General features: G+C 74.8%; 45 protein-coding genes (2 of these 45 cut by a window edge). 23 read left to right on the plus strand and 22 right to left on the minus strand.

Annotated features, from left to right (window positions below; all coding sequences use genetic code 11):
- Positions 1-100: the start of an SAM-dependent methyltransferase gene (locus tag ACIP4P_RS05770; protein ID WP_400915351.1), read on the minus strand. The gene continues 716 nt to the left of window position 1, outside the view; 100 of the gene's 816 nt are visible here — the first part of the coding sequence; it begins with the start codon at positions 98-100; the stop codon falls past the left edge of the window.
- 237 nt (positions 101-337) lie between these two features.
- Between ACIP4P_RS05770 and ACIP4P_RS05775 the strand changes: the two genes are divergently transcribed.
- From ACIP4P_RS05775 to ACIP4P_RS05800, 6 genes are all read left to right on the plus strand, one after another.
- Complete coding sequence (locus ACIP4P_RS05775; RefSeq protein ID WP_350516779.1) at positions 338-697, plus strand: PRC-barrel domain-containing protein; 360 nt, start codon at positions 338-340, stop codon at positions 695-697.
- 149 nt (positions 698-846) lie between these two features.
- The gene (locus tag ACIP4P_RS05780) at positions 847-1113 is read left to right on the plus strand and encodes a metal-sensitive transcriptional regulator (protein ID WP_280680590.1); all 267 of its coding nucleotides are present in this window, start codon (positions 847-849) and stop codon (positions 1111-1113) included.
- 324 nt (positions 1114-1437) lie between these two features.
- Positions 1438-2874 (plus strand): endonuclease/exonuclease/phosphatase family protein, encoded by a 1437-nt coding sequence (locus tag ACIP4P_RS05785; RefSeq protein WP_400915131.1) that lies wholly within the window; start codon positions 1438-1440, stop codon positions 2872-2874.
- Positions 2875-2888: 14 nt separating this feature from the next.
- Positions 2889-4874: a phosphocholine-specific phospholipase C gene (locus tag ACIP4P_RS05790; RefSeq protein ID WP_350516781.1), complete on the plus strand. Its 1986-nt coding sequence runs from the start codon at positions 2889-2891 to the stop codon at positions 4872-4874.
- 87 nt (positions 4875-4961) lie between these two features.
- Positions 4962-5435, plus strand: coding sequence for a VOC family protein (locus ACIP4P_RS05795; protein ID WP_400915132.1), 474 nt, complete (start codon positions 4962-4964; stop codon positions 5433-5435).
- A 4-nt stretch (positions 5436-5439) separates the two neighbouring features.
- Complete coding sequence (locus ACIP4P_RS05800; RefSeq protein ID WP_400915133.1) at positions 5440-5889, plus strand: SRPBCC domain-containing protein; 450 nt, start codon at positions 5440-5442, stop codon at positions 5887-5889.
- A 48-nt stretch (positions 5890-5937) separates the two neighbouring features.
- On the opposite strand, the gene ACIP4P_RS05805 is transcribed toward ACIP4P_RS05800, so the two are convergent.
- The 3 genes from ACIP4P_RS05805 to ACIP4P_RS05815 all read right to left on the minus strand — a co-directional run bounded on the left by ACIP4P_RS05805 (position 5938) and on the right by ACIP4P_RS05815 (position 9745).
- Positions 5938-7188, minus strand: coding sequence for an aromatic acid exporter family protein (locus tag ACIP4P_RS05805; RefSeq protein WP_400915135.1), 1251 nt, complete (start codon positions 7186-7188; stop codon positions 5938-5940).
- A gap of 85 nt (positions 7189-7273) precedes the next feature.
- Entirely contained in the window at positions 7274-8008 is a 735-nt protein-coding gene (locus ACIP4P_RS05810; protein ID WP_350516785.1) for a polyprenol monophosphomannose synthase, read from the minus strand.
- 159 nt (positions 8009-8167) lie between these two features.
- A complete protein-coding gene (locus tag ACIP4P_RS05815) occupies positions 8168-9745 on the minus strand; it encodes a N,N-dimethylformamidase beta subunit family domain-containing protein (RefSeq protein WP_400915137.1) in 1578 nt (525 codons plus the stop codon).
- Positions 9746-10146: 401 nt separating this feature from the next.
- Here ACIP4P_RS05815 and ACIP4P_RS05820 point away from each other — a divergent pair, with 401 nt between their 5' ends.
- Positions 10147-12027: an amino acid transporter gene (locus ACIP4P_RS05820; RefSeq protein ID WP_400915139.1), complete on the plus strand. Its 1881-nt coding sequence runs from the start codon at positions 10147-10149 to the stop codon at positions 12025-12027.
- Positions 12028-12091: 64 nt separating this feature from the next.
- Here the strand turns inward: ACIP4P_RS05820 and ACIP4P_RS05825 are convergent, their stop codons facing one another.
- A complete protein-coding gene (locus ACIP4P_RS05825; protein WP_350516788.1) occupies positions 12092-12361 on the minus strand; it encodes a GlsB/YeaQ/YmgE family stress response membrane protein in 270 nt (89 codons plus the stop codon).
- A gap of 293 nt (positions 12362-12654) precedes the next feature.
- Here ACIP4P_RS05825 and ACIP4P_RS05830 point away from each other — a divergent pair, with 293 nt between their 5' ends.
- Complete coding sequence (locus tag ACIP4P_RS05830) at positions 12655-13020, plus strand: hypothetical protein (RefSeq protein WP_400915142.1); 366 nt, start codon at positions 12655-12657, stop codon at positions 13018-13020.
- A 49-nt stretch (positions 13021-13069) separates the two neighbouring features.
- Here the strand turns inward: ACIP4P_RS05830 and ACIP4P_RS05835 are convergent, their stop codons facing one another.
- The gene (locus ACIP4P_RS05835; RefSeq protein WP_400915143.1) at positions 13070-13870 is read right to left on the minus strand and encodes a HEAT repeat domain-containing protein; all 801 of its coding nucleotides are present in this window, start codon (positions 13868-13870) and stop codon (positions 13070-13072) included.
- Positions 13871-13928: 58 nt separating this feature from the next.
- Positions 13929-14639, minus strand: coding sequence for a TetR/AcrR family transcriptional regulator (locus tag ACIP4P_RS05840; protein WP_400915145.1), 711 nt, complete (start codon positions 14637-14639; stop codon positions 13929-13931).
- 137 nt (positions 14640-14776) lie between these two features.
- On the opposite strand from ACIP4P_RS05840, the gene ACIP4P_RS05845 reads away from it, so the two are divergent.
- Entirely contained in the window at positions 14777-15976 is a 1200-nt protein-coding gene (locus tag ACIP4P_RS05845; RefSeq protein WP_400915148.1) for an FAD-dependent monooxygenase, read from the plus strand.
- On the opposite strand, the gene ACIP4P_RS05850 is transcribed toward ACIP4P_RS05845, so the two are convergent.
- Positions 15960-17894: a hypothetical protein gene (locus ACIP4P_RS05850; RefSeq protein ID WP_400915149.1), complete on the minus strand. Its 1935-nt coding sequence runs from the start codon at positions 17892-17894 to the stop codon at positions 15960-15962. The genes ACIP4P_RS05845 and ACIP4P_RS05850 overlap by 17 nt on opposite strands.
- A gap of 350 nt (positions 17895-18244) precedes the next feature.
- On the opposite strand from ACIP4P_RS05850, the gene ACIP4P_RS05855 reads away from it, so the two are divergent.
- Positions 18245-18874 (plus strand): CBS domain-containing protein, encoded by a 630-nt coding sequence (locus ACIP4P_RS05855; RefSeq protein WP_400915151.1) that lies wholly within the window; start codon positions 18245-18247, stop codon positions 18872-18874.
- Positions 18875-18955: 81 nt separating this feature from the next.
- Here the strand turns inward: ACIP4P_RS05855 and ACIP4P_RS05860 are convergent, their stop codons facing one another.
- Positions 18956-19933 carry a hypothetical protein gene (locus ACIP4P_RS05860; RefSeq protein WP_400915153.1) on the minus strand — a complete coding sequence of 326 codons (978 nt, stop codon included), beginning with the start codon at positions 19931-19933 and terminating at the stop codon, positions 18956-18958.
- Between the two features lie 319 nt (positions 19934-20252).
- On the opposite strand from ACIP4P_RS05860, the gene ACIP4P_RS05865 reads away from it, so the two are divergent.
- Entirely contained in the window at positions 20253-20903 is a 651-nt protein-coding gene (locus ACIP4P_RS05865) for a beta-glucanase (protein ID WP_400915155.1), read from the plus strand.
- Between the two features lie 86 nt (positions 20904-20989).
- Here the strand turns inward: ACIP4P_RS05865 and ACIP4P_RS05870 are convergent, their stop codons facing one another.
- On the minus strand, positions 20990-21361 hold the full coding sequence (locus ACIP4P_RS05870) for a hypothetical protein (RefSeq protein WP_400915156.1): 372 nt from the start codon (positions 21359-21361) through the stop codon (positions 20990-20992).
- A gap of 158 nt (positions 21362-21519) precedes the next feature.
- On the opposite strand from ACIP4P_RS05870, the gene ACIP4P_RS05875 reads away from it, so the two are divergent.
- Complete coding sequence (locus tag ACIP4P_RS05875) at positions 21520-21882, plus strand: hypothetical protein (protein WP_400915157.1); 363 nt, start codon at positions 21520-21522, stop codon at positions 21880-21882.
- A 70-nt stretch (positions 21883-21952) separates the two neighbouring features.
- Here ACIP4P_RS05875 and ACIP4P_RS05880 read toward each other — a convergent pair whose 3' ends face one another.
- The gene (locus ACIP4P_RS05880; protein WP_350516798.1) at positions 21953-22363 is read right to left on the minus strand and encodes an organic hydroperoxide resistance protein; all 411 of its coding nucleotides are present in this window, start codon (positions 22361-22363) and stop codon (positions 21953-21955) included.
- Between the two features lie 187 nt (positions 22364-22550).
- On the opposite strand from ACIP4P_RS05880, the gene ACIP4P_RS05885 reads away from it, so the two are divergent.
- From ACIP4P_RS05885 to ACIP4P_RS05895, 3 genes are all read left to right on the plus strand, one after another.
- Complete coding sequence (locus tag ACIP4P_RS05885; protein ID WP_350516799.1) at positions 22551-23024, plus strand: MarR family transcriptional regulator; 474 nt, start codon at positions 22551-22553, stop codon at positions 23022-23024.
- Positions 23025-23328: 304 nt separating this feature from the next.
- Entirely contained in the window at positions 23329-23898 is a 570-nt protein-coding gene (locus ACIP4P_RS05890) for an RNA polymerase sigma factor (protein WP_400915160.1), read from the plus strand.
- Positions 23895-24590: a hypothetical protein gene (locus tag ACIP4P_RS05895; protein ID WP_400915161.1), complete on the plus strand. Its 696-nt coding sequence runs from the start codon at positions 23895-23897 to the stop codon at positions 24588-24590. The genes ACIP4P_RS05890 and ACIP4P_RS05895 overlap by 4 nt, the downstream gene beginning before the upstream one ends.
- 42 nt (positions 24591-24632) lie before the next feature.
- Here ACIP4P_RS05895 and ACIP4P_RS05900 read toward each other — a convergent pair whose 3' ends face one another.
- The 4 genes from ACIP4P_RS05900 to ACIP4P_RS05915 all read right to left on the minus strand — a co-directional run bounded on the left by ACIP4P_RS05900 (position 24633) and on the right by ACIP4P_RS05915 (position 28928).
- Positions 24633-25301: a GAP family protein gene (locus ACIP4P_RS05900; RefSeq protein WP_400915162.1), complete on the minus strand. Its 669-nt coding sequence runs from the start codon at positions 25299-25301 to the stop codon at positions 24633-24635.
- A 177-nt stretch (positions 25302-25478) separates the two neighbouring features.
- Positions 25479-26891 carry an argininosuccinate synthase gene (argG, locus tag ACIP4P_RS05905; protein ID WP_400915164.1) on the minus strand — a complete coding sequence of 471 codons (1413 nt, stop codon included), beginning with the start codon at positions 26889-26891 and terminating at the stop codon, positions 25479-25481.
- Between the two features lie 366 nt (positions 26892-27257).
- The gene (locus ACIP4P_RS05910; RefSeq protein WP_400915166.1) at positions 27258-28127 is read right to left on the minus strand and encodes an SAM-dependent methyltransferase; all 870 of its coding nucleotides are present in this window, start codon (positions 28125-28127) and stop codon (positions 27258-27260) included.
- Positions 28128-28226: 99 nt separating this feature from the next.
- Positions 28227-28928 (minus strand): rhomboid-like protein, encoded by a 702-nt coding sequence (locus tag ACIP4P_RS05915; RefSeq protein WP_400915168.1) that lies wholly within the window; start codon positions 28926-28928, stop codon positions 28227-28229.
- Positions 28929-29218: 290 nt separating this feature from the next.
- Here ACIP4P_RS05915 and ACIP4P_RS05920 point away from each other — a divergent pair, with 290 nt between their 5' ends.
- Positions 29219-29932, plus strand: a complete 714-nt coding sequence (locus ACIP4P_RS05920; RefSeq protein ID WP_400915170.1) for a rhomboid-like protein — start codon at positions 29219-29221, stop codon at positions 29930-29932.
- A gap of 45 nt (positions 29933-29977) precedes the next feature.
- Here the strand turns inward: ACIP4P_RS05920 and ACIP4P_RS05925 are convergent, their stop codons facing one another.
- On the minus strand, positions 29978-31807 hold the full coding sequence (locus ACIP4P_RS05925; protein ID WP_400915172.1) for a hypothetical protein: 1830 nt from the start codon (positions 31805-31807) through the stop codon (positions 29978-29980).
- Between the two features lie 238 nt (positions 31808-32045).
- On the minus strand, positions 32046-32591 hold the full coding sequence (locus ACIP4P_RS05930) for a hypothetical protein (protein ID WP_400915174.1): 546 nt from the start codon (positions 32589-32591) through the stop codon (positions 32046-32048).
- 84 nt (positions 32592-32675) lie between these two features.
- Here ACIP4P_RS05930 and ACIP4P_RS05935 point away from each other — a divergent pair, with 84 nt between their 5' ends.
- Positions 32676-33086, plus strand: coding sequence for a hypothetical protein (locus ACIP4P_RS05935; protein ID WP_400915176.1), 411 nt, complete (start codon positions 32676-32678; stop codon positions 33084-33086).
- Positions 33087-33093: 7 nt separating this feature from the next.
- Complete coding sequence (locus ACIP4P_RS05940; protein WP_400915177.1) at positions 33094-33864, plus strand: methyltransferase domain-containing protein; 771 nt, start codon at positions 33094-33096, stop codon at positions 33862-33864.
- Between the two features lie 37 nt (positions 33865-33901).
- Here the strand turns inward: ACIP4P_RS05940 and ACIP4P_RS05945 are convergent, their stop codons facing one another.
- Positions 33902-36565, minus strand: a complete 2664-nt coding sequence (locus ACIP4P_RS05945; protein ID WP_400915180.1) for a LuxR C-terminal-related transcriptional regulator — start codon at positions 36563-36565, stop codon at positions 33902-33904.
- A 280-nt stretch (positions 36566-36845) separates the two neighbouring features.
- On the opposite strand from ACIP4P_RS05945, the gene ACIP4P_RS05950 reads away from it, so the two are divergent.
- The 3 genes from ACIP4P_RS05950 (at position 36846) to ACIP4P_RS05960 (ending at position 40255) form a co-directional block, all read left to right on the plus strand.
- Entirely contained in the window at positions 36846-37898 is a 1053-nt protein-coding gene (locus ACIP4P_RS05950) for a hypothetical protein (protein WP_400915182.1), read from the plus strand.
- Positions 37899-38110: 212 nt separating this feature from the next.
- The gene (locus ACIP4P_RS05955) at positions 38111-39673 is read left to right on the plus strand and encodes a purple acid phosphatase family protein (RefSeq protein ID WP_400915184.1); all 1563 of its coding nucleotides are present in this window, start codon (positions 38111-38113) and stop codon (positions 39671-39673) included.
- 174 nt (positions 39674-39847) lie between these two features.
- Positions 39848-40255: a nuclear transport factor 2 family protein gene (locus tag ACIP4P_RS05960; RefSeq protein ID WP_400915186.1), complete on the plus strand. Its 408-nt coding sequence runs from the start codon at positions 39848-39850 to the stop codon at positions 40253-40255.
- Between the two features lie 123 nt (positions 40256-40378).
- Here the strand turns inward: ACIP4P_RS05960 and ACIP4P_RS05965 are convergent, their stop codons facing one another.
- The 3 genes from ACIP4P_RS05965 to ACIP4P_RS05975 all read right to left on the minus strand — a co-directional run bounded on the left by ACIP4P_RS05965 (position 40379) and on the right by ACIP4P_RS05975 (position 42468).
- Positions 40379-40912 carry an RICIN domain-containing protein gene (locus ACIP4P_RS05965; RefSeq protein ID WP_400915188.1) on the minus strand — a complete coding sequence of 178 codons (534 nt, stop codon included), beginning with the start codon at positions 40910-40912 and terminating at the stop codon, positions 40379-40381.
- A gap of 247 nt (positions 40913-41159) precedes the next feature.
- Positions 41160-41525, minus strand: a complete 366-nt coding sequence (locus ACIP4P_RS05970; RefSeq protein WP_400915190.1) for an SAV_915 family protein — start codon at positions 41523-41525, stop codon at positions 41160-41162.
- A 187-nt stretch (positions 41526-41712) separates the two neighbouring features.
- A complete protein-coding gene (locus ACIP4P_RS05975; protein ID WP_400915191.1) occupies positions 41713-42468 on the minus strand; it encodes a DUF4118 domain-containing protein in 756 nt (251 codons plus the stop codon).
- Between the two features lie 620 nt (positions 42469-43088).
- On the opposite strand from ACIP4P_RS05975, the gene ACIP4P_RS05980 reads away from it, so the two are divergent.
- Complete coding sequence (locus ACIP4P_RS05980; protein WP_350518857.1) at positions 43089-44126, plus strand: GDP-mannose 4,6-dehydratase; 1038 nt, start codon at positions 43089-43091, stop codon at positions 44124-44126.
- A 61-nt stretch (positions 44127-44187) separates the two neighbouring features.
- On the opposite strand, the gene ACIP4P_RS05985 is transcribed toward ACIP4P_RS05980, so the two are convergent.
- Complete coding sequence (locus ACIP4P_RS05985) at positions 44188-44499, minus strand: hypothetical protein (protein ID WP_400915193.1); 312 nt, start codon at positions 44497-44499, stop codon at positions 44188-44190.
- A 298-nt stretch (positions 44500-44797) separates the two neighbouring features.
- Here ACIP4P_RS05985 and ACIP4P_RS05990 point away from each other — a divergent pair, with 298 nt between their 5' ends.
- Positions 44798-56852 carry the start of a type I polyketide synthase gene (locus tag ACIP4P_RS05990; RefSeq protein WP_400915353.1) on the plus strand. The gene runs 16376 nt beyond the window's last position, so only the first 12055 of its 28431 coding nucleotides appear in the window; it begins with the start codon at positions 44798-44800; its stop codon lies beyond the right edge, outside the window.

A 56852-nucleotide genomic window follows, 5' to 3' on the forward strand; every position in this document is an offset into this window, starting at 1 on the left:
AATTGTCCTTGCCGCCCAGGTAGTAGTCGTACATCCGGGCCGGGTGGGGGATCTCCGGCCGGAGGTCGGCCGCGATCTCCGGGGTGCCGGACTCCCACATGCTCTCGTATCCCACGGTTGCCGCCCCTCTGGCCGTTCCGGCCGGGTGCGGTCCCCGGACGGGCTGTTCCCGAATCCTGGCGGACAGCCTAAAGCCCAGGTCAGCGCCCTGGTGGTGGATGGTCGGCTCACCCCCGTATGTCCCTTTCGTGGTGCCCCGGCGCCCGTCCCGGCGCAGGATGGGAACTCCGGGGGCCGAAAAGGCCGGCGGCAGTGTGCGACACGGGAGGTCCGGGCCATGGGAATCGCTGTGGCAGACATCCGCGAGTGGCGGGGCCAGGACGTGGTCGACGAGAAGGGCAAGCGGATCGGCTCGCTGGAGTCGGTCTACGTCGAGACGGCCACCGACGAGCCGTTCTTCGCCACCGTCACGATCGGCGTGATCGCCAAGCGCCGGCTGGTCTTCGTCCCGCTGGAGGGTGCGGTGGTCGGTCCGGCCTACCTGCGGGTGGCGTACCCGCGGAGCAAGGTCAAGGACGCCCCGGCGATCGGTACGGACGACATCCTGCCGGCCGCCGACGAGCCCGAGGTCTTCGCCTACTACGAGCTGCCGTACGCGACCGGCGCCGGGGGCGAGCGCCGGCTGGCCCGCCGCTGACCCCAGCCGCGCCCGCCCCCGAGCCGCCCGCCCGAGCCGACCCCGAGCCGCCCGCCGGGGGATCCCCGGGTCGATCTTGCTGCAGCCGGGAATGAATACCCCGCCGGGTACACTTGTCCATCGACAGTCGATGGGAAAGGGGCCCGGACATGCAGGTGGACGAGGAGTCGGTCGGCGCGGTCCTGAACCGACTGCGTCGGGCCCAGGGCCAGTTGGCCGGGGTGATCGCGATGATCGAGGCGGGCCGGGACTGCAAGGACGTGGTCACCCAGCTCGCCGCCGTCTCGCGCGCGCTGGACCGGGCCGGGTTCAAGATCGTCGCGAGCGGGATGCGCCAGTGCATGGCCGCCGCCGACGAGGACGCCGCGCCGATGAGCGAGGCCGAGTTGGAGAAGCTCTTCCTCGCGCTGGCCTGAGCATCGGCCGATGTCGGCCCATATCGGCCGACATGGGCCGGTATGGGCAGGTGTCGGCCGACAGCCCCGGAGGGCCGTGACGGATCGTCCGTCACGGCCCTTCCTGCTGCCCGCCGAGCCGTTCCGCCACGGAGTTCCCGAACCGCCCGATGCTCCGTCATGCGCCGTTCACGTTCCGGTCGCTGGCCTTCGGGTGAATGAGCCCGCCCACAGTTGTACAGCCAACTGTGCGGCGATCACCCTCCCAGCCTCCGTGACCAGCCGCGCGCGGCCCCGGTACCCGTCCCCCGGCGGACCGGGCCCTCGGCGGCGGACAGGACAACCGTGGCCGCAGGCAGCGCCCTGACCCCGACCTCATCCGGCAGCCCCGTCGAAGGCGACCGGCTCACCTTCCACTGGACCACCGACGCCCCCGACGCCAAGAACTGGGTCGGCATCTACGACGGCAGCCGCCAGCCCGGCACCGGCTCCTCGCTGCTCTGGAAGTACGTCCCCGGCACCTCCGGCGACGTCCAGCTGGACACCTCCGCGCTGACCGGCGGCCCCTACACCGCCTACCTGCTCGCCAAGGACGGCTACGGCATCCTCGCGCAGACCGGGCCGTTCAGCTTCCGGCCCAAGCCGGCCGTGGTCCCCCCGCACGCGGCCGTCGACTCCTTCACCGCCACCCCGGTCGCCCCCGGTGAGGCCGTGCGGATCAAGCTCGGCGGCCTGTGGTCCCGCCCGGCGGGCAACGCCGCCGGCTCGGCGGGCTACCGCAAGCTCGGCGGCGCGGCCTGGGCCTCGGTCGCCGCCGACGGCACCCTCACCGGCACCGCGCCCGCCACCGCCGGCCGCAACCCCGAGCTGGTCGTGGTCGGCGTCAAGGACAGCACGGGCGCCACCGACACCGTCACCGTGCTGGTCCCGGTGGTGGACCGGTCCGCCGCGCCCCGGCTCAAGGCCGCCAGCTGGAACCTGCACAACGCCGGCTCCGGCTACACCGATGCGCTGGAGAAGCAGCTGCGCGTCGTCCTCGCCCAGGGCCTGGACGTGCTCGCGCTGCAGGAGACGGCCGGTGAGCGGGCGAAGACCCTGGCCGACGCCCTCGGCTGGTACGCCCACCAGAGCCCCGGCAGCGTCGGCATCCTCAGCCGCTACCCGCTCACCGAGCTCACCCCGGCCACCGCCGAGCTGCCCGCCGTCGCCGCCACCCTCCAGCTGCCCGGCGGCCGCACCGTCCGGTTCTGGGCCGCCCACCTGGACGAGGCCGGCTACGGTCCGTACGCCGTCCAGGACGGCGGCACCGCCGCCCAGGTGCTGGCCGCCGAGAACGCCTCGGTCCGGCTCAAGCAGGCCAAGGCGCTGGCCGCCGCGGTGCGTGCGGACCTCGCCCGGCGGATCCCGGTGGTGGTCGCCGGGGCACTCTCCTCGCCCTCCCACCTGGACTGGACGGCCGCCACCGCCGCCGCCCACCAGGGCGTCGGCCCGCTCGCCTGGCCGGTCACCACCACGCTGCAGGCCGCCGGACTGACCGACACCTTCCGCGAGGAGAACCGCGACCCGGCCAAGGCCCCGGGCGCCACCTGGTCGCCCACCCGCAAGCGGCGCGGCGACCGCCCCGAGCCGCAGGACCGGATCGACGCCGTCCAGTACGCCGGGGCGCTGAAGCTGGTGGAGGCGCACACCCTGGTCGCCGACTGGCCCCAGCCGGAGCCGAACACCGCCGCCAACGAGTGGCCCTCCGACACCGCCGCCGCCGTCGCCACCTTCCAGCTCTGAGAGGCCAGTTCGTGATGCCCGAGCTCTCCCGCCGCACCTTCGTCGGCGCCTCCGCGGCCGTCGGCGCCACCGCCCTGACCGGCCTGTCCGCCACCCGGGCCGACGCCGCCCCCGCCGCCGACCCCGACCGCGGCCTCACCGGCACCCTCAAGGACGTCAAGCACGTCGTCGTCCTGATGCAGGAGAACCGCAGCTTCGACCACTACTTCGGCACCCTGAGCGGTGTGCGCGGCTTCGGCGACAAGCAGGCGCTCCAATTCCCGGACGGCGGCGACGTGTTCCGCCAGCCGGACAGCCGCCGCAGCGACGGCGGGGCGATGCTGCCGTACCGGATGGACACCTCCAAGTACAACGCGCAGAACGCCGGCGGGCTGGCCCACGACTGGGCGACCGGCCACCAGGCCATCAACAACGGCGCGATGAACAAGTGGATCGCCGCCAAGGGCGAGCGCACCATGGGGTACTTCACCCGGGACGACATCCCGTTCCAGTACGCCCTGGCCGACGCCTTCACCCTCTGCGACGCCTACTTCACCTCGCTGGCCGGCCCCACCGACCCCAACCGGCTCTACCTGTGGACCGGCACCTCCGGCCCCGGCCGGGACGGCACCACCGGCCCCTGGATCGACAACACCCCGGTCACCGACAACCCCGTCGCCGACTGGACCACCTACGCCGAGCGCCTCCAGGCGGCGGGCGTCAGCTGGCGCGTCTACCACAACCCCAGCAAGGACGACCGCACCGGCGACTACGACGACAACGCGCTCTCCTACTTCAAGCAGTTCCACAACTTCCCGCACGACGACCCGCGGTACATCAACGCGATGACCAAGTTCGACCCCACCGACTTCGACCGCCACTGCAAGGACGGCACCCTGCCGACCGTCTCCTGGCTGGTCGCGCCCTACCTGTTCTCCGAACACCCGGACGCCGGCCCGGCCTACGGCGCCCACTGGGTCAACCAGGCGCTGCAGTCGCTGATGTCCAACCCGGACGTCTGGCGGCACACCGTCTTCCTGGTGATGTACGACGAGAACGACGGCTACTTCGACCACATGGTCCCGCCCACCCCCGAGCCCGGCACCCCCGAGGAGTTCACCCACGGGCGCGCGATCGGCCTCGGCAACCGCGTCCCGCTCTGGGTGGCCTCCCCGTGGTCGCGCGGCGGCTGGGTCAACTCCCAGGTGTTCGACCACACTTCGGTGCTGCGCTTCATGGAGCTGGTCACCGGCGTGGCCGAGCCCAACATCTCCGCCTGGCGCCGGGCCGTCTGCGGCGACCTCACCAGCTGCTTCGACTTCGCCGCCCCGGACCCCTCGATCCCGAAGCTGCCCGACACCAACGCCCTGATGGCGAAGGCCGACGCGGGCACCAAGCTGCCCGGCGTCGCCCTCCCGGCGACCGGCGCCCAGGCGATGCCGGTCCAGGAGCGCGGCGACCGCCCGCACCGCCCGCTGCCGTACCAGCCGTGGGCCGACGTCGCGGTGGACCGGAAGACTGGCAAGGTCACCTGCACCATGAGCAACGACGGCTCGGTGGCCTTCCCGTACACCGTCTACCCGAACATCCTGCTGCCGTTCGCGGGCACCCCGTACACCGTCGCCCCCGGCGCCACCGCCGACCACGTCTGGGACGCCGCCGCCACCGACGGACGCTACGACTTCACCGTGCACGGCCCGGACGGCTTCGTGCGCCGCTTCGCCGGGACGGTGGTCCGGGACGGGCAGGACGGCCAGAACGACATCGGCGTGCCGATCGTCACCGCCGACCTGCACGGCAGCCTGAAGCTCACCCTCCAGGTGGCCAACGACGGGATGACCGACGTGGCCTTCACCGCCGCGCCCAACGACTTCGCGGGCAGCGCGCAGACGGTGTGGGTCAAGCCCGGCAAGCAGGTCGACCTCTCCTGGCCGCTGGACAAGCAGGGCCGCTACGACGTGGTCGTCACCGCCCACACCGGGCAGCGCTTCGTGCAGCGCTACGCGGGCTGGGTGCACTGAGCCGTGGCCACGGACGGGGGCGCCGATCCGGTGACCCCCGGCCGTGGCTCGGCCGCGCTGTCGGACCCCGCCGCTACCGTCGGGCCCATGCAGCAGATCACCCCCTTCCTCTGGTACGACACCGAGGCCGAGACGGCCGCCACCCTCTACACCTCGCTGTTCCCCGACTCCCGGATCACCAGGGTCACCCGCTACGGCGAGGGCGCCCCGGTGCCGGCCGGTACGGTGATGACGGTCGAGTTCGAACTCGCCGGTCGGGCCTACACCGCGCTCAACGGCGGCCCGATGTTCCCCTTCACCGAGGCGTTCTCGCTCCAGGTCACCTGCGAGGACCAGCAGGAGGTCGACCGGCTCTGGACGGCGCTCACCGCCGACGGCGGCCAGCCGGGCCCGTGCGGCTGGCTCAAGGACCGCTTCGGCCTCTCCTGGCAGATCACCCCGCGAATCCTGCTCGACCTGGTCGGCGGCGAGGACCGGGCCAAGGCCGAGCGCGCGACGGCGGCCATGATGCAGATGCAGAAGATCGAGATCCAGGCGCTGCTCGACGCGGCGGGGGGCTGAGGCCGTGACCGCCTTCACCCACCGCGGCACCGTCTACCTGCACGCCACCCCGGAGCGGGTCTGGCACGCGCTCACCAACGCCGACGAGTCCGGCCTCTACTGGGGCCACCGCAACGTCTCCACCTGGCTGCCCGGCGCCTCCTGGGAGCACCAGCGCACCGACGACTCCGGGATCGCCGACGTGATCGGCAGCGTCGAGGTGGCCGACCGCCCGCACCGGCTGGTCACCACCTGGGCCGGACCGCAGGAGCAGCGCGGCGGCTGGCCCTCCCGGGTCACCTTCGAGCTGCGGGGCTGGCAGGACCTCACCCGGCTCACCGTCACCCACGAGGACCTGCCGGACGAGGCCGCCCGGGTGGACGCCGAACAGGGCTGGTCGGCGGTGCTGTCCAACCTCAAGACCTACCTGGAGACCGGCCACCCGCTGCCGCAGCAGCCCTGGCTGATGCCCTGAGCGGTCCCGCGTGGAACCGTGGAGCCGCAGGATCGCGGAATCGCGGAATCAGCGCCCGGCCCCCGCCGCCGGGCGCTCCCGTTCGTCCTGTCGCCGTCGGCCCCGGACGGCGCGGCGCAGCCCGGGCAGCCGGGAGAGCCGCTCCCGGCTGACCAGCGCGGCCCGGTCCAGCTCCTCCATCAGCCGCCGGGTGCGGTGTTCCAGGTCCAGCTCGTCCAGGATCCGGTCGACCTCGGCCAGCATCGAGCCGTGCAGCTGCCAGGCCTCCGGGTGCTCCTGGACCTTCCGCAACAGCACCTGCGCCACGTTGTCCCGGCAGGTCCAGGCGGCCGCGAGCTCGGCGGTCAGCCGCTCCTCGGCCTCCTCGGCGCTGCGGCTCACCTGGGTGGTGACCAGCACCGCGAAGCTGACCATCGCCCCGCCGACGTGCGCCAGCAGCTCCTCCAGCCCGACCGCGACCTCGGCCGGGAACAGCCGCTCGCCGTCCCCGCGCCGCTTGGCCAGGTCGGTCAGCGAGCGGGCCAGCACCCGGATCACCACCACGCAGATCTCCAGGGTGTCCAGCCCGGTGCGCAGCACCAGCCGGGAGAGCAGCCCCTCGGTGATCCGCGGGTTGAACCGCAGGCTGTCCTCGGCCTGGCGCAGCGCGGCGTCCACGTCCGCGATCGCCTGGTCCAGCCGGCGGGCCTCGTGCAGCCGCTCGGCGGCCCGGGCCACGGGGGTGGGGCGGCCCAGCTGTTCGGAGAGGTCCAGCAGCAGCTGGCGGGCCCGCCGGGCGAGGTCCTCGATCGACTCCCCGGCGGTGTCCACCCAGACCGGCGGGGCGAAGAGCAGGTTGAACAGCAGGCCGACGGCGGCGCCGATCAGGGTCTCCAGCACCCGGTCCCAGGCCTGGGAGGCCAGCTTGGTGACGCCCAGGATCAGCATCGCGCTGATCGCGACCTCCTGGACGAACTCCTCCACCCGGACGAACCGGCCGATGACCAGCGAGGCCAGGATGATCAGCCCGAGGCTCCACCAGGAGAGCCCGACCACGGCGCTGAATCCGATCGCGATCAGCACCCCGACCACCACCGAGACCACCCGGCGGACGCTGGTCTTGAGCGTCGAGTAGACGGTGACCTGCACCACCAGCAGCGCGGTGAGCGGCGCCGTCAGCGGGGCGGGCTCGGTGCTCAGCCGGGTGGCCACCGCGTACGACAGGGTGGCGGCCACGGTGGCCCGCAGCGTCTGGACGGCGAACGGGTCCCGGGCGGCGCGGCGGACCAGGCTCGTCAGGGACTCCGGGAGAAGGGGCATGACGGCCTTCTTTCCCCGAAGCCACCACCGACACCGCCGGGCACGGCCGGGACTAGCCCGTCCGGCGCTCGGTCCGACGGACCCCTTAGGCCTCGCGGTTGAAGCGCAGCTTCCAGGGCGCGAGCGCGGACTCCACCTGCACCCCGATGCTCATCTTCGAGGCGCCCTCGATCCGCTCCTCGAAGCGGATCGGCACCTCCCGGATGGTCAGCCCGCGCTGGATCACCCGGTAGTTCATCTCGACCTGGAACGAGTAGCCGTTGCTCTGCACGGTCGGCAGGTCGATGGCCCGCAGGGTGGTGGCCCGCCAGGCCTTGAAGCCGGCGGTGGCGTCCCGGACGCCCAGGCCGAGGATCGTGTTGACGTAGAAGTTGGCCCAGGCGGACAGCGCCTTGCGGTGCCAGGGCCACTCCTCGGCGGTCGAGCCGCCGGGCACGTAGCGGGAGCCGAGCACCACGGCGGTGTCGCCGGCCAGCAGCGCGGCCAGCATCGCGGGTATCGCGGAGGCCGGGTGGGAGAGGTCGGCGTCCATCTGGATCACCACGTCCGCGTCCTCGTCCAGCGCCCGGGCCATGCCGGCCAGGTAGGCGCGGCCGAGGCCGTCCTTCTCGGTGCGGTGCAGCACGCCGACGGTGCCCGCGGAGTCGGCGGCGAGCTTGTCGGCGAGCTCGCCGGTGCCGTCGGGGGAGTTGTCGTCGACCACCAGCAGGTGCAGGTTCGGGACCGCCAGCTCCGCGAGGAGCCCGGCGAGGACCGGAAGGTTCTCCCGTTCGTTGTACGTGGGGACGACGACAACGACCTTCGGGGAGGCCTCGACCATGTTCTGTTTCCCTCGTGCCCTCGCCGGCCGGCACCAATGCCGCACCGGTCGGTTGTCCTGGACGACCTGCGCTGCTGTCAGACCGTGCGAGTGTAGCCGGATCAACGGCCCGCTCCCGCCCCGGACCGGCCCGGAAACCGGTTCGACCGCGATGGACCGTTACGCCGTGCCGTAGACCGCGGCCAGGTTGTCCCGGGCGGGGTGGGTGCGCCCGGCCGGACCGGCGGCGAAGACGCGCAGCACGTTCTCGGTGACCCTGCGGACCACGTCCCCGGCACGGGAGTCGATGCCGTGGTCGGCCTTGCCGCCGCCCGGGCCGTGGGCGTCCAGGGTCTCCACCCAGCGCATCGTCCCGGATGCGAACACCCCGGCGCCGCTCGGCACGGTGTGGTACGCGGTGTCGGAGTGCGAGGGCCGGCCCTCGCAGACCACCGGGGAGTGGGCGATCACCTCGATCGGGCGCGGGGTGGGGAAGGCGGTGTCCACCCGGTCGTACTCGACTCCGACCAGGTGGGGGAAGGAGGCCCCGGCCGCCAGGCCCATCCCCTCGAAGGCCCAGTGGTCCGGCGAGGTGACCACGTACGGGGCGTCCACCGGGTAGCCGTCGTAGATCACCCCGAGCATCGAGCTCTCCGGGTCGGCGCCCGGGCCGGCCCGGAAGTCGGTGGTCGCGGGGGAGCCCGTCTGGCGGCCCGGGTCCTGGGCCCAGGCGTCCTTGTAGCAGACCACCGTGCGGTCCGGGCCGAGCTCGGTGGGCTCGAAACGGACCCGGCGGAAGCAGCAGTTGGCACCCAGGATCGCCAGGTTCGTCCCGGCGTCGCGGGCCGCCGTCACATGGGCGCGCTGTTCGGGGGACCAGTACTCGTCGTGGCCGAGCGACAGCACGGCGCTCGCGCCGCGCAGCAGCCCCGGCTCCCGGGCGACGTCGATCCCGGTGGTGTAGGCGAGCGGCAGCCCGAGCCGCTCGGCCAGGGCGACCAGCGGTGCCTCGTAGACCAGGAACAGTCCGGCGCCGTGGTCGTAGTCGTAGGGCCGGTCGAAGACCACCCGCAGCGAGCGGGTGGCCAGGCCGCCGGTCGGGCCGTTGTAGAGGCTGTAGCCGCCCCACTCGTTGTAGGCCTGCCAGGTCGCCGGGGCGCTCATGACCACGGTCCGGTCGGCGGTGCTCGCGGAGCGGACGGTGAGCGGGACGTAGCTGCGGCCGGTGCCGTCCTCGGCGTCCAGGCGCAGCAGGTAGGCGCCCTCGGGCCAGCCGGGGGTGTCCACGGTGAGGGTGCGCGGCCAGCCGGTCAGTACGGTGCGGGTGGTGCGGTCCACCTGCGGGGCGGCCTGCTTGCCGCCGGGCACGTGCTCGCGGCGCCAGACCAGCCGGGCCCGGGCGCCGCCGTACCAGCCCATCCGGTAGGCGGAGACGGTGAAGGCCGCGGCGGCGGTGGAGACGTGCAGGCCGAAGGACTCGCCGGGCAGCACGCTGACCCGGTCGGCGAAGCCCTCCACGGCGCCGGGCGCCCCGGGGTCGGTGATCTCCCAGTCCGGGTTGCCGGGCCGGGACTGCTCGTCCGGGGCGTCGTCCTTCGGGTCCGCCCGCTGGGCGGGGGTGGGCGCGGTGCTGCCGGGGGTGCCCCGGGGGTCGGGCCCGGGCTGCGGGACGGTGCCCGGGTGCCGGGTGCCGCAGGAGGTGACGGCGGCCGCCACCAGGCCCAGGCCCAGGATCCTCCGCCGACTCGGTTCGGCCACCGCTGCCTCCCTGCTGTCCGTTGCTCGGCTGTCGCTTGCCCTGCTGTCGGCGTCAACACCGGCGGTCAATGCGCGCGGACATCTATACCCCGTTCGGGTAGGCCTGGCGCACCGCCGCGCCGGATCCGGCGCGCCCGCCCGGCCGCCGGCGGCCACCCGGGAGGGCCGTACGGGCGCACCCCGGCGTGTTGGCCAGCACGGTTGCCCGGCGGCCCGGGCCCGGTCACCTAGCCTGACCAGGCCCGCCGTCCGGCGGCCTTGGGGGTCCGGAACCGTGCGGCGGCCGGCCGAAGTCGTGGACAGGGGTGTACGTGGTCTCGTCGGGTTCGGCCGAAGCGGGAACGGCTGCTTCGACCCGGGGTACGAGGTTCCGGGCCTGGATGCTCGAAGGTCTGTCGGACATGGCCAAGCAGCACCCCGGCCCGCACGCGGAGGCGCCGGCCGAGAAGGGCGCGCACTGGTTCCGGGTCATGTGCCTGACCGGCCTCGACTACTTCTCCACCCTCGGCTACCAGCCGGGCATCGCGGCGCTCGCGGCCGGTCTGCTGTCGCCGATCGCCACCGTCGTGCTGGTCCTGGTCACCCTGTTCGGCGCGCTGCCGGTGTACCGCCGGGTGGCCGTGGAGAGCCCGCACGGCCAGGGCTCGATCGCGATGCTGGAGCGGCTGCTGTCGTTCTGGCAGGGCAAGCTCTTCGTGCTGACCCTGCTCGGCTTCGCCGCCACCGACTTCATGATCACCATCACCCTGTCGGCCGCCGACGCGACCGCGCACCTGATCGAGAACCCGCACCTGCACAGCACCCTGTCCGGCAAGCAGGTGATGCTCACCCTGATCCTGGTGGCGCTGCTCGGCGCGGTCTTCCTCAAGGGCTTCAGCGAGGCGATCGGCCTGGCCGTCGTCCTGGTCCTGGTCTACCTCGCGCTCAACGTCGTGGTGGTGACCAACGGCATCTGGCACGTCCTCAAGGAGCCGCACGTCTTCGGCGACTGGACCGACGGGCTCACCGCCGAGCACGGCAACGGCTTCGCGATGATCGGCGTGGCGCTGATCGTCTTCCCGAAGCTGGCGCTCGGCCTCTCCGGCTTCGAGACCGGCGTCGCCGTGATGCCGCACATCGAGGGCGACCCGGACGACACCGAGGAGAAGCCCACCGGCCGGATCCGCGGCGCCCGGCGCCTGCTCACCACCGCCGCCGTGATCATGAGCGTCTTCCTGATCGCCACCAGCCTGATCACCACCCTGCTCATCCCCAAGGCCGCCTTCCAGAACGGCGGCCAGGCCAACGGGCGGGCGCTCGCCTACCTCGCCCACGAGAACCTGGGCAGCGCCTTCGGCAGCATCTACGACCTGTCGACCATCGCCATCCTCTGGTTCGCCGGAGCCTCCGCGATGGCGGGACTGCTCAACCTGATGCCCCGCTACCTGCCCCGCTACGGGATGGCCCCGCACTGGGCCCGGGCGGTGCGGCCGACGGTGATCGTGCTGACCCTGATCGCCTTCCTGGTCACCTGGATCTTCGACGCCAACGTCGACGCCCAGGGCGGCGCCTACGCCACCGGCGTGCTGGTGCTGATCAGCTCCGCCGCGGTCGCCGTCACCATCGCCGCCCGCAAGGCCCGGGAACGGCGCTGGACCACCACCTTCGCGGTGATCTCCGCGGTGTTCCTCTACACCACGGCCGTGAACATCGCCGAGCGCCCGGACGGCGTCAAGATCGGCGCGTGCTTCATCGCGGGCATCATGCTGGTCTCCTTCCTCTCCCGGCTCAAGCGCGCCTTCGAACTGCGGGTCACCGACGTGGTCCTGGACGACGTCGCCGAGCGCTTCGTCCGGGACTACATGCACCGTCCGCTGCGGCTGATCGCCAACGAGCCGAACAGCCGGGACATCGCCGAGTACCGGGACAAGCTCCGCCAGATCCGCAAGGACAACGACATCCCGGCCGAGGACGACCTGGTCTTCGTCGAGGTGACGGTGCTCGACCCGTCCGAGTTCGAGTCGGAGCTCACCGTGCACGGTGAGGTGCTGCACGACCGCTACCGGGTGCTGTCGCTGCACAGTTCCAGCGTGCCCAACGCGCTGGCCGCCCTGCTGCTGCGGGTGCGCGACCTCACCGGGCAGCAGCCGCACATCTACTTCGAGTGGACCGAGGGCAACCCGTTCGCCCAGTTCCTGCGGTTCTTCCTGTTCGGGCAGGGCGAGATCGCGCCGGTCACCCGGGAGGTGCTCCGCGAGGCGGAGCCCGACCGCAGCCGGCGGCCCGCGGTGCACGTGGGCTGAGCCCGAACCGGCCCGCCGGCGTCGGCCGTTCGGTCCGACGTCGGCGATGCGGCCGGGCGCCCGCTCAGCGGGACGCGCGGTTCTTGCTCCAGGCGGGCGAGACGATCGCCACCAGGGCGACGGCGAAGCCGAGTTGGAGGATGTGACGGATCCAGTCGATACCGGAGGTGTGGCGGACGCCGATCCAACCGGAGACGGCATTGCCCAGCCAGGCCCCGGCAGCGCCCAGCAGCATGGTCAGCCACCAGGGGATCGACTGCGGTCCGCGCAGGATCAGCTTGGCGAGCACACCGAGCACGAAGCCGATGAGCAGAATCCACAGGAGCTGGAACATCGCGGTCCACCTTCCCGGCGCCGCCGGAGTGACCGGCGCGCCGACTCGCCGAAGACGCGGTTCGTCCCATGATCACCCGGTTCGGCCGAACGGGCACCTCGGGGCGCAACCCCGCAGGTGAGCGGCCCGGGGCGGGGCCGGCCGGAGGCGCGGCAGGGGGCGAGGGCCGGGGCGCGGACGGTCGAGAACCCGCCGCCGACGGGGCCGGAAACGCACTGTTCAGCGGGTCATTCGTACCAGTAGGAATGTCTCTCGACGCGGACCCGCCGCGCCGATCGAGAGGAGCCGCCCCCGTGACCCGACTTCGTGCCGCCGTCCTCACCCTCGGCTGTACCGCCGCCGCCCTCACCCTCACCGTGGGCACCGCCCAGGCCGCACCCGGCAGCACCAGCACCAGCTGCTCGTCCTCGCTGACCCCGGACGGCTTCGTGGACGTCCAGTGGTGGAACAGCGCGGGCTGCGGCTCCGGGTTCACCCCGAACACCAAGAAGATCATGCAGCTCACCGGCTACCCGGTCGGCACCGTGGTCAACGCCTGCGGCTCCACCTGGCCGCCGGCCGGCTGGACGATCGTCAGCAGCTTCTACAGCTCCGGCTGTCAGTACTCCGCCGTGCCGAGCCTCGGCAACAACTCCTGGCAGCTGAAGCGCGTCTCCTGAGGCCTGATCCGATGAGGCCTGATCCGATCGGGCCTGATCCGATCGGGCCTCAGAGCGTCCGGACGTCCGTGACGGCCTGGCGGACGTCCGGGTGCGGATCCCCGGCGAGGCCGTCCAGCAGGTCGGCGACGCCCGGGGTGGACCAGCCCTGGACGGCCCAGACCAGCTCCCGGCGGACGTCCGGGTCGGGGTGGGCGGCCAGCCGGGCGAGGCGGTCCAGCGGGCCGCGGCGGCGCAGGCCGAGCCAGTGCAGGGCGTCCCGCAGGGCGGCCGGGTCCCCGGGGTCGCCCGCCGCCTCGATCCGGGCGAGCAGGACGGACACGGGCGGCGGTGGGCCGTCCAGCGGGTGCGGATGGCGCTCGCGCAGCCGTCGGCTGCCGTACTCGCCGCGGATCCGGCAGCCGAAGCAGGTGCAGGGCCTGGTCCCGTGGGCGTTCGGCAGGTAGCGCCAGCCCGTGACCTGGGGCACCGCGCGGATCCGGTGCACCTCGCCGGCGGCCACCGCGCGCGGCAGGACCACCTCCCAGCCGCGCGGGTCCGGCAGCGCGGCGATCCGGGCGACCGCCTCGGCGGCGGTCAGCCACCGCTGGGCGTCCTTGGCGCGGTCCCGGTAGTGCCCGACCAGCACCTGCTGGGCGTCGTCCAGCCGGACGTGCACGGCGGCCAGCGACCCCTTCGGCCCGAACCGGGCCAGCTCGCGCAGCCACTGGTGGGTGAGGGTGTACGAGGGCAGCACGGGGAAGCAGTACACCCCGCGCACGCCGCCCTGGCCCCGGCTGTCGGCCCGGATCCCGGCGCGCCGGATCCGCGGCGTGTTCGCCGCCGACGTCAGGTGCACGAACATCGCCATGGGGCGGATGGTAGTGCTCCGTCCGGCTCCGGTTCGACGGCTTTTCGGCGGCCCCTGGCTAGGGGCGACCGGCGCGACGGCTGATCAGGACGGCCAGGCCGTCCAGGATCCGGTCCAGGCCGAAGTCCAGCGCCCGGTCGTGTCCGCCGGGCTCGGCCATCGCGGCGGCCACGGCGGGGTAGCGGTCGGCGTGCCGGTGCACCACGGTGCCGAGGGCGGCGAGGAACTCGGCCTCGGGGGAGCCGTCCGGCCCGGCCGCGCGGGCCTGTTCGGCGATGGTCCGCACATGCCCGGCGAGCAGCACGGCGGCGTCCATCCGCTCGGCGCCGCTCAGGCCGTGGCCGTCGAGCGCGGCCACCACCCGCTCCAGCCAGGCGAGTTCCCGGGGGCCGGGCACCCGGGGGCCGAGGGTGGCGTCCAGCAGCCACGGGTGTCGGATGAAGGAAGCGGCCAAGTGCTGGGCCCAGGCGGTGAGTTGCTCCCGCCAGTCGAGTCCTTCGGTGGTCGCGGGGGGTTCGGCGAGGGCCGACTCGACCATCAGCGCGACCAGTTCGGCCTTGCCGGGGACGTAGCGGTAGAGCGACATCTTGGTGTGGTCGAGCAGCCCGGCCACCTTCTGCATGGAGACCGCGGCCAGGCCCTCCGCGTCCGCCACCTCGACGCCCGCGGCGGCGATCCGCTCCAGGCTGAGGCTCGGCTTCGGGCCGCGGGTCGGGCGGGTGGGCCCGTCCCAGAGCAGCCGCACCGTGTCGTCCGCAGCCTGGCCCATCGTCCGCTCCCGTTCCGAGTCGCCCGCCGGTGGTCGCCCGCCGGGGGTTGCCGCATCCATCAACTGTGTCTACCGTACACAGCAATGAATAGTGTCCGGTGGACACAGTTTTCCGATCTCCGATGGAGGGGGTTTCCATGAGCGCTTCCACGCGTACCAGGGTGCTGATCTCGGGCGCGAGCATCGCCGGCCCGGCCCTGGCCCACTGGCTGGGCCGGTACGGCTTCGAGGTCACCGTCGTCGAGCTCGCCCCGGCGCTGCGCGGCGGCGGGCAGAACGTCGACTTCCGCGGGCCCACCCACCTCACCGTGCTGGAACGGATGGGCGTGCTGGAGGAGCTGCGCGCCCTCGACACCGGTGGCAGCCCGATCACCTTCGTCGACCAGGACGGGCGCCGACTGCTGCACCTGCCCGCCGACTTCGCCGGCGGCGAGCTGGAGATCCCGCGCGGGGAGCTGGCCCGACTGCTGTACCGGCACAGCGGGTCCCGCGCCGAGTACGTCTTCGGTGACTCGGTCGCGGCCCTGGAGCAGACGCCGAGCGGCGTGCGGGTCGCCTTCCGGCACGGTGCACCGCGCGAGTTCGACCTGGTGATCGGCGCCGACGGGCTGCACTCCACGGTGCGACGGTTCGCCTTCGGCCCCGAGCAGCGGTACGTCCGTCACCTCGGCTACTACGCGGCCACCTGGCAGCTGCCCAACGACGACGGGCTGCCGACCGACGGGACGGCCCTGAACGTCCCCGGCCGACTGATGTCCGTCGGCGCCGACCACCGCGATCCGACCAGGGCGGGCGCCTTCTGCCTCTTCGCCTCGCCCGAACTGCGCTACGACCGGCACGACCCCGGGCAGCAGAAGGCGCTGGTCCGGCAGGCCTTCGCCGGACTCGGCTGGCGGGTGCCGGACCTGCTGCGGAGTCTGGACGCCGCGCCCGAGCTGTACTTCGACTCGATCAGCCGCGCCGACGTGCCCGGCTGGTCCACCGGCCGGATCGCCCTGCTCGGCGACGCCGCCTGCGGCGCCACCATCGGCGGGATGGGCACCGGGACGGCGGTGGTCGCGGCGTACGTCCTCGCGGGCGAGCTGGCGCTGGCCGACGGCGACCACCGGGCGGCCTTCGCCCGGTACGAGGAGCTGCTGCGTGGCTACGCCCGGGGCTGTCAGAAGGGCGGCGACCGAACCGGGCCGTTCCTGGCGCCGCGCACCCGCGTCGGGTTGCGGCTGCGCGACGGGCTGCTCAACCGGCGGTGGGTGCTGGACCGGATGCTGGCGCTGGGCAAGCAGGTGTCCAGCGTCGAACTGCCGGACTACCGGGCGCTGCTCAGTGCGGTGGGGTGATCCGGTTCCCGTTCTCCAGCACCGCCTCGACCTGGACGGTGGACCGGGCGGGCCGCTCCACCGCGAGGGTGCGGTCCGGGGTCGGGCGGTCGGCGGACCAGTCCGGGCCCTTGGCGGTGAGCCGGGCGACCCGGCGGCTGCCCGCCGCGAGCAGGTAGTCGGGGCCCTGCGGGGAGTGCCACCAGGTCCAGGCCACGGTGTCCTGCTCGAACCGGCTGCACGCGCGGCCCGGGCCGCCGCCGGTGCGCTGCGGGCCCCGGGCGGTCGGCAGCAGGACGGCGGTGGCCGCGCTGCCCTCGCCCGTCCAGCGGTCGGCGCGCAGGCAGAACCAGGCGGCCGAGCCGGCGTTCTGCGGCAGCGGCTGCACCGCGAAGGCCCACAGGTTCAGCTGTTTGACGCCCGGGGTGCCGTCCGGCACCGCGCAGCCCGCCCGGGCCCACGCCTGGAGGGCGTCCGGGCCGGTCGCCTCGTGCGGTTCGCGGGCGGGCTGGTTGCGGTCCGGGGGCGGGGTGTAGGTGAGGTGGGCCGGGAGCAGGCCGCCCAGGTCGGCGAGGACGAAGGCGTGCTTCTCGGCGATCACCGGGGAGGAGTGCAGCTGCAGCACGGTGGCGCCCCGGCAGTCCGCGAGCCCGCCGCCCGGGGTGGCCGGGGTGATCCCGTCGGGGTGGTCCAGCGGACGGGCGGCCGCGTCGGGCTGGTCGATCCGGCGGGTCTCGGCGGTCTCCACCCAGGGCGCCAGCAGGTAGCGGACCGCGGTGCCCTGACGGCCCAGCACCACCGCGCCCGCCGTGGTCGGGCCCGAGGAGTCGGCCCGGGCGAGGTCCAGTCCGCCACCGCTCCCGTCGGTGTACCGGGCGATCCGGCGGCCGTCGTAGAGCACCGCCACGCCGGTGCCGTCCACCGTCCCGGCGAACAGCAGCTGTGGCGGGGTCGCGGGCGGGGCGGAGTCGGTGCCCGGTTCGGCGTGGGTCCGCGGGCCCGGCTGGGCCCAGGCGGCCAGGGCGCGGCCGAGCAGCGCACCGTCCTCGCGCCGGTCGCCGCGGGCGGGCCAGGCGGTGAAGTCGATCCGCGCCGTGTGCTCCCAGGCGTCCGGCGCGACCCGGACCAGGCGGGCCGGGTCGGCGGGGTCGGCCGGGGCGTCCGCGGACCGTTCGGCCGGCCGCGGGGCGGCGCCCACCGGACCGGAACCGCCGCCCAGCACCGCCGCCGTGGTGGTCAGTCCGAGCAGCCCGGCCGCCAGTGCGGCGGTCAGCGTGCGGCGGCGGCGCAGCAGGTCGGTGGGCTGCACCCGGACCGCGCACGGGTCGAAGGCGGACAGCTCGGGATCCGGCCCGGCCGGGACCCCGGCCGCCGCCGCGACCGCCTTGGCCGGCCGGGCCACCCCGGCCTCCCGCAGCACCTGCTCCGCCCCGGGCCCGTCCAGTCCCTCCACCTCGCGCAGCGCGAAGGCCGCCCGGGCCGGGGCGTCCAGGCCGGCGAGCGCGTGGTCCAGCGCCGCGTCCTGCTCGCCGCCGTGCGGGGTGAACAGCCGCAGGCCCCAGACCCGGGGTGCCAGCAGCCGTGCGGCCGGGTGCGCCCGCAGGGCGGCGCGCAGCACCCGCAGGCGCAGCGCGGCGTAGCCGGGGTCGGTGGTGGCGCTCCCGTCGGCCTGGCCGGTCTGGCCGATCCGGGCGGTCTGGCCGGTGTGGCCGGCCTGGTCGGCCTCGGGGCCGGAGGGCCGGTCGGCGCGGGTCCAGCGGAACGGCAGGGCGCGCTGGACCGCGGCGTGGGCGGCGAGCACCCGGCTGTGCCGGTCCCGGTCGGCGGGCAGGGCCAGGTAGGCCAGCCGGACCAGCCTGCGGTAGTGGCGCACCAGCGTGGCCTCCGCCTCCGCCACCGGGCGCGCCGTCGGTGCCGCGCCCGCCGTCCGTCCTGCCAACGGGCCCTCCCAGTGCCTGCGTGCTGTCGTGGTGGACGGTCCAACGAGTCGATCATGTGATGGTTGCGCCGTCCGGGGGAGCGGGCGCGTGGCGGGGGGCGCGGCGCCGTCGGTCCGCTCCAGCCCGCTCCGGCCCGACGGGCGGCCCCGGTCCGCGCGGGCGGCCCGGGCGTCGGAGGAGTGTTCGCAGGTCAGGGCCTTTGGTCCCACCCGTTCGGCCCCTTGGCCCCTGGCGGTTCGTCCGGCCGGAGGCCATCCTGCGGGTACCGGCCGGGACGATCCGCGCCCGATCAGACCAGCATCGTTGGACGAGGTGAACCGGCGTGCGGCATGCCACCGTCGAAACTGTGATGACCACTCCCGTGGTCCGGATCGCGCCCGAGACCGGCTTCCGGGAGATCGTCGCGCTGCTGACCGAGTACGACATCACCGGAGTGCCGGTGGTGGACCCGGAGGGGCGCCCGCTCGGGCTGGTGTCGGAGGCGGACCTGCTGCGCACGCTGGCCGCCCAGGAGGACCCGGGCAGTCTGCTCCCGGCGCCGGAGTCCGCGCAGGCCGGGCCGGGCGGCGAGGTCACGGCGGCGGAGCTGATGACCGCCCAGCCGGTGTGCACCACGCCCGACAGCAGCGTGGTCGCGGCGGCCCGGCTGATGAGCCGGCACGGGCTGAAGCGGCTGCCGGTGCTGGACGAGGAGGGGCGGGTGATCGGCATGGTGAGCCGGGGCGACCTGCTGCGGGTGTTCCTGCGCGAGGACCGGATCATCCGGCGGGAGATCGTCGAGGAGGTGCTCGGCCGGATCGACGGGGTCAGCCCGGCGGAGATCGGCGTGGAGGTCGACCAGGGCCGGGTGGTGCTCAGCGGCACCGTCCCCGAGGCGCACCTGGTGCCGATCGTGCTCAACCTGTGCCGCTCGGTGGACGGGGTGGTCTCGGTGACCGACCGGCTCCAGGCGGGGGACGCCACCTCCCCGGTCGGCTGAGCGCGGGCGTCACGGAACCGCGGACGCGAGCAGCCCGATCGGGAACCTGTGCACGGCTTCTCCGCTCGCGTCCGCTCCCGCTCAGCAGGTCCTGTCCGGGTGGTCATGGGTGATGGCGCAGATCATCGCCGCGGCCCGGCCGTTGTGCGGGTACCTGCGTCCGAGCTCCTCCTTGAACTCCTTCCACTGGCGCTCGATGTCCTTGACGGCGAGGTCGTGGGCGTGGTCGAAGTTGTGGTCGACGGTCGACCGCGGGCTGTCCTTGGTGTCCTTGTTCAGCACCCCGTCGTGGGTGACGCGGTTCGCGCAGTCGGAGACCCTGCCGCTGTGGTCGCGGTCCGGGTAGCAGCCGGTCGCCAGGTCGTGCGGGATGTGGCCGGTGGCGTCCTTGACCCAGTCCGCGCGGCTCATGCCGCTGTAGCGGCTGATGGAGAAGAACGCGGGCAGGTCGGTCCGGCCGAGCCCGGGCGGGTTCTTGACGCCGACGGCCCCCGGGCCGGTCCGGTCGACCCAGTTGCTGTGGGCGTAGAAGTCCTCGATCTGGTGCCAGCCGCGGCCCAGGTCCTCCAGCACCTCGCACTTGGCCCGTCCCGGGCGGTCGTTCCACGTGCAGGCCGGGGAGATGGCGGTCTGGGCGCCGACCACGTGCCCGTTCGCGTCGACCAGCCGGTCCGCGGCGGCGACGGCCCGCTTGACGTGGTCGATCGAGCTCCCGACGCAGTCGATGATCTCGGCGTCGGCCTGCGCGCGGGTGCGGGGGTAGTGGCCGTCGTACCGGGGGTCCAGGTAGTCGGCGTTGTCGCAGTGGAGTTCGCCGATGCCGAAATACTCGCCGTGGTCGTTGGCGACGATCGCGCCCGTGGTGCCGTCCGCCATCGCCGTCAGCGAGGCGGGGTGCCAGCCCCCGGCCCCCAGGGCGGCCCGGGTGATCTGCTCGTGGTTCCCCCCGCTGAAGGCCTGGGCCGGCGTCGCGGTGGCGAGGACGGAACAGAGCAGGGTGAGGCAGGCGGCGCCGGGAGCGAGCAGGCGCTGCCGGCGGGACGCGGAGGTGCGGCTCATGAGGTCTCCGGAGGGTGTGCGGTGGGCAGCCCCGGCGGGCGGGCGACGGGGCACGGCATCCCGTCCGTCCGCGTGCAGGCCAGGGCGAGGTGGTCTGACGGACCGTCAGTACACCTGCGGTTCGTACGCTAGTCGTCGCGCCCGCCGCCCGAAAGGCCGCCCCCTGTGCCGCCGTTCACGCCGTCCTGGGTGTCGCCGGTCCGCCGCGGTGGTGCGGGTCGCGGGAACCCCTTCGCATACTGCGGAGCGTATCGGGTAACTCACTCTGTGTGCCCGGTGGTTCGGACTGCCGGGGCCCCGGAGCATTGCGGAGGCGGCCGTGGCAGTCGTGTTCGACGCGGACTTCACTTCGACCAGGCAGTGGATCGCCGGGCGCAGCAGTGCGTACCCGCGGATGGGACCGACCAACCGGAGCGACCACAAGCTCGACTACCTGAGCCACGACTACTGCCCCGGCGGGGTGTTCAGTGCGGTGCGGCGGCGCACCGGCGGGCTCTGGACGTGCAACCTGCTGACCACCGAGGGCAGTCCGGAGGCCTTCCAGGTGCGGACCGGGGACGCGGTGTCGGCCCAGGTCACGCTGCCCGTCGACTCGGGCGCCTGGCCGGCGATCTGGACCTGGCGGGACGGCGGCAACGAGGTGGACCTCTTCGAGTACCACCCCGACAACCCGGACCTGCTGGAGATCTCCAACCACGTGCGGGGCGGCTTCCGCTACTGGCACGGCGGCGCCGCCGGGATCGGCCTGGGCGCGAGCTTCGCCCTGCGGGTGGTGCTCGGCGCGCACTCGGTGGACTGGTACGTCGAGGACGAGCTGGTCTACGCGGACCTGCACGGGGTCGGGCCCGGCTGGCACGCCTACCTGATCGTCAACCTGTCGGTGGCGGACGGGACGTACCACGACCGGCCGGCCTTCGACGGGCCGGACCGGCTGAGCTGGGTCTGCGACAGCCTGACGGTCGAGCGCTGACCCGACCGGTCCGGCTTCGGTCGGGTTCGGTCGGGTTCAGTCCGACCGCAGGGTGTGCAGGGCTTCGAAGGTGCGACGGGGCCGGGCTACGGCGCGTAGGTGGCGGTGATCGGGCCGCCCCGGTTGGAGCGCTGGAACCAGACCGTCCGGCGGTGCGGTCCGATGTGGGCGGGGTCGGTGACGTACAGGTCGTCGTGCGGGGCGCGTTCGTTGCCGGGGGCCAGGGCGGCGTCCACGGCCCGGTCGGCGAGGGTGCGCAGCAGGGCGGCGGCGGTGGCCTCGGCGGCGCTGGGGGCGATGGCGAGGGCGGCCAGTTCGGCCCAGAGGGCGGTGGACACGTAGGCGATCGGGGAGTGGCCGAGGGCCGGCACCGGGCGTCCGTCGGGGTGGCGGTGGAGCAGTCCGGCCGCGACGAGCTGCTCGGGGGAGCGGTGGTCGTCGGGCTGGTGGTGGCTCATGGGCCGAAACGCTACCCCGGCCGGCGGGGCCGGGTTCGCAGGAACGTTTTCTCAGTCTTTCTTCACGGCCCTCCTCGGCCCTCTGGCCGGTCGCGGGCGCACGATGGTGATAAGGCGCTGACCTCGGCGGGCCCGGCGGGCCGGAGGAGGAGGACCTGATGAGGTACTGGCATGGGCACGGCTACGGGCCCGGTCACGGACCGGGCGGCTGGGGCCTCGCGGTGATGGCGATCGTCTCGCTGCTCGTGGTGGTGGTGCTGGTGCTCCTGGCCATCGCCCTGTTCCGGTACATCTCCCGTTCGCGGCGGCCGATCCCGCATACCCCCGGTGCCGCGGGCGTCGCGGGCGCCGGGCCGGGCGGGACGCACGGGTGGGGGCACGGGCCGACCCCGGAGCAGGTGCTCGCGGACCGGTTCGCGCGGGGCGAGATCGACGCGGCGGAGTACCGGCACCGGCTGGAGACGCTGCGCTCGCCGGGCGGTGGGCCGGGAGGCGATTCGAGTGAGCCGGGCGGTGGCTGACCGGGGCTGACCAAGGGAGACGGGTGGGGCCCGCCGCACGTGGGGTGCGGCGGGCCCCCGTCGTCCGGGCCTATTCGACGATCAGCTCGACCGGGATGTTGCCCCGGGTGGCGCGGGAGTACGGGCAGACCTCGTGCGCCTGCTTGACCAGCAGCTCGCCGGTCTCGCCCGCGAGCGAGTCGGGCAGCTCGACGCGCAGCACGACGGCCAGGCCGAAGCCGGCGCCGTCCTTGCCGATGGAGACCTCGGCGGTCACCGAGGCCTCGCCGGTGTCCACCTTGGCCTGCCGGCCGACCAGGCCGAGGGCGCTGGCGAAGCAGGCGGCGTAACCGGCCGCGAACAGCTGCTCGGGGTTGGTGCCCTGGCCGCTGCCACCGAGCGCGGGCGGCATCGCCAGGGGGAGGTCCAGCCGGCCGTCCGAGCTGACGGCGCGGCCCTCGCGGCCGTTGGCGGTGGCGGCGGCGGTGTAGATCGCGTCCATGGTGGGTCCCTTCGTGAGGCGCGGTCCGTGGTGCGGACGTGGAGCGCGCGGAGGCGGGCGAAGTCGCGGTGGGTCGGCGGCTGCCGCGCCCTTCCGGGTGGTCCGGCTGCCGACCGCTCCATAAGTAGAGCACGCCATTCAATTGCGCACAACTCAATCGTGTGACTTCGATCGGTACCATGGGGTCATGACCACGCCCCCCGGCATGGCGGACGAGCAACTGCTCCGCCTGGACCAGCAGATCTGCTTCTCGCTCAACGCCGCCGCGCGCTCCTTCGGCGGCGTCTACCGGGTCCTGCTCCGGGACCTCGGGCTCACCTATCCGCAGTACCTGGTGATGCTGGTGCTGTGGGAGGACGGCGACCTGCCCGTCAAGCGGATCGGCGAGCGGCTGCGCCTCGACTCCGGCACCCTCTCCCCGCTGCTCAAGCGGCTGGAGGCGGCCGGGCTGGTGCGCCGCGAGCGCAGCCCGGAGGACGAGCGCTCGGTCACCGTCAGCCTCACCGCCGAGGGGTCGGCGCTGCGCGCGCGGGCCGGCCAGGTGCCGCGCCGACTGCTCGCGGCCACCGGGCTGCCGGTCGAGGACCTCGCCGCGCTGCGGGTGCTGCTGGAGCGGGTGACCGGCGCGCTGGACTCGGCGCAGGTGGAACCGGCCCCGTAGGGCCGCCGGTTCCCGCGGAGTGGGCGCCGTAGGGCCACCGGTTCCCGCGGAGTGGGCGTCGGGCTTGTCAAGCCCGACGCCCGGTCAAGTGTGATCTGGGTCACTCCTTGACGGCCGGGTGGTCGCCCCTGCCCTCGAACGGGCAGGTCAGCGGGGTTGTTCGAAAGTGAACGGAAACGTTTCCAATTGTCCGCCCGATCCGGTCAACAACCCGGCCCTTCCGGACGGTTACACCACGAGCCCGCAAAGGGCCGTCGGCGTGCCACCCGGTGGGCCGGCCAGCTGACCCAGGAAGGGGGCGCGTGTGGACACTCCCGGGCCGGGCGAGGAGCGGAGCCTGCGGGCGGACCCGCTCGACGACCTGCCGAACGACTTCGAGGCGTTCTTCACCCGTGAGAACACCGGCTACCTCCGCTACGCCCAGCAGCGGCTGCGCCACCGCGAGGACGCCCAGGACGCGGTGCAGAACGCCGGTACCACGCTCTACCGGAACTGGCGCCGCGCCCTGGCCAGCGAGGACCCGCAGGCCTTCGCCTTCAAGATCGTCAAGGATGCGGTGGTCGACGTGCTGCGCGAACGCCGGCGCACCGAGCGCAAACGGCTGCGGGTGATCGCCCAGCGCCGCCCCGACACCAGCCAGGACGAGCTGGAGGAACTCGCCGAACTGGACGCCCTGGACTGGGCCATGGACGAGCTGGCCCGTGCCGCGCCGGTCCAGGCCGACGTGGTCCGGCTGCGCCAGGCGGGCCTGTCCTACCCCGACATCGGCCGGACCCTCGGCATCGCGCACACCACCGCCCGCACCTACTACAGCCTCGGGCGGCGCCACCTGGAGTACCTGCTGGAACATCCGGACGACGGGCGGGCGACATGAGGGTCACCGAACTGCTGCGCGCGCACGCCGCCGAGCTGGACCAGGACTTCCCCGGCCACGACCCGGCGGACTTCACCCGCCGACTGGCCGAGCGGCTGGTCGCCGCCCGGCGGGCCGCCCCGACCGGGCGCGAGCGTCCGGCCCGGCCGCCCGCCGTCGCCCGGCCGCCGCACGCCCCGGCGGCCGGTGACCACGCCCGGACCGGGGGCCGGTCCGAACTCCGGCGCGACCTGCGCCACCTGTGTGCCGGGGTGGCGGGCGCGGTGGAACCCGGCGAACTGGCCCTGGACCTCGAACTCGCCGAGAAGGCCGCCTTCCGGACCCTCGGCTGCCTGCTCTACGGCCTGGGCCGCACGGCCGACGGGGTCTTCTGGTGGCGGATCGCCGCCCAGTACGGGGACCCGCTGGCCGTCCACTGCCTGGCGGTGCACTACGCCGCCGAGGGCGAGCGGCACGACGCGGCGCGCTGGGCCGCCGAGGCCGAGGACCTCAGCGGTCCGGGCCGGCTTCCGGAGGTCGCCCCGGCGGCCCGGCCGGGGCGGGTCGCCGAACTGGCCCGGCTGCTCGCGGAGGGGTACGACGGGGAGATCCTGCTGACCCTCCAGGGAGCGGTGGCGGCCCGGCCCGGGGCCGATCCGGGGCGGTTGGGCGTGCGGGCGGTGCGGGGGCGGGGGGTGGTGCGGATCCGCTGAGGGGGCGGGCCGGTCCGGATGGCGCCGGTCGGGTGAGTCCGGTCAGCTGAGGCCGGTCAGGGCGCTGCCGAGGTAGTCGGCGCCGAGCACCAGCGGGACGGCGGTGGTGATCGCCGCGTGGTGCGCGGCCGCCCAGGCGCGCCACTCGCCCAGGGCGTGGACCGAACGGTCGGCGCCGCGCAGCCGGACGGCCAGCGGCAGGAGGGTGCCCAGTGAGCCGATCAGCACCAGCAGGGCGGCGGCCAGGGCCCTCGCCCCGGGGCCGGACGGTGCGGCGGCGATCGAGGCGGCCCCGCCGACGGCTGCGAGCAGGGTGCGGGGACGGGCCACCACCAGGGCCGCGGCGAGCCCCGCCGACCGGGCCGGGGTGAGACGGTCGATCCCCAGCAGCCAGGTCGGCGGCGCGGTGACGTGTCCGGGGCGGGGGCGGTCGCGCCACTGCCGGGCGGCCAGCAGGACCAGCGCGGCGCCGAGGCCGAGCTTCAGCCAGTCCGCCCAGGTCGGTCGCCCGCCCGTCGGGGCCAGTGCGCCGCCCGCCACCAGCACGAGCGCCGTGACCGCCGCCAGGCCGAACACCCAGCCGGCCGTGAAGGCCACCCCGTTGGCCCGGCCGCGCGGCGGGGCGAGGATCAGCAGCACGGCGATCAGCGGCAGCGGGCTGAGTGCGACCGCCACCGCCGAGGCCAGCATCGGGCCGATCGCCTCACCCATCCCCGGACCTGCCTTCCCGTCGCCGGGTGCCGTCCGCCATTCAGCTACCGCCGGGGGCGGAGCGCACGGCCGGCTCCGCCGTTCGGGTGACGTGTGGGTGGAGGGAGAGACGGCCGGGGGCCGCCGCACCACGACGGTGCGACGGCCCCCGGCCCGGACGAGTCGGTCGGCGCCCGGTCAGTCGGTGCCGGACTCCATCGCCGCGAGGTCGAGCGCGGTGGGCTCCGCCTCGTGGCCGCTGCCCGCGGCGATCGGCGCGGCGCCGCCCGGGGAGAGCTCGCCGATCAGACCGCTCCACTGCGCCAGCTGGCCGTGACCCGCGTACTGCTCCAGCTTGCTGCGGGAGTCGGCGATGTCCAGGTTGCGCATGGTCAGCTGGCCGATCCGGTCGTCCGGGACGAAGGCGGCGTCGACGCTGCGCTCCATCGACAGCTTCTCCGGGTGGTAGCTGAAGTTCGGGCCCTGGGTGTCGATCACCGAGTAGTCCTGGCCGCGCCGCAGCCGGAGCGTGACGTTGCCGGTGACGGCCTGGCCGACCCACTTCTGGAGGCTGTCGCGGAGCATCAGCGCCTGCGGGTCGAACCAGCGGCCCTCGTACATCAGCCGACCGAGGCGCCGGCCCTGGGTGTGGTAGGTGGCGGTGGTGTCCTCGTTGTGGATCGCGTTCAGGAGGCGCTCGTAGGCGATGTGCAGCAGCGCCATGCCCGGGGCCTCGTAGATGCCGCGGCTCTTGGCCTCGATGATCCGGTTCTCGATCTGGTCCGACATGCCGAGGCCGTGCCGGCCGCCGATCAGGTTGGCCTCGTGCACCAGCGCGACGGCGTCGCCGAACTCACGGCCGTTGATCCGGACCGGCCGGCCGAACTCGAAGTCGACGGTGACGTCCTCGGTCTGGATCTCCACGGCCGGGTCCCAGAAGGCGACGCCCATGATCGGGGCGACGATCTCCATCGAGGTGTCCAGGTACTCCAGCCGCTTGGCCTCGTGGGTGGCGCCCCAGATGTTGGCGTCGGTGGAGTAGGCCTTCTCGGCGGAGTCCCGGTAGGGCAGGTCGCGCTCGGCCAGCCACTCGGACATCTCCTTGCGGCCGCCGAGCTGGTCGACGAAGTCCTGGTCCAGCCACGGCTTGTAGATCCGCAGGTTGGGGTTGGCCAGCAGGCCGTAGCGGTAGAACCGCTCGATGTCGTTGCCCTTGTAGGTGGAACCGTCGCCCCAGATGGAGACGCCGTCCTCCTGCATGGCCCGGACCAGCAGGGTGCCGGTCACGGCGCGGCCGAGCGGGGTGGTGTTGAAGTAGGTCTGCCCGGCGGAGCGGATGTGGAAGGCGCCGCAGGCCAGGGCGGCCAGGCCCTCCTCGACCAGCGGTGCCCGGCAGTCGATCAGGCGGGCCTGCTCGGCGCCGTAGGCACGGCCACGGGCCGGGACGTCGGCGAGGTTCGGCTCGTCGTACTGGCCGATGTCGGCCGTGTAGGCGTACGGGACGGCACCGTGCTCGCGCATCCACGCGACCGCCACGGAGGTGTCCAACCCGCCGGAGAATGCGATGCCGATCCGTTCACCGACCGGCAGCTTGCTCAAGACCTTCGACATGATTGCACCCTTGACCCACCCGCTCGTGCGGGCTCCTGATTTAGCGACGTGTGAGGGGGTTCGGTCTGTTTCATCCGATGCCCGCACTCTGGCATACATTTGCAGAGTACCGCAAGAGCATACGAACGCGTTGGCCGGGGTGGTGGCTGCCGGCGGCGGCCCCGGGGGAGCCTGTCGGGCGTCAACTCCATTGGCCGGGGCCGGATTTGCGGCGGCGCCCGGGCGGGGTTTCGGTGGGGGACGCGACGGGCCGGGCTCCCGGGGGAGTCCGGCCCTGAAGGCGGCGACTGGTCGTGCGGGGGTCAGGAGTTGCGGGGGTGAGGAGTTGTGGCGGTCGGGAGTTGCGGCGGTCGGGACCTACGGGGGTCAGGCCTTGCGGCCGACGCCCGCGTACATCCAGCGGGTGGAGCCCGCGGTCGACCCGTCCGGGCGCCAGAGCGGGACGAAGTCCACGCCCGGTTCCACCGGCTCCCAGCCCGCGAGGAACGCCTCCACCTCGGCGCGGCCGCGGAGCCGGATGTGCGTGTCGGTGTCGTCCCAGGTCTTGGCGACCTCGGCGGCACGCTGCGGGTTGCCCTCGGCGGTGCTGTGCGAGAGCAGCAGGTAGCTGCCCGGGGCGAGCCGCTCGTGGACGGCCCGGACGGCCGCGGCGGCCTGGTCGTCGTCGAGGAAGTGCAGCACGGCGACCAGCAGTACGGCGACCGGCCGGGACAGGTCGATCAGCTCGCGCAGGGCGGGCCGGTCGAGCAGCTCGTCGAGGTCGCGCAGATCGCCGGTCAGCACGGTCGTGGAGTGGTTGTCCGCGAGCAGCGCCCGGCCGTGGGCGAGCACGATCGGGTCGTTGTCGATGTAGACCACCCGGGAGTCCGGGGCCAGCTCCTGGGCGACCTCGTGCACATTGCCCCGGGCGGGCAGGCCGGAGCCGATGTCGATGAACTGGCGGACCCCGGCGTCCACGCAGTGCCGGACGGCGCGGCGGAGGAAGGCGCGGTTCTCCCGAGCGGCCTGCGGGATGTCGGGCGCGGCGGCGATCGCGTGCTCGGCGGCGGCCCGGTCCGGCGGGAAGTTGTCCTTGCCGCCCAGCCAGTAGTCGTAGATCCGGGCCGGGTGGGGCCGGTGGGTCTGCAGCATCACCGGGTCCACGGAGCCGACCGGGGTGGTCGCCCCCGTCGCCTCCGTCGTACCGGTCGCGTCCGCCGCGTCCGCCGGGTCCGTGGTGTGGTCGAGCTCGGGCATCGGGTCCCCTCCGTTGGCCTGATCAACGGTCATCGACTGCTGACCGGAAGCCGGTTGATCACTTTCGCATCGTACCCGGCCCACCCGATTGGACGATCATCACCCTGCCCGCGGTTCACTACGCCGCCGGGCGCGTTCGCGCAGCCACGGTGTGTGGGCGGCGAGGGTGCCGAGTCCGAGGGCCACCAGGTGTCCGGCGTCGGCCAGTTGCTGGTCCGCCGCCCAGGCCCCGGCCAGCGCGAGCGCGAGGGCGGGCAGGCCGTACCGGCGCAGCCGGGGCGGGCCCAGGGCGAGCAGGCAGCCGACGGTGGCGACCAGCCCGTAGCTGATCCCGACGTCCCGCTCCCGGGACAGCGCGCCGGGGATCCGGGCGGTCAGCATCACCCACATGGCACCCTCGGTGATCAGGGTGGCGCCCAGGTGCCCGAAGACGAAGACCGCGCCGGCCCGGGCCGGGCCCCAGCGCCACTCGGCCAGGCCCAGGGCGAGGGCGACGGCGGCGATGCCGGCCCAGGCCGGGACCCCGTCGACCACCAGGCCGCTGGTGAACAGCGTCCACCACTTGCCCACCTCCATGTGGTGGACGTTGCTGCTGTTGTGGCGGACGAAGCGGGCCCGCCCGGCGTGGCCCTGGCTGGCGAGCCAGGAGGCCGTGAGGGTCAGCAGGAGGACGTAGACGCCGGTGAGCCGCAGGCGCAGGGCGGTTCTGCGGGTGCTCGACCGGAGGGCGGCCGTTCTGGACACCGGCTGCCGGGTGGTGGCGGTGTCGGTCGGTTTCGTCGCCCCGAGGCGGTCCGTCATCGTGGGTGGCGCCTTCGCTCTGCGGTTCCAGGTGCGGTTCCAGGTGCCCGGCGGCTCGATGGGCGGCCGGACAGCCAGCCTACGACAGTCCGGGGCCTCGGCCCTGTCGACCGAGGCCGGGGTGGGACGGGCGGAGCGGGGGCGGGGTGGGACCGGGGTGCGGTGGGGCCGGGTGCGGTGGGGCCGGGCGGGGCGGTCACCCGAACGGGTCGTGGCGGCGGCGGGGGGCCATCGCGCCGGGCGAGGGTGAGGGCGAGAGGGAGGGCGAGGGGACCGTCGAGGAGGCGCCGATGACCGGCAGCACCACCGGGGTGCCGGTGCCGCAGGAGCACCGGCGGCCGTGGTGGGCGCGCGCGGCCCGCGCGGTGTGGCGTTACGTCCGACGTGCCCCCGGCAGCTACCTCTGGCTGGCGATCCTGCTGGTCACCACCCAGGTGATCCGGCACGTCGACCCCGCGACGGCCGAGCGGATCCTGCAGCGCCGCTCGACCAACCTGCACCACCTCCAGGTCTCGCCGATCCGGGTGCTGGCGACCAGCGCGCTGTGGATCGACGGCGGCTGGCCGACCTACTTCGTGCTGTACAACCTCTTCCACGTGCCCGCCGAGCGCTGGCTGGGCACGCTGCGCTGGCTCTCGGTGGCGGTGCTGGCGCACGTCGGCGCGACCTACCTCAGCGAGGGCGTGCTCGGCTGGGCCATCCACCGCGGACTGGCCGCGCCGAAGGCGGTCTTCACGCTCGACTACGGCGTGAGCTACGCCCTGGCCGGGGTGGTCGCGGTGCTCACCTACCTGATCGTCCGGCCGTGGCGGTACCTGTACGCGGCGGGGGTGCTGGCCGTGTACGTCCTGGGGGTCCACCAGAGCCGGGACTACACCAGCGTCGGCCATCTGAGTGCGGCGCTGATCGGGTTCGCCTGCTACCCGATCACCCGGGACCGGCCGGGGTCCTTCGACCCGGTCGCCGCGGCGCGGGCGCTGCGGCGGCGGCCGGCCGGACGGTGACCGGCGTTTCGGGCCCCGGCCGGTCGGCGGGGTCGGTTCCGTGCGTCAGATCCACGGGGCCTTGCGGCCGCAGGTCGTCGGCCAGTCCGGGCCGGGGACGTTGGCGCACCACAGCTGGAGGTCGTCGGGGCCGGTGTCCCGTACGGTCAGGTTCTGGTTGATGCCGGCACAGGTGGCGACGGGCGAGTACCGGGGGCAGTGGCCGGTGGCGTCCTTGAGCAGGTGCGCACGCCGGGCGTCCAGGCCCATGTCCAGGACGCCCGGGTCGGTGGTCGGCATGTAGCGGTTGGCCGACCAGGAGCCGGCCATGGCGGCGAACAGGGCGATCGCGCAGACTCCGCCGGCGGTCATCCGGCGGATCGTCAGGAGGCTCGGTCCGCCGGATGTGCCGGGCGTGCCGGGCGTGCCGGGTGTGCCGCTGCCGGGGCGTGACAGCGTCCGGCTCCAGGCGGTCACGCGCTGGGCGGCCAGCATCAGGCCGAGTACCGCCAGCACGATCAGGCAGTACATGATGATCCAGGTCGTCCGCGGGTAGAGCTGCACCGCCTGGGTGCGCTCCAGCTGTGAGGCGAACCAGAAGCGGAGGAGCCAGGAACTGACCAGGACGGCGGTGACGGTCCGCACCAGGATGCCGCCCGAGCCGAGGCCGATCGCGAGTGCGGCCGCCGCGAGGACGAGCAGGGTGAAGGCGCTCTGCCCGGCCAACTCGCCGCTCAGGGGCCAGTTGTGGTACGTCTGCGTGCCGGGGCGATCGGACATCCAGCCCATCACGTAGGCGGGATCGACGTAGACCGTGATCATCGCGTAGCGGTCCTTGGTGGTCGCACCGAGCCGGACCAGCTGGTAGAGCAGCGGCGCGCCGACCAGCGCGGCGCTCGCCGCGGCCACCGCCAGGAAGAGCAGGGCCCGCTTCAGGCGCGCCGCGCCCTTCCGCCAGGGCAGCACGGATCCCGCCAGGACGAGCACACCCGGTGCGGCCCAGACGAACCAACCGGAGTACCAGAGGAACAGCAGGCCGATCGAGGCCCCGAGGGCGGTCGCCCGTGCCACGGCCGAGCGGGCCGACAGCTCGTGGGACCGGCGCAGTTCGCGGAAGCCGACGGCCAGGACCGGCAGCATGACCAGCATGGCGCCGTGGCTGTAGGGGCGGATCGGGTCGATGAAGAGCACCGCGGAGGGCACCGCGACGAGCAGGGCCCAGAAGGGGCGGAGCAGCAGCCGCCATGCCAGGTAGGTCATCGGGCCGGCCACGGCGGTGCACAGCACCTGGAGGTCCTTCATGGCGAACGCGACGCCGGCGACGCCGCCGTGGGCGCCGTGGAACAGCTTGCCCCACCCGACCAACAGGGCCGGGAAGAGCGGCGGGTAGACGCCCGGTAGGCCCTTGCCGCGGATCATGTCGTCGGCCATGCCCATCACGTTGCCCGGGTCGCCCTCCTGGCCTCCGAGGCCCCACGGGGTCCCGTTCAGCGCCACGACGACACCGCCGGCGACCAGACCGGTCCCGAGTCCCGCGAACACCGCGCAGCCCAGGCGGAGCACCAGCGGGTACCGCCCCGGAGCGGTCCGGTGCGCGACGTACAGCATGGCCGCGAGGACGGGAACGCCGATCACCGCAGCGCGCAGTTGGAGTGCGGCGAGGCCGCTCACCTGGCCGATCCGCACCAGGGGGTTCACGTCGATGCTGCGGGCCCAGAGCATGAAGCAGACGGCGGCGAGCAGGCTGACGACGGCCTCGGCCGGTGCCGTGGAGCGCTGCTGCGGGCCAGGGGTCTCCGCCGGGCCCGGCGGAGACGGGGTGCTCCGCTCGGGGGGCGGCTCGATGCTTCGAGGATCCGCTGGAGCGGCGGTCGGGCAAGTGGTCGCATCAGCCATTCGGTTGTGCTCTTTCGCCGTGCGTCCGCCGCACCCGATCGGAGGCGCCGGACCCGGTCCCCCCACCTGGATGTCGCAGTGGACAACGACGGGCGCGCCCCCGGGTCACGTGGCATCAGGGTGAGGCACCGGGTGGGGCCCGGCGGGGGAGTAGGCGGAGGTCAGGGCGCTCGGGCGATCAAACGGGCGAGGTCGGACCGGGGTGTCCGGGGCCTGGCGTCCTGCTCTGTCGGCCGGCTCACGGCGTCGGGGTCTCCACGGGCGGCGGTTGGGAGGAGTAGCGGGCGACGTAGGCGTTGAAGTGGGCGAGGTGGTAGACGGTGTCCTGGTGGACCAGTTCCATCGGCGGCGGGTCGGACACCAGCGCGTCGATCCGGTCCGGGCCGTCGGTGCGCACCTCCAGCCGGTGGCTGGTGTGGAACGCGGCGAACGCCCGGGCCTGCTCCGCCGTCCACAGCCCGCCGTCCTGCTCGAAGCCCGGCTCCGGGTGGGAGAGGGCGCGCAGCAGCGCGGGGCTGTGGACGGCGCGGACGCGGAAGTTCTCCAGGAAGCGGATCCTGGTGACGAGCGTGACGTAGCGCCGGCCGCCGCCCCGATGCCGCCCGACCACCACGGCGTTGCCGCGCGGGTGCCAGCGCGGCGGGGCGATCCACAGTTTGGCGCCGGGGCCGAAGTGCTTGAGCCCCTGGCGGATCTCCAGCCCGCCCTCGCCGTGCGCGGTCTCCCGGCAGACGTTGGCGACCACGCCGTATCCGAGCGGTTCGCCGGGCTGTTCGTTCGTCATGGCGGCTATCCTCGCGCAGACGTACCGACCCGGAGAACCGGTTTTCGAGGCCAGGGTTCCGGAACCGGAGGGGAGGGGTGGTCCGTGGAAGGGACGGTGGGTGCGGCGGGTGGGGTGGTCCGGCTGCCGGAGGGGTCGTGGTGGGACTGGGACGTGTACTCCTGGACCCCGGGTCGGCTGGTTCTGGCGGCGGGTCACGACCTCTGCTACCACCACGGCCTGGAGCTGGTCTTCGACGACCCGCTGTACGTCCGCTGCCCGGCGGCCTTCGCCGACCCGGTGTTCCGCGAGCCGACGCCCGAGGAACGCCGGCTGGTCGAGCGGCAGTGCGGAGAGGAGCCGGGGGCACTGGTGGCCTTCGAGGCGGACGGCTACGGCGTCGAGCCGACGAGCGGGCTGATCGCGGCCGGTGGCCTGGAGCTGCGGGTCGGATCGGTGGCGAGGTACCGGCCCGGGCGGGAATCCGATGGCAGTGCGGCGCCGCCCCGGCGATGATGCCCGCATGCGCACCTTCGAGGAACTGATCGCCGAGGCCGAGAGCGTGTCCGTGGACGGCTGGGACTTCTCCTGGCTGGAGGGCCGGGCCGTCGAGGAGCGCCCCTCCTGGGGCTACCAGCGGCTGCTGGCCGGGCGGCTGGGTACGGCGGGTGCGGCCCTGGACATCCAGACCGGCGGTGGCGAGGTGCTGGCGGGCGCCCTGCGACTGGGCGGTGGCGGGGGCCGCCCGCCGGTGCTGGCGGCCACCGAGTCCTGGCCTCCCAACCTGGCCCGGGCCACCCGGCTGCTGCAGCCGCTGGGCGCCGTGGTGGTCGCCGACCTGGACGAGCCGCCGCTGCCGTTCGCGGACGAGGCCTTCGACCTGGTCAGCAGTCGGCATCCGGTGCGGGCCTGGTGGACGGAGATCGCCCGGGTGCTGCGGCCCGGCGGCGCGTACGTCGCCCAGCACGTGGGCCCGGCCTCGGTCTTCGAGCTGGTCGAGTACTTCCTCGGACCGCAGCCCGGGGCGCGCGAGGCGCGGCGCCCCGAGGTGGAGGGCGCGCAGGCGCGGGCGGCCGGGCTGGAGGTGGTGGACCTTCGCTCCGAGCGGCTGCGGATGGAGTTCCGCGACATCGGTGCGGTGGTGTACTTCCTGCGCAAGGTGATCTGGATGGTCCCGGGCTTCACCGTCGCCGGTCACCTCGACCGGCTGCGCGAGCTGGACGCCCTGATCCGGGCGGAGGGGCCGTTCGTCGCCCATTCGGCCCGTTTCCTGATCGAGGCGCGGAAGCCGTAGCAGGCGCGGGGTGCCGTCGGGCTCGGCCGGGGGCGCGTCACAGGTGTGGGGGGAGGTCGCGGCGGGACGGGACGGAGAGTTTGCGCAAGGTCCTGGCCACGTGGTTCTCGACGGTTCTGGTGGACAGGTGGAGTTCTGCGGCGATCTGGCGGTTGGTCAGGCCGGTGGCCGCGAGTTCGGCGACCTCCCGTTCGCGGGGCGAGAGTCCGGGGTGGGCGGGCCGGCCGGAGCGTGGGGGTGTGGCGGCGCGCAGTTGGGAGCGGATGCGGGCGGCGTCGTGGGTGGCGCCGAGGTCGGTGAGCAGGCGGAGGGCGCCGGTCAGTCCGTCGAGGACGTCCCGGTCCGCGGCCCCGCCGTTTCCCGCTGCCGCGGCGCAGCGGGCCGCGGCCTCCGCCGCCAGGGCGGACAGGTACGGCCGGGGCAGGGCGGCGTAGGCGGCCGCGCCGGCGCGGTAGGCCGCCGCGGCGCCCGGGAGGTCCCCGTCGTGTTCGGCGAGCGTGGCGTGGCACCACTGCCGGGCGGCTGCCGCGAGGGGCAGGTGCGGGGTGGCGGGGGCGGTGCGGAGGTCCTCGGCCATCGCCCGGGCGGTGGCGGGGTCGCCCGCGGCCAGGACCGCGGTGACGGCCCAGGGCGCGAGTTCCGCCGCCCAGGCCCAGATGCCCTTGCTCCGTAGCCGGGCCCAGGCCTGGGTCGCGTGCGTCCGGGCGTCCTGGTGGTCGCCGCGGGCCAGGGCCAGGCGTACGAGCACGGTCGAGGAGAGCACCGCGACCGGTGCCAGCTGCTGGTCCGGGTGCGGGGCCGGGCCGCCGGCCAGCCAGGCCCGGGACTGCGACCATTCGCCCCGGGCGAGGCACAGCGAGGCGAGGACGGTCCGGGCCTCGTGGCCGAGCACCGGGGTCCGGGCGGTGTCCGCGACCAGTTCGGCGGCGCGGTCGGCGAGGCCGGTCCAGCGGCCGGTGGCCCAGTCGAGGAGGAGCCGGACGCTGCGGATGCCGTGGGCGACGTGGGGCCCGGCCCGGTGGCGTTCGGCCAGGGCCGCGCTGCGGTCGAGGAAGGCCCGGCTGTCCTCGTAGCGGCCGAGCCACAGGGTCGCGTCGGCGGCGTTGCACAGGGCGCGGGCCCGGTGGCCGGCCGAGGCGGCGCCCGCCGGGTCCTCGCCGTCGTGCGGTGACCGGGGCGGGAGTGCCCGCTCGGCCCCGGGGTCGTCGAGGGTCAGGAGCAGCGCGATGAGGTTGGCGTCGACGGCGGCCCGCAGGACGGGATCGGTGGTGGCGGCGACCGCGGCGAGGGCCCGCCGCGCGAAGTGCCGGTGTTCGGCGAGCGGGATGCCGGGCCAGTGCGGCATCGACATCGCGGCCATGACCCGTGCGGCGAGGCCGAGTTCGCCCGGGAGGGTGCCGGCGGTGCGGGCCAGCCGCAGCCAGCCGTCGTGGTCCGGTGCCGTCGGGGTGCACAGCGACAGCCCCTGGAGCACCCGGGCCTGGGCGCGCAGCGGCCCCGGCAGCCCCGGCGTGCGGGTGAGGGTGTCGAGCAGGGTGCTGGCGTCCCGGGGCGTGAGCCCGGCGACGTGGCGCAGGGCGGTGGTGGCGAGCCTGGCGCGGCCGGGGCCGGGGATCCGGCGGTCGACGAGCAACTCCTGGAGGAGCCGGGCGGCTTCGCGGTGCTCACCGGCGGCGGCATGGGCGCCGGTGGCGCGTTCGGCGGCCCGGACCAGGCCGCGCCGGACGCCGGCCGCGCGCAGGTGCCCGGCGACCTCCGGCCAGGGGACGTCGGTGCGCCGCCGCAGCACCTGGGCCGCCCGGTGGTGCAGGTCGAAGCGTTCGGCGGGGGGCAGACCGGCGGCCACGGCCCGGGCGGCGAGCGGTACGGGGAAGCCGTACCGACGGGGGTCGAGGTCCGTCAGCGCGGCGCTGGCGAGGGCCGCGAGGAGCCCGGTGCGGACCTCCCAGGCGGGCAGCCCGGTGAGGGCGGCCAGTTCGGCCTCGGAGGCCGGTCCGGCCAGCACCGCCGCGGCCCGCACCAGGCGCCGGGCGTCCGGTGGCAGGGCGGTGAGCCGGCCCAGCACGGTCTCCGACAGGCGCGGCGGGGCCTCCAGCGCCTCGATGTCGTCCGCCGTCGGCCCGTCCGGGGCCGTTTCCGCGAGGACGGGCAGGACGTCCACGAGCACCTGGGCGACTCCGCCGGTCACCGCGTACAGCCGCCCGATCACGGCCTCCGGGCACCGCTCGCCCAGGGCCCGTCCGATCAACTGCCGTGCCACCGGGGCGGGGAGCGGGCCGGTCCGTTCCCGGAGGACGGCGGTGCCGGGCGGGCAGTCGAGCGGCTCGCCCAGCGGGGGGCGGCCGGCCGGGAGGTCCTCGGGTCGCCAGGTCAGCACCAGGGCACGCCCGGTCGGGAGGGTGCGGGACAGCCGCCGGAGGCCGCGCCGGACGGGCTCGTCGGCGCGGTGGACGTCCTCCACGACCAGCAGGGTCGGGGCCGTGGACCGGGCCGCGGCGTCGAAGGCGCGCTGCGCCTCGTCCTCGGACAGCTCGGCGCAGGTGAGGGTCAGACAGGCGGATCCGGCCGGGCGTCGTCGGCGCAGGGCCTCCACGAGGTGCGACTTTCCGGTGCCCGCGGGCCCCTCGACCAGCAGGACCGTCGGGGGCCGGGCGGGGCCGGTGAGGGAGCCGTGGAGTACGGCCCGCCAGGCTTCGCCCATGCTTGCCTCCGCTCGTCCGGGGGGCGGGTCTCCACGGTGCCGGACGGAGCGTCGGTCAACCAGGCTCCGGTGCAGTGGAGTTGATTGAGTATGGGTAGTTCCGGCGGCCGGATTGTACGCCGCTGAGGTCTGGACCACGCTGATGGCCACCCGGCTCCGCCCGCCGGTCGCCGGAACCTCCACACTCCCGGTCACCGGAACCTCCACACCCCCGGTTCCTCCCGGCGGGCGGCGTCCGGCATTCCGTCAGGTCCCCCCACGCCTCTGGAGTGTCATGAACATGGCATCACTGTTCCGCTCGTCCCAGCTGAGGACCGCGGCCGCGGCCGTCGTCACGTGCGCCCTCGCGACCGCCGGCGCCGTGCTGGCCCCCGCTGCCCAGGCCTCCCCGGCCACGTCCCCGATCGCGTCCCTGGCCGCGTCCGTGGCCCGTGCCGAGCACCCGTCCACCCCGAAGGCCGACGCGCCCATGGGTGCCCCCGTCGCCGGCCGGGTCCTCGGCGAAGCCGGCATCAGGCCGCAGGACCGACCCGGCGTCCAGCGGTTCCGCGAGCTGCGCGCGGGTCTCGCGGCGCCGGACCGACCCTCGGTGGGCGCCGCCGGGCGCACGACCCCGGAGGGCGCGAACCTTGCCGAGCTGGCCCACCGCTGGTGGGGCACCGAGCTGGGCCCCAACGGCAACACCGGCTTCGACGGCGTGACCGCCACCCACACCCTCGACGCCTCGCTGCGCCTCAGCGGGGCCGACGACTTCCTCTACGCCCCCACCACCAAGGCGCGCGCCAGCTCCTGCATCGAGCTGGTCACCGTCCACACCCAGGCCAGCGCCCAGGTGTGGGCCTGGGACTGGTGCAACGCCGACCCCGCCCAACAGGTCGGCGCGACCGTCGACATCGACTCCGCCTTCCTCCAGAAGTACGGCAGCACCGTGAACGGCCGCTCCGCCTACACCGTCCGGATCCAGCTCACCGACGCCGGGGCCAACGCCTGGACCGCCTCGCTCTACAACGTCACCACCGGCACCTGGGACCCGTTCTTCACCAGCCAGGGCACCGACCAGACCACCCTCGCCTACGGCTGGGACATGTTCGAGTACTACTCCGACCAGACGGCCTCCGGATCCGTGGGCGTCTGCCAGGACCTCAGCGGACGGGTCGTCGAGACGACCGGGCTGAAGGTCCACGACCCCGCCACCGGTGCCTGGACCGACGCCGGGCCCGCGAATTCCACCGTCTTCCCCGACGCCACCATGAACCCCTCGGACTACTTCTGCCCCGGCATAGCCGGCCGGATGGCCGCGCCGTACAGCGCCTGGCAGGTGTCCGTCCGCTGACCCGGACGCGAACGCTGACGCGAACGCTGACGCGAACGCTGACGCGAACGCTGACGCGAACGCTGACGCGCGGGATCGCACCGGGGGCGGAAGGAGCCGGGTGCCAGCGTGGCGGCCGCCCCGGGTGGGGGTGGCCGCCACGCTGTGCGCGGGCCGTGCCGATGCCGTCCGGCCCCTTGTCAAAGGTTAGGGAGGTTTCCTAATTTGATGTCATGTCCGAGACATCACGGCACTCCCGGCGTTCCCTCCTGCGCGTCGGTGCGGCGGGCGGCGCGGCCTTCGCCGGCGGCCTCCTGCTGCCCGGAGCCGCCCGGGCCTCCGCCCCGCTCCCCACCGCCCTCGACAATCCGACCATCCCCGCACCCCGGAGCGAGCGGACCGCCGGGTCCGCGCTCCGGCCCTTCGGCCGGCACCTCGCCTTCGGTGCCGACCCGTCCCGTCAGGTCGTCGTCTCCTGGCAGGTGCCGGACGCGGTGACCGCCCCCTTCGTCCGGCTCGGCCTCCAGCCCGGCGACCTCGGCGCGCAGCTCCCCGCCGAAGTCCGCACCCTGGTCAGCCGACTCTCCTGGCAGCGCCCGGTCGAGGGCCAGTCCCTGGCCAAGCCCACCACCGTCACCCAGTACTACCTGCACGCGCAGGTGGACCAGCTGATCCCGGACACCACCTACTACTACGTCGTCGGCCACCAGGGGTACGACCCGGCCGGCCGGGCCGGCGGGTCCGGCGATGTGGCGAGCTTCCGCACCGCACCCGCCCCCGGGCGCGGCGCCGGGTTCACCTTCACGGCCTTCGGCGACCAGGGCATCGGGTCCGACGCCACCGCCACCGGCAACCTGATCGCCGGCCTCGACCCCGCCTTCCACCTCCACATGGGCGACCTGTCGTACGCCAACAGCGGCGGCAGCGGCACCACCGACGACGCGTACGACGCCCGCCTGTGGGACTCCTTCTTCGTCCAGAACGACCACGTCGCGGCGCGGACCCCGTGGATGGTGGCGGTCGGCAACCACGAGATGGAGCCGTGGTACGGGGACGACGGCTACGGCGGCGTCCGCGCCCGGTTCACGATGCCCGACAACGCCTGGAGCCGCTCGACGGGCATCTACTCCTGGCGCTACCAGAACGTCGGCCTGATCAGCCTCGACGGCAACGACGTCTGCTTCAACACCCCCGCCAACCTCGACCACACCAAGGGCAGACAGCGGAAGTGGCTGGACAGCCGGCTCGCCGCGCTGCGCGCGGACCCCGGCATCGACTTCATCGTCGTCTACCTGCACCAGTGCACGTACTCCACCTGCCACGACAACGGGGCCGAGCTCGGCGCGCAGCAGGACTGGGCCCCGCTGTTCGACGAGTACCAGGTGGACCTGGTGCTCAGCGGCCACAACCACGTCTACGAGCGGACCGACCCCATCCGGGCCGGAAGGGCCACCCGCACGGTCGCCTCCGGTGACACCGTCGACCCGGTGAAGGACGGCACCACGTACGTGGTCGCGGGCGGCGGTGGCGGCGGGCTCTACACGTTCCCGGCCTCCGACACCTACCTGGGGCACGAGACCCCGAACGACGACCCGGTGCCGATGGTGGTCTCCGAGCGGAGCGGCCACGAGCAGACCGTCGAGGTCACCTGGTCCAGGGTCCGTTACACCGGCTACTGCCTGGTGGCGGTCGACGTGACCCCCGCTGTCGCCGGCGGCGCACCGGCCCGGATGGAGGTGCGGTCCGTCACCGAGGACGGCACGGCCGTGGACCGGGTCACCGTGCAACGCGGCTGATGCCGTCCGGAGTCCGGGGCGGCGGTAGGCGGTGGCCGCCCCCCTGCGGCCTCGGCGATCTACGCTGTCACCGTTGCCCATGACGTTTCAGCGGCCCGGCGTCCCGGCGAGCCGGGGCCTTCCCGGTACCAGGACCGCTCCGGCCGCCGGCCGCCGGTGGAAGGGGGCAGTGCGATGGATGCCGCTGACAGCAGGACCAGGGCCGCGATCGAGGAGCACTGGCGGGCGTCGGAACGCGGGGACGGCGACGCCGAGCACGCCGTCTACGCGGCGGACGCGATCCTCGACTACCCCCAGTCGGGCGAACGGTTCCGGGGCCGTGCGGCGATCTCGGCGCAACGCGGCGGCCACCCCGCCGACCGGCACTTCACCGTCCACCGGATCACCGGCGGCGGGGACCTGTGGGTGAGCGAGTGCGTCATCACGTACGACGGGGTGCCCACCTACTCGGTGAGCATCATGGAATTCGCCGACGGGCAGGTGGTGCACGAGACGCAGTACTTCGCGGACGCCTTCGGTGCGCCCGAACGGCGGGCGGCGCTCGCGGAGCCGATGCCGGGCAGGACCATCACCGGGGCCTGACCCGCCGGGAGCCCTCCGGGGTGGTGGGGAGCACGGGCCCCGTCGCCACCCCGGAGGTCTGCGCGGTGACCGGCCCCGGCCGACGCCGGCGACGCCCGCGCTCGGCCCGGTCCGGTGGCCGGTCTAGTAGCCGGTGATGACGAACTGCTGGAACCCGGCGTACTGGCCGCTCTGGTCCTGGCAACCGAAGTCGCGCAGCCCGTAGTTGCTGTCGTCGATGCACTTGCCCGTCGCCACGCTCTGGAACACCGTGGTGTTGGGGGCCGAGCCCGGGATGGGCCAGAACTGCTGGAATCCGGCGTACTGGCCGCTCTGGTCCTGGCAACCGAAGTCGCGCAGCCCGTAGTTGCTGTCGTCGACGCACTTGCCCGTCGCCTTGTTCTGGATCACGACGGAACCGTTGGGCTGGACGAGGAGCAGGAACTGCTGGAAGGCCGCGTACTGGCCGTACGGGTCCTGACAGCCGAAGTCGCGCAGCCCGTAGTTGCTGTCGTCGACGCACTTGCCCGTCGCCACGCTCTTCAGCGTGTTGTAGCCGGTGTACGCACCCGGGCTGAGGTGCCGCGAAGCCGTCGTGTCGGCGGAGGCGGTGCCGCCGGCGAACACTGAACCGAGAAGTGCCGCGGCGCCGACCGCGGCGCCCATCCACTTGCGCATGTGACGATGTCCCCTCATCGAGATTGGCTGGCTCGGACCGACCGCGGCCGACGGGTCCTGCTCCGCCGCCTGCGGCCCGCGCAGCAGCCTGCCGGGTGCCGGCTCGGCGAGGAACGACGTTGACTGGACGTTGTCCTGACACTTCGTCGGCCGGTGCGGCGGCGTTTCCGACGAGGCCGCCGGGTATGCGGCGGCGGGGGTGCCGAACGGGCGTGACGACGGGGGCGGATGAGACCGGTGCGAGCGGTCAGGGGGTGGGCGCGGCGCCGAGCGGGACCCGCTCGTCAAGGGTGGCAGTGGGCCTGGTGTGCGGGGGCAGGGGCTTCGCCGCGGGGGCGGCCAGCTGCGGGTCGACGGTGAGGGCGGTGACGCCGAGCGGCTCGGTGAGGGCGCGCAGGGCGGGCTCGGCCAGGGTGATCCAGGGCTGGTCCGGGCCGAGGACGGCGGTGAGCCGCTCCTCGGAGGTGAAGGCGACCGCGGTCCGGTCGCCCAGCGCGGTACGGAAGACACGGGCCGTGTGGCCCAACGGGCCCGACCGGACGGGTACCAGGAGAGGTCCGGTCGGGTTGCGTTCGGACGGTTCCGGGTCCTCGGCGTACAGGCGCTGGCTCATGGTGTTCCTCCACGGGGATGCGGGCTGGCGGCGCACCCCGGGATCGCCGGGGTGCGCCACCGAGGCTATGCCCGCGAGCGGAGGGCGGGAGCGCCGTCCTGACGTCTCCCTGACTCCGGCCGGTCGGATCCTTATGGTCTGTTGACGATCGTGCCGGTCCTGGCGGTGCGGCCCGGAGGGGGTGCGGTCAGGTGACCGTCTCGTGCGGGCCCCAGAGGCCCTCCAGGGCCGTCCCGGCCTGGTCGGCCAGGGTCACCGCGACCAGGCGCGCCTGCCGGGAGGGCGCCGCGCCGGGGGTGGGCTGCATCAGGTAGCGGCCGATGTACTTCCCGTTCCCGAACAGTCGCAGTTCCACGTCCTCGTCGGGCAGGCCCAGCCGGTCGGCGTCCCACGGCTTGCGGGCGACGGTGACCGAGCCGTCGTGCTCCAGGCGCGGCGGGTGGCCCAGCAGTGAGCCGTACTCGAACCGGCAGCCGCGCAGTTGCAGCAGGTCGATCAGTTCGGCCTGGACGTGGTCGACCACGGTGAGGGCGGTGCCGGCGGTGCGGGCCAGCACGGTGGTGTCGTGGATCCGGGCCAGGTAGCCCGCGTCGGTGATCGCGACGACCTCGAAGTGTCTCGCCCTGGCCGCCAGTTGGGAGACGACCAGGCCGACGCAGAGCAGCAGCACCGCGGTGGTGAGGTCGCCGGACTTGCTGATCGAGAACCGCTCGTAGGGGCGGGTGAAGAAGAAGTCGAAGCCGGCGGCCGCCACCACCGCGGCCACCGCGCCGGCGCTCCGGCGGCCGAGGGCGGCCACCGCCACCACGACCACCACCAGCAGCAGGGCGACGTCGGTGCCGGCGATGCCGGCCCGCCACGGCAGCAGCACCGCGCAGAGGGCGAGCGGGGCGGCCACGGCCGCGAACAGCGGCAGCCGGGTCCGAGCGGTGAAACGGCGCATCGTACACCTCCTGATGTCCGGTGTAGCACTCCCGGGCTGGTGGGAAGGGGCCGTCGTCGGTCCCTTGGCGAATCCCTTGCGCGGCCGTTCGGGGGCCCGGCCGTTCCGGGGGACCCCGGCGTTCCGGTTCGGCGGCGAGTGGTGCGAAGGACGCGTCAAGACGGCGGCCGGACCCGTCAAGAAGGCGTATGGACGGGCCGGTGCGGGCCCGGTCGCACCTAGCGTGAGCTGCGAGGAAGCGGTTCGTCGCCCGGGCGTGGGGCCTGGCGGCGGACCGCTTCGCCGAGTCCCGACCCGGGCGGGTTCCCCCGGGGACGGTTCGGCGGCCTGTGAAACAGGGGGAGGGGGCGCGCGGCGATGCCAACGGGTACGTCGGGCGGTACCGCCGTCGTGGGGAAGCCGGTCGCGTCGGAGACGGCGCACCGGACGACGGCCGTACCGCTTCCCGTACCGCGCGCCCCCCGTCACCGGCTCCGGTGACCTGTCCGGCTCCCGTTCCTTCCGCCGCTTCCCGTCGCGCCCCCGGGCCGGCGCGGGAAGTCTCGCAAATTCCTTAGCCCCGCCGGTGGTTCGCTGGCTGTGCCGAGAGCGGACCGCGAGCAGTGGCTGAAGGGGAACGGATGTCCAAGCGAGCACTGATCACCGGGGTGACCGGCCAGGACGGGTCTTACCTGGCCGAGCACCTCATCTCCCTGGGGTACCAGGTGTGGGGCCTGAGTCGGGGGCAGGCCAACCCCCGGAAGGACCGGGTCAGTCGGCTGATCCCGGAACTGCGGTTCGTCGACGGCGACTTGATGGACCAGACCAGTCTGGTGTCCGCGGTCGACACGATCCAGCCGGACGAGGTGTACAACCTCGGGGCGATCTCCTTCGTGCCGATGTCCTGGCGTCAGCCGGAACTCGTCACCGAGGTCAACGGCACCGGCGTGCTGCGGGTGCTGGAGGCGATCCGGATGGTCAGCGGGATCAACAAGCCGGCCGCGACCGGCGGCGGGGACGGGCAGATCCGCTTCTACCAGGCCTCCAGCTCCGAGATGTTCGGCATGGTCGCGGAGACCCCGCAGCACGAGCACACCCGGTTCCACCCGCGCAGCCCGTACGGGGTGGTGAAGACCTACGGGCACTACATCACCCGCAACTACCGCGAGTCCTACGGGATGTACGGCGTCTCCGGGATCCTGTTCAACCACGAGTCGCCGCGCCGCGGTGCGGAGTTCGTGACCAGGAAGATCTCGCTCGCGGTCGCGCAGATCAAGCTCGGCCTCCAGGACCGGCTGCTGCTCGGCAACCTCGACGCCGTCCGCGACTGGGGCTTCGCCGGGGACTACGTCCGGGCGATGCACCTGATGCTCCAGCAGGACGAGCCGGGCGACTACATCATCGGGACCGGCCGGATGCACTCGGTGCGCGACGCGGCCCGGATCGCCTTCGCCTGCGTGGGCCTGGACTGGGAGGAGTACGTCGAGGTCGACCCCGCGCTGGTGCGGCCCGCCGAGGTGGAGACGCTCTGCGCGGACGCGCGGAACGCGCACCGCGTCCTGGGCTGGGAACCGACGGTCGACTTCCCCGAACTGATGCGGATGATGGTCGAGTCCGACCTCGAACAGGCCCGGCTGGCCCGCGACTACGGCGAGGTGCTGACCGGCGCCCGCTGGTGACGGCGGGCCCGGGCGACAGGGCGGTGGGGGACCGGGCGGTACAGCCCGGTCCCCCACCGCCCTACAGCCGTTCGGCGCCCGGGACGGCCGTCGGGCGGGAGAGCTCCAGGATCGCCAGCGCTATCCCGGCGCCCTGGTCGCCCAGCCGGGCCGCGTACCGGCGCAGCATCGCGTTCTCCTGGGCCAGGCTGGTGGTCGGCAACCCGGCCGCGCGGCGGCTCAGTTGGTGGCCGCGGGCCAGTCGGATCCGCTGGACCAGCTGAGCGATCAGCTGCTCGTCGAGCGCGCTCAACTCCTCCGCCGTGTCGTCCGCGGCGGCCTCGGTGGGCCACGGCGGTCTCGGCTGGTCCCCGTGCGGGACGGTTTCGGGCATGGCGGTCATCCTCGTCGACGTCGGTGGCCCGCGGCGCGCCCGACGGACCGCACCCAGGGCTCGCGCATCCGACGATCCAGCCGGAACGCCCGGCAATTCCCTAGAGTCCACGGCCCCGCCGCCCCGGGCGCCCTCGGCCGGACCGCGGGAGGAGACAGACCCTAGGGATTTCCCGTGCCCGCTCGATCGAGACTGATCGCCGAAGTGCGGGAATGCGAGCGCCGCGCGTGCGGAGCACGCGGGCCGTCCACAGCGGACCCCTGCCGTTCGCCGGTCCTCCAGATGGGTTGCGTCGATGATGGACAAGGAACAGAAGCTCCGGGACTACCTCAAGCGGGCCAGCGCGGACCTCCAGCGCTCCCGGCAGCGGGTGGACGAACTGGAGGCCGCCGCCCGGGAGCCGATCGCCATCGTCGGCATGAGCTGCCGCTTCCCCGGCGGGGTGGCGAGCCCCGAGGACCTCTGGGCGATGCTGGTCGCCGGCCGGGACGGCATCACCGGCCTGCCGGCCGACCGCGGCTGGGAGCTCGACCCGGCCGACGGCCCGACCGACGTCCGGGGAGGATTCCTGCGCGGCGCCGCCGACTTCGACCCCGGCTTCTTCGGGATCTCGCCCCGCGAGGCGCTGTCCATGGACCCGCAGCAGCGGGTCCTGCTGGAGACCGCCTGGGAGGCGTTCGAGCGGGCCGGCATCGACCCCACCGGGATCCGCGGCACCCGCACCGGCGTGTTCGTCGGCGCCATGCCGCAGGACTACCGCACCGGCCCCGACGACGACGTCCAGGGCTTCGTGCTGACCGGCAACGCCACCAGTGTGATCTCCGGCCGGCTCTCGTACGTCTTCGGCGCCGTCGGCCCCGCCGTCACCGTGGACACCGCCTGCTCCTCCTCGCTGGTCGCCCTGCACCTGGCCGCCCAGTCGCTGCGGGCGGGGGAGTGCGGGCTGGCGCTCGCCGCGGGCGTCACCGTGATGTCCACCCCCACCACCTTCGTCGAGTTCGCCCGCCAGGGCGGGCTGGCCGCCGACGGCCACTGCCGCTCCTTCGCCGACTCCGCGGACGGCACCGGCTGGTCCGAGGGCGTCGGCGTGCTGGTGCTGGAACGGCTCTCGGCGGCCCGGCGCAACGGGCACCGGGTGCTGGCCGTCCTGCGCGGCAGCGCCGTCAACCAGGACGGCGCCTCCAACGGGCTGACCGCACCCAACGGCCCCTCCCAGCAGCGGGTGATCGAGCAGGCGCTGCGCAACGCCCGCCTCTCGGCCGATCAGGTCGACGTGGTCGAGGCGCACGGCACCGGCACCGTGCTCGGCGACCCGGTGGAGGCCCAGGCCCTGCTCGCCACGTACGGGTCGAACCGGGAGACGCCGCTGCTGCTCGGCTCGGTGAAGTCGAACCTCAGCCACACCCAGGCGGCGGCCGGCATGGCCGGGGTGATCAAGACGGTGCTGGCGATGCGGCACGACCTGCTGCCCCGCACGCTGCACGTGGACGCGCCGTCCTCGCACGTGGACTGGGAGTCCGGTGCGGTCCGGCTGCTCACCGAGGCGACCGACTGGCCCAGGGGCGCGGAACCGCGCCGTGCGGGGGTGTCCTCCTTCGGGCTCAGCGGCACCAATGCGCACGTGATCATCGAGGAGGCGCCGGATGAGGCGGAGACTCCGGAGGTCTCGGAGGTCTCGGAGGTCTCGGAGGAGGCTTCCGGCCAGGCGACGGACCCGGCCGGGGCGCTGCCGTGGCTGGTCTCCGGGCGGACCCCGGAGGCGCTGCGGGCCCAGGCCGAGCGGCTGCGGGCGTTCCTGGCCCCCGGTGCGGCCGGAGCCGACGTCGACGCGGCCACCGACGCCGACCTCGCCCGGGCCCTCGCCACCACCCGGGCCGCCCTGGAGCACCGCGCGGTGGTCACCGCGGCCGACCGGGCCGGGGCGGTCGCCGCGCTCACCGCACTCGCCGCCGGTACCGGCGACGGCCGACTCGTCCAGGGCACCGTCCAGGGCCGCGGCAAGCTCGCCTTCCTGTTCGCCGGGCAGGGCGCCCAGCGCCTCGGCATGGGCCGCGAACTGGCCGCCCGCTTCCCGGTGTTCGCTGCCGCGCTGGACGAGGTGCTGGCCGGTCTGGCCGCCCTCGACGACCGGTCGGGCCCGTCGCTGCGCGAGGTGATCCTCGGCGCCGACGAGGACCTGCTCAACCGCACCGGCCAGGCCCAGCCCGCGCTGTTCGCGATCGAGGTCGCGCTGTTCCGGCTGCTGGAGTCCTGGGGCGTCACCCCGGACTTCCTGGCCGGCCACTCGGTCGGCGAGATCGCCGCGGCGCACGTCGCCGGGGTCTTCCCGCTCGCCGACGCCTGCGCGCTGGTCTCCGCCCGGGCCCGGCTGATGGAGGCGCTGCCGGAGGGCGGCGCGATGATCGCGCTCCAGGCGACGGAGGCCGAAGTCCGGCCGCTGCTGGGCGAGTCGGTGTCGCTCGCGGCCGTCAACGGCCCGAGCGCCGTGGTGGTCGCGGGCGAGGACGGGCCCACCGAGGCCGTTGCCGCCCACTTCGCCGCGCTCGGCCGCAAGGTCCGCCGGTTGAAGGTCTCGCACGCCTTCCACTCGCCGCTGATGGACCCGATGCTCGACGCGTTCCGCACCGTCGTCGCCGGGCTCTCCCCGCAGGCGCCGGTCATCCCGGTGGTCTCCACCGTCACCGGCACGCCCGCCACCGTCGAACAGCTCACCTCCGCCGACTACTGGGTCGACCAGGTCCGGCGGACCGTCCGCTTCGCCGACGCCGTCGACTGGCTCGGCGCCCACGGCACCGGACTGTTCCTCGAACTCGGTCCGGACGGCACCCTCGCCGCGCTCGCCCAGGGCTGCGTCGACGAGCCGGTGACCGCGCTCGCCGCGCTGCGCCCCGGCCGCCAGGAGACCGAGGCGCTGACCGAGGCCCTCGCCGGACTGCACGTCCGCGGCGTGCCGGTCCGCTGGGACGCCTACTTCGCCGGGACCGGCACCCACCACGCCGACCTGCCCACCTACGCCTTCCAGCACCGCCGCTACTGGCCGAAGAGCGCGCTCGCCCGCACCGGTGACGTCCGGGCCGCCGGACTCGGCTCGGCCAACCACCCGCTGCTGGCCGCCGCCGTCTCGCTCGCCAACACCGACGGCCTGCTGCTGACCGGCCGGCTGTCGCTGCGCACCCACCCGTGGCTGGCCGACCACGCCGTGGCCGGCACCGTCCTGCTGCCCGGCACCGCGTTCCTGGAGCTCGCGGTGCGCGCGGGCGACGAGACCGGCTGCGACCGGGTCGAGGAGCTCACCCTCACCGCGCCGCTGCCGCTGCCCGAGCAGGGCGGCGTGCAGGTCCAGGTGTGGGTCGGCCGGCCGGACGGCACCGGGCGGCGCAGCGTCGGGATCTACGCCCGCCCCGAGGGGGACGAGGACGCGCCCTGGACCCAGCACGCCGACGGCGTCCTGGCGGTGGGTGAACAGCCTTACCCGGCCGAGGAGTTCGAGTCCTGGCCGCCGGCCGGGGCGGAGCCGCTGGAGCTGGCCGGGCCGGACGGGCTGGAGGCGCGGCTGGCCGGGGCGGGCTTCGGCTACGGCCCGGCCTTCCGGGGGCTGACCGCCGCCTGGCGCCGGGGCGAGGAGGTGTTCGCCGAGGTCGCGCTGCCCGAGGCGGTGCGCGGCGAGGCCGGCGGGTTCGGCATCCACCCGGCGCTGCTGGACGCGGCGCTGCACGCGGCGGCCTTCCTGGTGCCGGGCGGGGTGCCGTTCTGCTGGCAGGACGTCAGCCTGCACGCGGGCGGGGCGTCGACGGTCCGGGTGCGGCTCTCGGCGCTGGGGGAGGACGCCGTCGCCGTCGCGGTGGCGGACGCCGCGGGCGGGCCGGTCGCCTCGGTCGGCGCGCTGGCGTTGCGGGCGCTGCCGGGGCAGGCGGGCGCGGTGGCGGCCGTCGGCGCCGGTCCGGCGGGGGAGGCGCTGTTCGAGCTGCGCTGGACCCGGCCGCGGGGCGGCGGGTCGGCGGCGGCCGTGACGGTGGCCGCAGCGGTGGCCGTCGGCGGGCCGGACCCGCTGGGCCTCGGGGTGCTGCCGTCGGCGGGTGACGGCGAGCCGGAGGTGGTGCTGGTGCCGCTCGCGGGCGACCCGGCCGATCCGGTCGGCTCGGCCCACGCGTTGGCCGCCGAGGCCCTGACCCGGCTCCAGGAGTGGCTGGCCGACGAGGCGACCGAGGGCGCCCGGCTGGTCTTCGTGACCCGCGGCGCCGTCACCACCGGGTCGGACGACGAGGTCACCGACCCGGCCGCGGCCGCCGTCTGGGGCCTGGTGCGCTCCGCGCAGGCCGAGCACCCGGGCCGGTTCGGCCTGGTCGACCTCGACCCGGCCGGTGGCCCGCTGCCCGAGCGGGCGCTCGCCGGGGACGAACCGCAGCTGGCCGTCCGGGGCGGCGAGGTGCTCGCGGCCCGACTGGGCCGGGCGAACGCGCCGACCGTCGCGGATGGCACGGGTGCGGGGAGCACTGCGGGTACGGAATGGGACCCGGCGGGGACGGTGCTGATCACCGGTGGCACCGGTGGGCTCGGCGCCGTGCTGGCCCGGCACCTGGTGGCCGAGCACGGCGTCCGGCACCTGCTGCTGGTCAGCCGGCGCGGGGCGAAGGCCGAGGGCGCCGTCGAACTGGCCGCCGCCCTGGCCGAGTCGGGCGCCGAGGTCGCCGTCGAGGCCTGTGACCTCACCGACCGGGCGGCCGTGGACCGGCTGCTGGCCGGCATCCCGGCCGCGCACCCGCTGACCGCCGTGGTGCACGCCGCCGGGGTGCTCGACGACGGGGTGATCACCTCGCTGACCCCCGAGCGGCTGGCCGCCGTGCTGCGGCCGAAGGCCGACGCCCTGTGGCACCTGGACCGGGCCACCCGCGGCCTCGACCTGGCCGCCTTCACCGTGTTCTCCTCCTTCTCCGGCACGGCCGGCGCGCCCGGCCAGGGCAACTACGCGGCCGCCAACGCCTTCGCCGACGCGCTGGTGCACCACCGCCGGGCCGCCGGGCTGCCCGCCCGGTCGCTCGGCTGGGGGCCGTGGGCGCCGACCGGCGGCATGACCGGCGGCCTCACCGGGGCCGACCTCGACCGGCTGGCCGCGGCCGGCACCCCGGCGCTGTCCGCCGCCGACGGCCTCGCCCTGTTCGACGCCGCCCTCACCCGCCCGCAGACCCTGCTGCTGCCCGTCCGGCTGGACCTGCCGGTGCTGCGGGCCGCCCGGGACGTGCCGCCGCTGCTGCGCGGCCTGATCCGCACCCCGGTCCGGCGCTCCGCCGCGGCCGTCTCCGAGACGGCCGGGACGCTCGCCCGCCGGCTCGCCGGACTGGACGCCCGGGCCCGGACCGAGGCCGTGGTGGAGCTGGTCCGGGCCGAGGTCGCCGCCGTGCTCCGGCACGCCGACCCGGCCGAGGTCGACCCGCAGCGCCCGTTCCAGGACCTCGGCTTCGACTCGCTGACCGCCGTCGAGCTGCGCAACCGGCTCGGTGCGGCGACCGGCCTGCGGATCCGGGCCACCGTCGTCTTCGACCACCCGAGCGTGACCGCGCTGGCCGGGCACGTCCTGGAGGGCCTGACCGGGGCGGCCGGGACCGGGGCCGCCGCCGACCGGGCGCCGCTGCGCGCCACCGTCGGCGCCGACCCCACCGACCCGATCGTCATCGTCGGCATGAGCTGCCGCTACCCCGGCGGCGTCGCCTCGCCCGAGGACCTCTGGCAGCTGCTGCACGAGGGCACCGACGCGGTCTCCGGCCTGCCCACCGACCGCGGTTGGGACCTCGACGCGCTCTACCACCCGGACCCGGACCACCTGGGCACCAGCTACAGCCGGTTCGGCGGCTTCCTGCACGACGCCGCCGACTTCGACCCGGCGTTCTTCGGGATGAGCCCGCGCGAGGCGCTGGCCACCGACGCCCAGCAGCGGCTGCTGCTGGAGGCCTGCTGGGAGGCGGTCGAGCGGTCCGGGATCGACCCGGTCGCGCTGCGCGGCAGCCGCACCGGCGTGTTCGCCGGCGTGATGTACAACGACTACTCGGCGCTGCTGGCCGGCGGCCGCTTCGAGGGCCACCAGGGCAGCGGCACCTCGCCGAGCATCGCCTCCGGCCGGGTCTCCTACACCCTGGGGCTGGAGGGCCCGGCGGTCACCGTGGACACCGCCTGCTCCTCCTCGCTGGTCGCCATGCACTGGGCGATGCAGGCGCTGCGCACCGGCGAGTGCACCCTCGCCCTGGCCGGCGGCGTCACCGTGATGTCCACCCCGACCTCGCTGATCGAGTTCTCCCGGCAGCGCGGCCTCTCCCCGGACGGGCGCTGCAAGGCCTTCTCCGACCGGGCCGACGGGGTCGGCTGGGCCGAGGGCGTCGGCGTGCTGGTGCTGGAGCGGCTCTCCGACGCCCGGCGCAACGGGCACCCGGTGCTGGCCGTCGTGCGCGGCTCGGCCGTCAACCAGGACGGCGCCTCCAACGGGCTCACCGCCCCCAACGGGCCGTCCCAGCAGCGGGTCATCCGCGCCGCCCTCGCCAACGCCGGGCTGTCGCCCGCCGAGGTGGACGTGGTCGAGGCGCACGGCACCGGCACCCCGCTCGGCGACCCGATCGAGGCCCAGGCGCTGCTGGCCACCTACGGCCAGGACCGTGAACTCCCGCTGCTGCTCGGCTCGGTGAAGTCCAACCTCGGCCACACCCAGGCCGCCGCCGGCGTCGCCGGGGTGATCAAGACGGTGCTGGCGATGCGGCACGGCCTCGTCCCGCGCACCCTGCACGCCGCCGAGCCGTCCTCCCACGTGGACTGGGAGGAGGGCGCCGTCGAGCTGCTCACCGAGGAGACCCCCTGGCCGGAGACCGGCCGCCCCCGCCGGGCCGGCGTCTCCTCCTTCGGCTTCAGCGGCACCAACGCCCACGTCATCCTCGAACAGGCCCCCGCCGCCCCGGCCCCCGTCACCACCGCCCCGGCCCCCGCCGACGGCGTCGCGGAGCCCGTACTGCTCTGGCCGCTGGCCGGACGCAGCCCCGCCGCCCTGCGCGACCAGGCCGCCCGGCTGCGGGCCTTCGTCGCCGCCCGCCCCGAACTGCGCCCGGCCGACGTCGGCCGCGCGCTCGCCACCACCCGCACCGCGTTCGGCCACCGCGCGGTGGCCGTCGGCGCCGACCGGGACGAACTGCTGGCCGCGCTGGCCGCGTCGGCCGTAGGGGAACCGGCCGCGGGCCTGGTCGAGGGCGAGAGCGGCGGCGGCCGGCTCGCCCTGCTGTTCGCCGGCCAGGGCGCCCAGCGCCTCGGTGCCGGACGTGAACTGGCCGCCCGCTTCCCGGTGTTCGCCCGGGCGCTGGAGGAGGTGCTGGCCGAGTTCGGCCCCCGGCTGGAGCGCCCGCTGCGCGAGGTCCTGTACGGCGCGGACGAGCGGCTGCTGAACCGGACGGGCTGGGCCCAGCCCGCCGTCTTCGCGGTCGAGGTCGCGCAGTTCCGGCTGATCGAGTCCCTGGGCGTACGGCCCGACCTGCTGCTCGGCCACTCGATCGGTGCCGTCGCCGCCGCGCACTGCGCCGGGGTGCTCACCCTGGCCGACGCCTGCGCGCTGGTCGCCGCCCGGGCCCGGCTGATGGACGCGCTGCCCGAGGGCGGCGCCATGGTCTCGGTCGAGGCCACCGAGGCGGAGCTGCTGCCCCGGCTGGTGCCCGGCGTCGCCGTCGCGGCCGTCAACGGCCCCCGGGCGGTGGTCCTTTCCGGCCTGGAGGACGAAGTCCTGCGGATCGCCGGGGAGTTCGCCGCCGAGGGCCGCCGGACCAAGCGGCTGAGCGTCTCGCACGCCTTCCACTCGCCGCTGATGGAACCGATGCTGGCGGACTTCCGCCGGGCCGTCGCCGGGCTGGCGTTCCACCCGCCGCGCATCCCGCTGGTCTCCGACACCACCGGCGGGCCCGCCACCGAGGCCGAGCTGTGCTCCCCGGAGTACTGGGTCGAGCACGTGCGGCGCGCCGTCCGCTTCGCCGACGCCGTCCGCACCGCCCGGGCGGCCGGCGCCGCCACCTTCCTGGAACTCGGCCCGGACGGCGTGCTCTCCGCGCTGACCGAGGAGGTCCTCACCGAGGACACCGAGGCCGGCCACACCGCCGTCCCGCTGCTGCGGGCCGGCCGCCCCGAGGAGCGCTCCACCGCCCTGGCCCTGGCCGCCCTGCACGTCCGCGGCCACGCCCCGGACTGGGCCGCCCTGTACGCGGGCACCGGCGCCGGGAACACCGAACTGCCCACCTACGCCTTCCAGCACGAGCGCTACTGGCCCGAGGCCGAGCCCGGCGCGACCACCCCGGCCGCCGACCCGGCCGACGCCGCCCTGTGGGGCGCCGTCGAGCGCGGCAGCGCCGCCGAACTCGCCGGGCTGCTCGGCCTGCGCGACGAACAGCACGCCGGCCTCTACGCCCTGCTCCCCGCGCTCGCCGACTGGCGCCGCACCCGGCACGAGAAGTCCCTGCTGGACGCCGCCCGCTACCAGGTGCGCTGGCAGCCCGTCCGGCCCGCCGCCGCGCCCGTGCTGGACGGCACCTGGCTGGTGGTCACCGCCGACGGCGTCGACGACACCGAACTCCTCGCCGCCCTGCGCGGCCACGGCGCCCGGCTGGAACGGCTGGTGCTCGACGGGAGCCGCCTCGACCGCGCCGAACTCGCCGACCGGATCGACGGGTTCGGCTCCCTCGCCGGCCTCCTGTCGCTGCTCCCGCTGGCCGACCGGCCCACCCCCGGAGCCGGCCTGCCGACCGGCCTCGCGCTGGGCGCCCTGCTCGCCCAGGCGCTCGGCGACCTGCGCTCGGCCGTCCCGCTGTGGACCGTCACCCGGGGCGCCGTCTCCACCGGACCGGCCGACCCGCTCACCAACCCCGTCCAGGCCGCCGCCTGGGGCCTCGGCCGGGTGGCCGCCCTGGAGCGGCCGCAGGCGCCCGGCGGGCTGGTCGACCTGCCGCCGGTGCTGGACGCGCCGACCGTGCAGGGCCTGGTCGGCATCCTCGCGGGCGGCGGGCAGCGCACCGGCGAGGACCAGATCGCGCTGCGCGGCACCGCCGCGTACGGCCGCCGCCTGGTCCGCTACGCCGTCGACGAGCTGCCCCGGGCCGAGGAGTTCAGCGCCGACGGCACCGTGCTGGTCACCGGCGGCACCGGCGCGCTCGGCGCCGAGGTCGCCCGCTGGCTGGCCCGGGCCGGTACCCGGCACCTGCTGCTCACCGGCCGACGCGGCGCGCAGGCGCCCGGCGTCGCCGAACTCGTCGCCGAACTCGCCGAGTCCGGGGCCACCGCCACCGTGCTGGCCTGCGACGCGGCCGACCGGGAGGCGCTCGCCGCCGCCCTGGCCGTCGTCCCGGCCGAGCACCCGCTGACCGGCGTGGTGCACGCCGCCGGGGTCGGCCAGGCCGCCCCGCTGGCCGACACCCCGGTCGAGGAACTGCACCGGCTCACCGCCGCCAAGCTGCACGGCGCCGCCCACCTGGACGCCCTGCTCGCTGACCGGGACCTGGACTTCTTCGTCCTGTTCTCCTCCGTCGCCGGGGTCTGGGGCAGCGCCGGGCAGAGCGGCTACGCCGCCGCCAACGCCTACCTGGACGCACTCGCCGAGAACCGCCGGGCCCGCGGCCTGACCGCCACCTCGATCGCCTGGGGCCCGTGGGCCGGCGCCGGGATGGCCGCCCACGAGGCGGTCTCCGACGGGCTGCGCCGCCAGGGGCTGCGCTTCCTCGCCGTGGAGACCGCGCTCACCGAGCTGCGCCGGGCGATCGTCCACGAGGACGCCGCGGTGACCGTCGCCGACGTCGACTGGGAGCGCTACGCCCCGGTCTTCACCGCCGCCCGGCCCAGCGCGCTGTTCGACGAGCTCCCCGAGGTCCGCGCCCTGGCCCGGACCGCCGCCGCCGACACCGGCGCCGCCACCGACCTGGCCCGCCGGCTGCGCGGGCTGGCCGGGCCCGAGCGGGACCGGCTGCTGGTGGACCTGGTGCGCCGGGAGGCGGCCGTGGTCCTCGGCCACGGCTCCGCCGACGCCGTCCCGGAGAAGCGGGCCTTCCGCGACGCCGGGTTCGACTCGCTGACCGCCGTCGAGCTGCGCAAGCGGCTGGCCGCCCTGACCGGGCTGTCACTGCCCAGCACCCTGGCCTTCGACCACCCCAACCCGCGCGCCCTGGCGGTCTTCCTGCGGGACGAACTGATCGGCACCGACGCCGAGCTGACGACTCGTCAGATGAGTGCGATCGATCCCGCCGAACCGATCGCGATCGTCGGCATGGGCTGCCGCCTCCCCGGCGGCGCGGCCGACCCCGAGCAGCTCTGGCGGCTGGTCGCCGAAGGCGCCGACGCCACCTCCGAATTCCCGGAGAACCGGGGCTGGGACACCGGCCTCTACGACCCCGACCCGGACGCCAACGGCCGCACCTACTCCACCCGGGGCGGCTTCCTCCACCAGGCCGGCGACTTCGACGCCGCCTTCTTCGGCATCTCCCCGCGCGAGGCCCTGGCCATGGACCCCCAGCAGCGGCTGCTGCTGGAGACCACCTGGGAGGCCTTCGAGTCCGCGGGCATCGACCCGTCCTCGGTGCACGGCAGCGCCACCGGCACGTTCATCGGCTCCACGTACCAGGAGTACGGGCTCGGCATGGACGACAGCTCCGCCGGGCACGCCGTCACCGGCACCAGCCCGAGCGTGCTCTCCGGCCGACTCGCCTACCTGCTCGGCCTGGAGGGCCCGGCCGTCACCGTCGACACCGCCTGCTCCTCCTCGCTGGTCGCCCTGCACCTGGCCTGCCAGTCGCTGCGCGGCGGCGAGAGCAGCCTCGCGCTGGCCGGCGGCGCCACCGTGATGACCAACCCCAACGCCTTCATCGCCTTCAGCCGCCAGCGCGCGCTGGCGGCCGACGGCCGCTGCAAGCCCTTCTCCGAGGCCGCCGACGGCATGACCCTCGCCGAGGGCGTCGGCGTCCTGGTGCTGGAACGGCTCTCCGACGCCGAGCGCAACGGCCACCCGGTGCTCGCGGTGATCCGCGGCTCGGCGATCAACCAGGACGGCGCCTCCAACGGCCTCACCGCCCCCAACGGGCCCGCCCAGCAGCGGGTCATCCGCGCCGCCCTCGGCAACGCCGGCCTCACCGCCGCCGACATCGACGCCGTCGAGGCGCACGGCACCGGCACCGCCCTCGGCGACCCGATCGAGGCCCAGGCGCTCCAGGCCGCCTACGGGCGCGACCGCGACCCCCAGCGCCCGCTGCTGCTCGGCTCGGTGAAGTCCAACCTCGGCCACACCCAGTCGGCGGCCGGCGTCGCCGGGGTGATCAAGATGGTCCAGGCGCTGCGGCACGGACTGCTGCCGCGCACCCTGCACGCCGACCAGCCCTCCTCGCACATCGACTGGACCCCGGGCACCGTCGCCCTGCTCCAGGACCCGGTCGCCTGGCCGGTCGGCGAGCGGACCCGCCGCTGCGCGGTCTCCTCCTTCGGCATCAGCGGCACCAACGCCCACGTCCTGCTGGAGGAGGCGCCGGCCGTGGTCGCCGCCGCCCCGGTCGGCGCGGACACCGCCGACGGGCCCGTCCCGTGGGTGCTCTCCGCCCGCACGCCCGCGGCGCTGCGCGCCCAGGCCGCCCGGCTGGCCGAGCACCTGGACGCCGGGCCGGACCCGCGCCCGCGCGACGTCGCCCACGCCCTGCTGACCACCCGGACGCTGTTCGAGCACCGCGCCGTGGTGCTCGGCGCCGACCCGGCGGAGCTGCGCGCGGGCCTGACCGCGCTCGCCGCCGGGACCTCCGCGCCCAACACCGTGCACGGCCTCGCCGAGGGCGTCGGCCGGACGGTCTTCGTCTTCCCCGGTCAGGGCTCCCAGTGGGCCGGCATGGCCGCCGAACTCCTCGACGAGTCACCGGTGTTCGCCGAACGGCTGGCCGAGTGCGCGGCCGCGCTGTCGGCGCACGTCGACTGGTCGCTGCTCGACGTGCTGCGACAGGCCGACGGCGCGCCCGCGCTGGACCGGGTGGACGTGGTGCAGCCCGCCACCTTCGCCGTGATGGTGGCGCTGGCCGACCTCTGGCGCGCCCACGGCGTCCACCCGGACGCGGTGGTCGGGCACTCCCAGGGCGAGATCGCCGCCGCCGTGGTGTCCGGGGCGCTGTCCCTGGAGGACGGCGCCCGGGTGGTCGCCCTGCGCAGCCGGCTGATCGGCCGGGTGCTGGCCGGCTCCGGCGGGATGGTCTCGGTGCCGCTGTCGGCCGTCGAGGCCGAGGAGCGGCTGCGCGCCCACGGCGGCACGGTGGGCATCGCCGCCGTGAACGGCCCGAGGACCGTCGTCGTCGCCGGACCGGCCGAGCAACTCGACACCCTGA

The sequence above is a fragment of the Kitasatospora sp. NPDC089509 genome (genome assembly GCF_044749365.1).
Taxonomy (GTDB): Bacteria; Actinomycetota; Actinomycetes; order Streptomycetales; family Streptomycetaceae; genus Kitasatospora.

Excerpts from the sequence above, each read along its gene's own strand:
- ACIP4P_RS05925 (WP_400915172.1), bottom strand. The coding sequence starts at position 31,807 with ATGGCTGATGCGACCACTTGCCCGACCGCCGCTCCAGCGGATCCTCGA.
- ACIP4P_RS05955 (WP_400915184.1), top strand. The coding sequence starts at position 38,111 with ATGTCCGAGACATCACGGCACTCCCGGCGTTCCCTCCTGCGCGTCGGT.
- ACIP4P_RS05860 (WP_400915153.1), bottom strand. The coding sequence starts at position 19,933 with ATGAGCCGCACCTCCGCGTCCCGCCGGCAGCGCCTGCTCGCTCCCGGC.
- ACIP4P_RS05885 (WP_350516799.1), top strand. The coding sequence starts at position 22,551 with ATGACCACGCCCCCCGGCATGGCGGACGAGCAACTGCTCCGCCTGGAC.
- ACIP4P_RS05970 (WP_400915190.1), bottom strand. The coding sequence starts at position 41,525 with ATGAGCCAGCGCCTGTACGCCGAGGACCCGGAACCGTCCGAACGCAAC.
- ACIP4P_RS05810 (WP_350516785.1), bottom strand. The coding sequence starts at position 8,008 with ATGGTCGAGGCCTCCCCGAAGGTCGTTGTCGTCGTCCCCACGTACAAC.
- ACIP4P_RS05950 (WP_400915182.1), top strand. The coding sequence starts at position 36,846 with ATGGCATCACTGTTCCGCTCGTCCCAGCTGAGGACCGCGGCCGCGGCC.
- ACIP4P_RS05915 (WP_400915168.1), bottom strand. The coding sequence starts at position 28,928 with ATGACGGACCGCCTCGGGGCGACGAAACCGACCGACACCGCCACCACC.
- ACIP4P_RS05790 (WP_350516781.1), top strand. The coding sequence starts at position 2,889 with ATGCCCGAGCTCTCCCGCCGCACCTTCGTCGGCGCCTCCGCGGCCGTC.
- ACIP4P_RS05985 (WP_400915193.1), bottom strand. The coding sequence starts at position 44,499 with ATGCCCGAAACCGTCCCGCACGGGGACCAGCCGAGACCGCCGTGGCCC.
- ACIP4P_RS05835 (WP_400915143.1), bottom strand. The coding sequence starts at position 13,870 with ATGGCGATGTTCGTGCACCTGACGTCGGCGGCGAACACGCCGCGGATC.
- ACIP4P_RS05780 (WP_280680590.1), top strand. The coding sequence starts at position 847 with ATGCAGGTGGACGAGGAGTCGGTCGGCGCGGTCCTGAACCGACTGCGT.
- argG (WP_400915164.1), bottom strand. The coding sequence starts at position 26,891 with ATGTCGAAGGTCTTGAGCAAGCTGCCGGTCGGTGAACGGATCGGCATC.
- ACIP4P_RS05845 (WP_400915148.1), top strand. The coding sequence starts at position 14,777 with ATGAGCGCTTCCACGCGTACCAGGGTGCTGATCTCGGGCGCGAGCATC.
- ACIP4P_RS05910 (WP_400915166.1), bottom strand. The coding sequence starts at position 28,127 with ATGCCCGAGCTCGACCACACCACGGACCCGGCGGACGCGGCGGACGCG.
- ACIP4P_RS05880 (WP_350516798.1), bottom strand. The coding sequence starts at position 22,363 with ATGGACGCGATCTACACCGCCGCCGCCACCGCCAACGGCCGCGAGGGC.
- ACIP4P_RS05980 (WP_350518857.1), top strand. The coding sequence starts at position 43,089 with ATGTCCAAGCGAGCACTGATCACCGGGGTGACCGGCCAGGACGGGTCT.
- ACIP4P_RS05870 (WP_400915156.1), bottom strand. The coding sequence starts at position 21,361 with ATGAGCCACCACCAGCCCGACGACCACCGCTCCCCCGAGCAGCTCGTC.
- ACIP4P_RS05820 (WP_400915139.1), top strand. The coding sequence starts at position 10,147 with ATGGCCAAGCAGCACCCCGGCCCGCACGCGGAGGCGCCGGCCGAGAAG.
- ACIP4P_RS05805 (WP_400915135.1), bottom strand. The coding sequence starts at position 7,188 with ATGCCCCTTCTCCCGGAGTCCCTGACGAGCCTGGTCCGCCGCGCCGCC.
- ACIP4P_RS05855 (WP_400915151.1), top strand. The coding sequence starts at position 18,245 with ATGACCACTCCCGTGGTCCGGATCGCGCCCGAGACCGGCTTCCGGGAG.
- ACIP4P_RS05945 (WP_400915180.1), bottom strand. The coding sequence starts at position 36,565 with ATGGGCGAAGCCTGGCGGGCCGTACTCCACGGCTCCCTCACCGGCCCC.
- ACIP4P_RS05975 (WP_400915191.1), bottom strand. The coding sequence starts at position 42,468 with ATGCGCCGTTTCACCGCTCGGACCCGGCTGCCGCTGTTCGCGGCCGTG.
- ACIP4P_RS05775 (WP_350516779.1), top strand. The coding sequence starts at position 338 with ATGGGAATCGCTGTGGCAGACATCCGCGAGTGGCGGGGCCAGGACGTG.
- ACIP4P_RS05825 (WP_350516788.1), bottom strand. The coding sequence starts at position 12,361 with ATGTTCCAGCTCCTGTGGATTCTGCTCATCGGCTTCGTGCTCGGTGTG.
- ACIP4P_RS05940 (WP_400915177.1), top strand. The coding sequence starts at position 33,094 with ATGCGCACCTTCGAGGAACTGATCGCCGAGGCCGAGAGCGTGTCCGTG.
- ACIP4P_RS05965 (WP_400915188.1), bottom strand. The coding sequence starts at position 40,912 with ATGCGCAAGTGGATGGGCGCCGCGGTCGGCGCCGCGGCACTTCTCGGT.
- ACIP4P_RS05960 (WP_400915186.1), top strand. The coding sequence starts at position 39,848 with ATGGATGCCGCTGACAGCAGGACCAGGGCCGCGATCGAGGAGCACTGG.
- ACIP4P_RS05930 (WP_400915174.1), bottom strand. The coding sequence starts at position 32,591 with ATGACGAACGAACAGCCCGGCGAACCGCTCGGATACGGCGTGGTCGCC.
- ACIP4P_RS05875 (WP_400915157.1), top strand. The coding sequence starts at position 21,520 with ATGAGGTACTGGCATGGGCACGGCTACGGGCCCGGTCACGGACCGGGC.
- ACIP4P_RS05920 (WP_400915170.1), top strand. The coding sequence starts at position 29,219 with ATGACCGGCAGCACCACCGGGGTGCCGGTGCCGCAGGAGCACCGGCGG.
- ACIP4P_RS05900 (WP_400915162.1), bottom strand. The coding sequence starts at position 25,301 with ATGGGTGAGGCGATCGGCCCGATGCTGGCCTCGGCGGTGGCGGTCGCA.
- ACIP4P_RS05895 (WP_400915161.1), top strand. The coding sequence starts at position 23,895 with ATGAGGGTCACCGAACTGCTGCGCGCGCACGCCGCCGAGCTGGACCAG.
- ACIP4P_RS05840 (WP_400915145.1), bottom strand. The coding sequence starts at position 14,639 with ATGGGCCAGGCTGCGGACGACACGGTGCGGCTGCTCTGGGACGGGCCC.
- ACIP4P_RS05795 (WP_400915132.1), top strand. The coding sequence starts at position 4,962 with ATGCAGCAGATCACCCCCTTCCTCTGGTACGACACCGAGGCCGAGACG.